Annotated in this window: 48 protein-coding genes (2 of these 48 cut by a window edge); 25 read left to right on the top strand and 23 right to left on the bottom strand. The window is 60.6% G+C overall.

Features of this window, described 5'->3' with window-relative positions; genetic code table 11:
* The 8 genes from QF039_RS23220 to yaaA all read right to left on the bottom strand — a co-directional run.
* Positions 1-606 carry the 5' portion of an alginate O-acetyltransferase gene (locus QF039_RS23220; protein ID WP_076014451.1) on the bottom strand. Its footprint begins 843 nt before the window's first position, so 606 of the gene's 1,449 nt are visible here — the first part of the coding sequence; its start codon is at positions 604-606; its stop codon lies beyond the left edge, outside the window.
* A gap of 11 nt (positions 607-617) precedes the next feature.
* Complete coding sequence (algG, locus tag QF039_RS23215; protein WP_301051789.1) at positions 618-2,177, bottom strand: mannuronan 5-epimerase AlgG; 1,560 nt, start codon at positions 2,175-2,177, stop codon at positions 618-620.
* On the bottom strand, positions 2,177-3,664 hold the full coding sequence (locus QF039_RS23210) for an alginate export family protein (RefSeq protein ID WP_003216288.1): 1,488 nt from the start codon (positions 3,662-3,664) through the stop codon (positions 2,177-2,179). The genes algG and QF039_RS23210 overlap by 1 nt, the downstream gene beginning before the upstream one ends.
* A complete protein-coding gene (gene algK, locus QF039_RS23205) occupies positions 3,661-5,085 on the bottom strand; it encodes an alginate biosynthesis TPR repeat lipoprotein AlgK (protein WP_371318388.1) in 1,425 nt (474 codons plus the stop codon). The genes QF039_RS23210 and algK overlap by 4 nt, the downstream gene beginning before the upstream one ends.
* A gap of 90 nt (positions 5,086-5,175) precedes the next feature.
* Complete coding sequence (locus tag QF039_RS23200; RefSeq protein WP_003216292.1) at positions 5,176-6,345, bottom strand: alginate biosynthesis protein Alg44; 1,170 nt, start codon at positions 6,343-6,345, stop codon at positions 5,176-5,178.
* Between the two features lie 36 nt (positions 6,346-6,381).
* Positions 6,382-7,863 carry a mannuronan synthase gene (gene alg8 / locus QF039_RS23195; protein ID WP_017477650.1) on the bottom strand — a complete coding sequence of 494 codons (1,482 nt, stop codon included), beginning with the start codon at positions 7,861-7,863 and terminating at the stop codon, positions 6,382-6,384.
* Between the two features lie 84 nt (positions 7,864-7,947).
* Positions 7,948-9,264 carry a nucleotide sugar dehydrogenase gene (locus QF039_RS23190; protein WP_003216295.1) on the bottom strand — a complete coding sequence of 439 codons (1,317 nt, stop codon included), beginning with the start codon at positions 9,262-9,264 and terminating at the stop codon, positions 7,948-7,950.
* An 891-nt stretch (positions 9,265-10,155) separates the two neighbouring features.
* Positions 10,156-10,935, bottom strand: a complete 780-nt coding sequence (gene yaaA, locus QF039_RS23185; RefSeq protein ID WP_307520926.1) for a peroxide stress protein YaaA — start codon at positions 10,933-10,935, stop codon at positions 10,156-10,158.
* A 294-nt stretch (positions 10,936-11,229) separates the two neighbouring features.
* Here yaaA and QF039_RS23180 point away from each other — a divergent pair, with 294 nt between their 5' ends.
* The 5 genes from QF039_RS23180 (at position 11,230) to moaE (ending at position 15,427) form a co-directional block, all read left to right on the top strand.
* Complete coding sequence (locus tag QF039_RS23180; RefSeq protein WP_003216300.1) at positions 11,230-12,354, top strand: polysaccharide deacetylase family protein; 1,125 nt, start codon at positions 11,230-11,232, stop codon at positions 12,352-12,354.
* A 349-nt stretch (positions 12,355-12,703) separates the two neighbouring features.
* Positions 12,704-14,098, top strand: coding sequence for a PhoH family protein (locus QF039_RS23175; protein ID WP_010170407.1), 1,395 nt, complete (start codon positions 12,704-12,706; stop codon positions 14,096-14,098).
* Positions 14,099-14,262: 164 nt separating this feature from the next.
* Positions 14,263-14,736: a cyclic pyranopterin monophosphate synthase MoaC gene (moaC, locus tag QF039_RS23170; protein ID WP_307520922.1), complete on the top strand. Its 474-nt coding sequence runs from the start codon at positions 14,263-14,265 to the stop codon at positions 14,734-14,736.
* Positions 14,733-14,975 carry a molybdopterin converting factor subunit 1 gene (moaD, locus tag QF039_RS23165; RefSeq protein ID WP_177066657.1) on the top strand — a complete coding sequence of 81 codons (243 nt, stop codon included), beginning with the start codon at positions 14,733-14,735 and terminating at the stop codon, positions 14,973-14,975. Before moaC ends, moaD begins: the two co-directional genes overlap by 4 nt.
* 2 nt (positions 14,976-14,977) lie before the next feature.
* Complete coding sequence (gene moaE, locus QF039_RS23160; protein WP_087692831.1) at positions 14,978-15,427, top strand: molybdopterin synthase catalytic subunit MoaE; 450 nt, start codon at positions 14,978-14,980, stop codon at positions 15,425-15,427.
* 67 nt (positions 15,428-15,494) lie between these two features.
* On the opposite strand, the gene QF039_RS23155 is transcribed toward moaE, so the two are convergent.
* Positions 15,495-16,631, bottom strand: coding sequence for an FAD-binding oxidoreductase (locus QF039_RS23155; RefSeq protein ID WP_307520919.1), 1,137 nt, complete (start codon positions 16,629-16,631; stop codon positions 15,495-15,497).
* Positions 16,632-16,885: 254 nt separating this feature from the next.
* On the opposite strand from QF039_RS23155, the gene QF039_RS23150 reads away from it, so the two are divergent.
* Both QF039_RS23150 and QF039_RS23145 read left to right on the top strand, forming a co-directional pair.
* A complete protein-coding gene (locus QF039_RS23150; protein ID WP_307520917.1) occupies positions 16,886-17,911 on the top strand; it encodes a hypothetical protein in 1,026 nt (341 codons plus the stop codon).
* Positions 17,912-17,957: 46 nt separating this feature from the next.
* Positions 17,958-22,733, top strand: a complete 4,776-nt coding sequence (locus QF039_RS23145) for an RHS repeat domain-containing protein (protein WP_307520915.1) — start codon at positions 17,958-17,960, stop codon at positions 22,731-22,733.
* An 11-nt stretch (positions 22,734-22,744) separates the two neighbouring features.
* On the opposite strand, the gene rhlB is transcribed toward QF039_RS23145, so the two are convergent.
* Both rhlB and QF039_RS23135 read right to left on the bottom strand, forming a co-directional pair.
* A complete protein-coding gene (gene rhlB, locus QF039_RS23140) occupies positions 22,745-24,232 on the bottom strand; it encodes an ATP-dependent RNA helicase RhlB (RefSeq protein WP_023659203.1) in 1,488 nt (495 codons plus the stop codon).
* A 96-nt stretch (positions 24,233-24,328) separates the two neighbouring features.
* Entirely contained in the window at positions 24,329-24,985 is a 657-nt protein-coding gene (locus tag QF039_RS23135) for an alpha/beta hydrolase (RefSeq protein ID WP_177036201.1), read from the bottom strand.
* A 347-nt stretch (positions 24,986-25,332) separates the two neighbouring features.
* On the opposite strand from QF039_RS23135, the gene QF039_RS23130 reads away from it, so the two are divergent.
* The 4 genes from QF039_RS23130 to QF039_RS23115 all read left to right on the top strand — a co-directional run bounded on the left by QF039_RS23130 (position 25,333) and on the right by QF039_RS23115 (position 29,501).
* Positions 25,333-26,364 (top strand): amino acid ABC transporter substrate-binding protein, encoded by a 1,032-nt coding sequence (locus QF039_RS23130; RefSeq protein ID WP_003216321.1) that lies wholly within the window; start codon positions 25,333-25,335, stop codon positions 26,362-26,364.
* A 72-nt stretch (positions 26,365-26,436) separates the two neighbouring features.
* A complete protein-coding gene (locus tag QF039_RS23125; protein ID WP_003216323.1) occupies positions 26,437-27,618 on the top strand; it encodes an amino acid ABC transporter permease in 1,182 nt (393 codons plus the stop codon).
* Positions 27,619-27,628: 10 nt separating this feature from the next.
* Positions 27,629-28,726, top strand: a complete 1,098-nt coding sequence (locus tag QF039_RS23120; RefSeq protein ID WP_003216325.1) for an amino acid ABC transporter permease — start codon at positions 27,629-27,631, stop codon at positions 28,724-28,726.
* A 10-nt stretch (positions 28,727-28,736) separates the two neighbouring features.
* Positions 28,737-29,501, top strand: a complete 765-nt coding sequence (locus QF039_RS23115; RefSeq protein ID WP_003171943.1) for an amino acid ABC transporter ATP-binding protein — start codon at positions 28,737-28,739, stop codon at positions 29,499-29,501.
* A gap of 61 nt (positions 29,502-29,562) precedes the next feature.
* Here QF039_RS23115 and QF039_RS23110 read toward each other — a convergent pair whose 3' ends face one another.
* Positions 29,563-30,045: a type II toxin-antitoxin system MqsA family antitoxin gene (locus tag QF039_RS23110; protein ID WP_003216327.1), complete on the bottom strand. Its 483-nt coding sequence runs from the start codon at positions 30,043-30,045 to the stop codon at positions 29,563-29,565.
* The gene (locus tag QF039_RS23105; protein ID WP_003216329.1) at positions 30,042-30,353 is read right to left on the bottom strand and encodes a type II toxin-antitoxin system MqsR family toxin; all 312 of its coding nucleotides are present in this window, start codon (positions 30,351-30,353) and stop codon (positions 30,042-30,044) included. The genes QF039_RS23110 and QF039_RS23105 overlap by 4 nt, the downstream gene beginning before the upstream one ends.
* A gap of 159 nt (positions 30,354-30,512) precedes the next feature.
* On the opposite strand from QF039_RS23105, the gene QF039_RS23100 reads away from it, so the two are divergent.
* Both QF039_RS23100 and QF039_RS23095 read left to right on the top strand, forming a co-directional pair.
* The gene (locus tag QF039_RS23100; RefSeq protein WP_307520910.1) at positions 30,513-31,172 is read left to right on the top strand and encodes a FadR/GntR family transcriptional regulator; all 660 of its coding nucleotides are present in this window, start codon (positions 30,513-30,515) and stop codon (positions 31,170-31,172) included.
* Positions 31,162-32,442: a CynX/NimT family MFS transporter gene (locus QF039_RS23095; protein ID WP_307520908.1), complete on the top strand. Its 1,281-nt coding sequence runs from the start codon at positions 31,162-31,164 to the stop codon at positions 32,440-32,442. The genes QF039_RS23100 and QF039_RS23095 overlap by 11 nt, the downstream gene beginning before the upstream one ends.
* On the opposite strand, the gene QF039_RS23090 is transcribed toward QF039_RS23095, so the two are convergent.
* From QF039_RS23090 to QF039_RS23055, 8 genes are all read right to left on the bottom strand, one after another.
* Positions 32,439-33,089, bottom strand: coding sequence for a DUF1120 domain-containing protein (locus QF039_RS23090; RefSeq protein WP_008435643.1), 651 nt, complete (start codon positions 33,087-33,089; stop codon positions 32,439-32,441). The two genes, QF039_RS23095 and QF039_RS23090, sit on opposite strands and share 4 nt — an antisense overlap.
* A gap of 15 nt (positions 33,090-33,104) precedes the next feature.
* On the bottom strand, positions 33,105-34,232 hold the full coding sequence (locus QF039_RS23085) for a DUF1120 domain-containing protein (RefSeq protein ID WP_177036198.1): 1,128 nt from the start codon (positions 34,230-34,232) through the stop codon (positions 33,105-33,107).
* A gap of 11 nt (positions 34,233-34,243) precedes the next feature.
* Positions 34,244-36,613, bottom strand: a complete 2,370-nt coding sequence (locus QF039_RS23080; protein WP_307523022.1) for a fimbria/pilus outer membrane usher protein — start codon at positions 36,611-36,613, stop codon at positions 34,244-34,246.
* 141 nt (positions 36,614-36,754) lie between these two features.
* Entirely contained in the window at positions 36,755-37,453 is a 699-nt protein-coding gene (locus QF039_RS23075; RefSeq protein WP_008435638.1) for a fimbria/pilus chaperone family protein, read from the bottom strand.
* A 28-nt stretch (positions 37,454-37,481) separates the two neighbouring features.
* Positions 37,482-38,108, bottom strand: coding sequence for a DUF1120 domain-containing protein (locus QF039_RS23070; RefSeq protein WP_256343963.1), 627 nt, complete (start codon positions 38,106-38,108; stop codon positions 37,482-37,484).
* Between the two features lie 64 nt (positions 38,109-38,172).
* Positions 38,173-38,787, bottom strand: a complete 615-nt coding sequence (locus QF039_RS23065) for a DUF1120 domain-containing protein (RefSeq protein ID WP_307520903.1) — start codon at positions 38,785-38,787, stop codon at positions 38,173-38,175.
* Positions 38,788-38,846: 59 nt separating this feature from the next.
* Positions 38,847-39,464, bottom strand: a complete 618-nt coding sequence (locus QF039_RS23060) for a DUF1120 domain-containing protein (RefSeq protein WP_032899438.1) — start codon at positions 39,462-39,464, stop codon at positions 38,847-38,849.
* 45 nt (positions 39,465-39,509) lie between these two features.
* The gene (locus QF039_RS23055) at positions 39,510-40,139 is read right to left on the bottom strand and encodes a DUF1120 domain-containing protein (protein WP_102605021.1); all 630 of its coding nucleotides are present in this window, start codon (positions 40,137-40,139) and stop codon (positions 39,510-39,512) included.
* A gap of 503 nt (positions 40,140-40,642) precedes the next feature.
* On the opposite strand from QF039_RS23055, the gene QF039_RS23050 reads away from it, so the two are divergent.
* The 7 genes from QF039_RS23050 (at position 40,643) to dacB (ending at position 48,206) form a co-directional block, all read left to right on the top strand.
* Positions 40,643-41,377, top strand: a complete 735-nt coding sequence (locus QF039_RS23050) for a response regulator (protein WP_003216349.1) — start codon at positions 40,643-40,645, stop codon at positions 41,375-41,377.
* 200 nt (positions 41,378-41,577) lie between these two features.
* Positions 41,578-42,213, top strand: coding sequence for a response regulator transcription factor (locus QF039_RS23045; RefSeq protein ID WP_003216351.1), 636 nt, complete (start codon positions 41,578-41,580; stop codon positions 42,211-42,213).
* A 100-nt stretch (positions 42,214-42,313) separates the two neighbouring features.
* Positions 42,314-42,784, top strand: coding sequence for a nuclear transport factor 2 family protein (locus tag QF039_RS23040; RefSeq protein ID WP_008435632.1), 471 nt, complete (start codon positions 42,314-42,316; stop codon positions 42,782-42,784).
* A 36-nt stretch (positions 42,785-42,820) separates the two neighbouring features.
* Positions 42,821-43,096, top strand: coding sequence for a GIY-YIG nuclease family protein (locus QF039_RS23035; RefSeq protein ID WP_003216354.1), 276 nt, complete (start codon positions 42,821-42,823; stop codon positions 43,094-43,096).
* A 75-nt stretch (positions 43,097-43,171) separates the two neighbouring features.
* Positions 43,172-44,107 (top strand): glutathione S-transferase family protein, encoded by a 936-nt coding sequence (locus tag QF039_RS23030; RefSeq protein ID WP_307520901.1) that lies wholly within the window; start codon positions 43,172-43,174, stop codon positions 44,105-44,107.
* 110 nt (positions 44,108-44,217) lie between these two features.
* On the top strand, positions 44,218-46,644 hold the full coding sequence (locus tag QF039_RS23025; RefSeq protein ID WP_307520899.1) for a TonB-dependent receptor: 2,427 nt from the start codon (positions 44,218-44,220) through the stop codon (positions 46,642-46,644).
* Positions 46,645-46,745: 101 nt separating this feature from the next.
* Positions 46,746-48,206 carry a D-alanyl-D-alanine carboxypeptidase/D-alanyl-D-alanine-endopeptidase gene (gene dacB / locus QF039_RS23020; RefSeq protein ID WP_307520897.1) on the top strand — a complete coding sequence of 487 codons (1,461 nt, stop codon included), beginning with the start codon at positions 46,746-46,748 and terminating at the stop codon, positions 48,204-48,206.
* A gap of 135 nt (positions 48,207-48,341) precedes the next feature.
* Here the strand turns inward: dacB and QF039_RS23015 are convergent, their stop codons facing one another.
* Positions 48,342-49,217, bottom strand: a complete 876-nt coding sequence (locus QF039_RS23015; RefSeq protein WP_177008766.1) for a helix-turn-helix domain-containing protein — start codon at positions 49,215-49,217, stop codon at positions 48,342-48,344.
* 137 nt (positions 49,218-49,354) lie between these two features.
* On the opposite strand from QF039_RS23015, the gene QF039_RS23010 reads away from it, so the two are divergent.
* Entirely contained in the window at positions 49,355-50,266 is a 912-nt protein-coding gene (locus QF039_RS23010; protein ID WP_008435625.1) for a DMT family transporter, read from the top strand.
* A 57-nt stretch (positions 50,267-50,323) separates the two neighbouring features.
* On the opposite strand, the gene norR is transcribed toward QF039_RS23010, so the two are convergent.
* On the bottom strand, positions 50,324-51,868 hold the full coding sequence (gene norR / locus QF039_RS23005) for a nitric oxide reductase transcriptional regulator NorR (RefSeq protein WP_008435623.1): 1,545 nt from the start codon (positions 51,866-51,868) through the stop codon (positions 50,324-50,326).
* Between the two features lie 147 nt (positions 51,869-52,015).
* On the opposite strand from norR, the gene hmpA reads away from it, so the two are divergent.
* From hmpA to cyoB, 4 genes are all read left to right on the top strand, one after another.
* Positions 52,016-53,197, top strand: a complete 1,182-nt coding sequence (hmpA, locus tag QF039_RS23000; RefSeq protein WP_307520893.1) for an NO-inducible flavohemoprotein — start codon at positions 52,016-52,018, stop codon at positions 53,195-53,197.
* Positions 53,198-53,442: 245 nt separating this feature from the next.
* Positions 53,443-53,949, top strand: coding sequence for a disulfide bond formation protein B (locus QF039_RS22995; protein ID WP_177044448.1), 507 nt, complete (start codon positions 53,443-53,445; stop codon positions 53,947-53,949).
* 798 nt (positions 53,950-54,747) lie between these two features.
* The gene (cyoA, locus tag QF039_RS22985) at positions 54,748-55,689 is read left to right on the top strand and encodes a ubiquinol oxidase subunit II (RefSeq protein WP_008435619.1); all 942 of its coding nucleotides are present in this window, start codon (positions 54,748-54,750) and stop codon (positions 55,687-55,689) included.
* A 3-nt stretch (positions 55,690-55,692) separates the two neighbouring features.
* Positions 55,693-57,671 carry the 5' portion of a cytochrome o ubiquinol oxidase subunit I gene (cyoB, locus tag QF039_RS22980; protein ID WP_003216371.1) on the top strand. 40 nt of this gene lie beyond the right edge of the window, so only the first 1,979 of its 2,019 coding nucleotides appear in the window; it begins with the start codon at positions 55,693-55,695; the stop codon falls past the right edge of the window.

Raw genomic sequence — 57,671 nt, 5'->3', positions numbered from 1 at the left:
AGGCATCGCCCGCACTTTCGCGCCGACGATTTTGGCGGTGCGCTGGGCGCCGTATGGCGTCCAGTGTTGGTCGCCGCGGAAGTAGAAATCGTGGGCCGGCAACTCGTCCGGCAGTTGCTCGTTGGTCAGTGGCGACAGGTCCGGTACGACGTAGCCCATCTTGGCGAAGCGCCCGAGCATGGTCTTGTAATTGCCCAGGGCCTTGTCGAAATCGAACCTGGCTTTCTCTTCAGGGTTGAGCTTGTTGCGGTTCACCAAGCCACGGGTCGGCTGGTAGACCACCACCAGTTCCACGCCCTTGCTCTTGAACGCATCGTGCAGCTGCTGCATGCGTTTGTAGCCGGCGGGGCTGGTGTCGAATTCGGTGCGCAGGTCTTCCTGGGTCCGGAACAGCCAATCGCCCTGGGCTTGCACCAGGGTGGTGAAGTTCTGCTGGTAGCGGGTGGTGTAGTTCTTCGCGTCGTGGGCGGCCGGGCACAGGCTGCAGCACGGTTCGGCGGTGAAGGTTGGCGCCTTGATTTCGTCGGCGCGCACGCCCTGGCTGGCCGCGAGCAGGCCGAGGGTCAAACCCGAAAGGCTGAGCAGTTTGATCATGTGTGGGTGCATAAAGGTCATCCTCAGTCCTGCATTTCGGTCTGGCGTTCGACAGGGTCGATCAGCACGGCTTTCTTCTGGCGTACCAGCAAGTCGAGGATCTCTTCCTGGCGATCGCCAAGAACGCCCGAGAAGCTGATGCCACTGGATTTGGTCGGCGCAAGCATCGACACGCGGTACAGCTCGATGCTCAACGGCGAGTCGATGGACAGCGGCCCGCTGCCGTTGGCGGCCAGTTCACCGCCGACCACGATCAGCGAGACCTTGGTGTCGAACGGGTCGAGGGCGATGTCGCGGTCGGTGTCGGTCAAATCCTTGATGTGGCCGTACACGCCGGTCAGCCCGTTGGCCATGGCAATGTTCTCGTACAGGCGAATGTTCACGCTGTTACGCACGCGGATGCCGTGGCGACGGTTGCTGATCACCTTGTTGCCCCACAGCAGGTTATCGCCGCTCTCATAGAGGGTGATGCCGTCGGTGTGGTTGCGGTAGATCTCGTTGTCGGCGATCAGGTTGTTGACGCTGTTACGGTCGATCACCAGGCCCGAGAGCTTGTTGTCGAAGCTGCGGTTGTTGAAGATGAAGCTGTCGTTCACTTCCCGGGAAATGATGATGCCGTGCTTCTTCTTCGTGCCGTAGACGGTGTTGTCGGTGATGATCAGGCCGTGTGAACGGTCGTGGGGGTCAATGCCGTAGACGATGTTGTCCTTGTAGGTATTGCCCTTGAGCACAAAGCCGGTGGTTTCGTAGCAGTAGAAGCCGTACCACATGTCCGAGAACTCGGAGTCGACGATCCAGCCCGTCGGCTCGGGGCGCTTGAGCACCTTGGCCATGTTCGGCGTGTACTGGGAAATACTCACGCCATACGACTTACTGTTGGCGTAGCCGAAACTGGCCATCTTGCTATTGGCGATGTAGGTCTCGGTGCCGCCCCAGGCCAGCAGGAACGGGCGGAATTCCTTGGGCGACTGGAAGGTCGCCGGGCCGTTGGTCTTCTCGCGCCAGCCGGTGATTCTGGTGTCACGTACGAACAGCTGGCCGTCGTTGATCAGGAACGAACCGGCTTCCTGGGACAGGCGCAGCTCTTGAGTCTGCTTGTCGATTTCGAGGATGCCTTTACGGCCCACCACGATCGGCAACTTGGCCAGGAACACCCCCGGCGAGGTTTCGCTGAAGTACTGCTTGGGCACTTTCTTCAGCAGGTCCTTGAGGTTCATGTAGCCGTCGTCGACAAAGATCGCCTGGGGAATGCCGTGCTGGCGCACTACCCATTCGGCCATCTTGTTGTCGCCGCCGATGAAGTCCTTCAGGGCGTCTTCCTGCATCATCCGGCGGATGCTGATTTTGCCTGGCTTGGTACGCACGATCTTTTTCGCGATATTGGCCGCGGTGTAGCCGGACACGTCCGGCAGCGCAGGCTTGGCCATCTCCAGCGGCTCGGTCGGCGGGCTGGAGATGGTGTAGGTCTTGGCCTGTTGCAGCTCTTTGGCGATGGTCGGCGCTTTGTCGGCGAAGGCCGAGGCGCTGGCCAGCAGCATGGCCGCGACGAGCAGGCTTTGAGACTTCATTGCGCAGGCTCCCATCAGAACTTCCAGATCACGTCGACAAAGGCGCGATGCATGTACGAGTCGACCTGGCTGCCATAGGCGTCGCCCGGCTTGAACACGCCTGCACGGAAGCGCACCAGGGCCGACGGCTCGTCGATCGACTGGCTGAGCCCGGCCGGCAGCAGGCCTTTCTTGAAGTACTTGGTGACCACCAGGTCCATCTCCTGGCCGAGATCTTTCTTGCCGTCTTCAAGCGGCAGGGACGTGCTGGACAGGATCGCGCCGGTCACGTCATCGGTGTTGTTCTGCACGGCATCGATGCCGTTGCTGCCCACCGGCTTGTTGCCGTCTACGCGCCAGAACTTGTGGTACACAAGGCTTGCGTCATAGTCCTCGCGCAACTGCCAGGAACCGAACAGGCTCATGGACTGCATGTTGTTCATCTCGCCGCGAAACGCTTCGCCGAAGCGGTGGACGCGGGACTGGGTACCGGTCCAGTTCGAACGGTTGCTTTGCAGGCCGTTCTGCTCGTATTCGGCACTGGCGCGGGAGTAGGCCGCGCCCACTTGCCACTGCGGGTCGAGGCGCAGGCGCACACCCAGGTCGGTGGCCCAGCCATTCACGTCATCGCTGCGTTTGGCATTGGCGGGGCGGGTGCCGTCGGCGTTCAAGGCGTTGACCGTGTCGCGGTCGCCCTGCATGCCGGTGACGCTCGCCCAGTAGTTGACGGTGTTGGTGTTGCGCCAGTTATAGGCATCGCTGTTGGCTTCGATGCCGAGCCAGGTCAGGTCGCCGTTCTCGCGCTTGTCCAGCGAGTCGGTGGCCACGCCCGGTTCCGGGTAGTCGAGCTTGCCGTCATCATGGGTGTGGTGAGCGCGCAGGCCGATCCACTGGCCTGGCGTCCACTGATAGGCGGCGTCGGCGTACAGGTGCTGACGGTCCTTGTCCTTGGGCGACAGTTCCTTGAGGTCGGTGCGGTATTCGCTGAAGCGCTCGGCGACGCCGACATTGGCCTTGAGCAAGGTGGTGTCGAAGGTCCAGTTCAGCGCTTCGATATTGGTGTCGCGCCATTGGCCGTCGTCATTGCGCAGGCGTTGGCGACCGAGCTTGAGGATCTCGCCGGGGTAGGGCGTGAAGCCGCCATAGGCGACCCAGAACTCGCGCATCGCCAGGTAGTTCTTCTTGCTCTTGCGGTCGTCATTGCTGGTCTGTTGAGTGGCGTCATCCGAGGACTGTTGCAGGGTGTCGGTCTCGATGATGTCGCTGGAGGTCACGGCCTGGCCCATGGCGTAGGCGCTCCAGTTGCCGCTTTCACCGTAGATCCACGGGCGCAGGTCAAGGCCGATGCCGTTGACGTCGCCGCCTTTCTGGGTGCCCAGGTCGCGGTCATCTTCGGACTGGCCGGTGACTTTGACTTCCAGGCCGAAGTTCTTGGCTTCGGTCAGCGCCGCCAGGGTCGGGCACGACCACAGCAGGGCGAAGGTCAGGCCGATACCGGCCTTGACGAATGGGTTGAGCTTCATAGGGATTCCTCGCCGTCTTCTTCTTGCAGGGCGTGCAATTGCAGCGTGCTTTGGGCCAGGGTGCCGCGCACGGCCAGCTCCTGTTGCACCAGGCGTTGGCCTTCGGCGCGTTGTTCCGGGGTCAGCGGCGCTTCGAGCTGGGTCGCCAGGTCGTTGGCTTCCGGCGTGTCCTGGGCCTTGGCCAACTGGCTGAAGACATAGGCGTTAAGCGGGTCGGGCTTGGTGCCCTTGCCTTGGGAAAACAGCTGGGCAATCGCGAAGTCGGCGCTGTTCTGGCCGTTGCGCGCAGCGGTCAACAGATGGTCCAGGGCCTTTTGCGAATAGACCTTGCCCAGGTAGCCACGGCGGTAGATCTGGCCGAGGTAGTAGTCGGCGGCGACTTCGCGGCCGACGGCTTTCTGGAAGTGCTCTTCGGCGGCCTTGGCGTCAGCCGGAACCCACTTGCCTTCGTAGTAGAGCTTGCCCAGCAACAGTTCGGCGCGGGGCTGGTCGGCGGCGCGGCCGTTGTCGAGGTACTTCATCATCTGGTCGACGTCGCCCAGTTCCGGGAAGTCGTAGAGCAGTTGCGCCAGGCTGACCCAGGAGGCCGGGTAGCCGGGGGCAATTTTTTCCAGCAGGGCCTGGGCGGTTTTTTCGTCGGTCTTGCCCAGGCTTGCATCACCCAGTACACGAGCCACGCTGTCGACCCGTTGGGCGGTGACGGTGCCGCGGCTGTAGCCGGCTTCCATCTGCTTGAGCAGGTCGGCCTGTTTTTCCGGCTCGGCTTTTTTCTGGTAGACCGTGGCCAGTTCGACATAGCAGATATCGGTGGTGTTCAGCGCGGCCTTGCAGATGCTTTCCACTTCATCCAGGTGCTGGTCGTAGGTGTCTTGGGTGCGATACAGCAGCACCTGGGCGAGACCGGCTTCCGGGTAACCCGAGGCGCGCCATTTGCTGATCTGCTGCTGGGCGTTGATGTTCGGGAAACTGTGCGGGTATTGCAGGTAGAGCATTGCCAGCGGGATCAGGGTGTTGCCTTCGCCATTGGCAAAGGCTTTTTTCAACAGGCCTTCGGCTTCATGGTGTTCGGCTTCGGTCGCGCCGGGCTTGGCTACCAGCAGGCGGCCCAGGCGTGCCTGGGCACGGGGCGAGGTATCGGCGGCCGCGCGGTACGTCGCTTCGGCCTGCTTGATTTGCTCGGGGTCGCGGGTGCCGACCTGGATATCCGCCAGGCCCACTTGGGCCTCGCTGTAGCCCAAATCCGCGAGCTGCTGGTAGTTCTGCTGGGCAGTGACGGTGTCGCCACGTTTCAGCGCTTCATTGGCCAGGCGTTGGTCGGGCAGGCCGGCGCAACCGGCGAGGCTGACCGCAACAGCCAGCAACGCCGCAGTTCCCATGTGGGAGCGGGCTTGCTCGCGAAGGGGCCCTGTCAGTTGATGCATGTGTTGGCTGACACACTGCTTTCGCGAGCAAGCCCGCTCCCACAGGGATTGCGGTGTTTTTGAGAGAGTCATCACAGGCATGTCCTCTGCTTACAGACCGTTGGCCATGGCTTTGTCGATCAGCCAGTTCAGGGACGGGCCGCGATCGCTGGTCACTTCAACCGGGCGACCGGCGTAGGTGCTGTCCAGCGGGGCGTCGGGTTTGATCTGCACGCGGATGTCGGAGGACATTTCGCTGCTGTTCAGGCTGGTGCTGCTGACGATGGTGCCGGTGCGTACCTGCTCTTCATCCGCTACCTGGAAGTTCACGCGGGTGCCCGGGCGAACGTCGGCAAACTGGCGATAGGAGAAGCGCGCATCAACGTTGGCCTGGCTGCCGCGTGGCACCAGTTGGAAGATCACGTCGCCCTTGCTGGCGTACTGACCGTCGGCGACCAGTTGCTGGGCCACGACGCAGTCGCAAGGGGAGGTGAGGGTTCCGGTCATTTGCTTGCCGAACAGCTCTTCGACCTTGGCCGGTTGCAGCTGGTCTTCGTCCAGATGGCCCTTGAGCACGTCGAGCATGCTGGTGCTGAAGGTTGCCAATGGCGCGCCTTTGGCGGCGACCGCATCGCCTTTGATCAGGCTTTGCACGGTGCCATCGCGGGGCATGGTCACGTTCATCCCGGGCACGCTCACCAGGCCGGAGGTGGCGTGGCTGACGAAGTACATGCCGTACACCGATTTGACCACGAAGCCGAATGCCGCCAGGCCCACCACGAAGATCCCGAGGCTGAAAGTCACGGCCCGCAGGCGGCCACCGACGCTCATGTTGCTGCCGCCGTCCTTGACCTTGCGCGCCTTGGTGAAGTTGTCGCGTTGCAGGGTTGCCAGCACGTCACCCATGGTCACGATGTCACCGGCCAGGTGCGAGGTGATCAGGTGGCGCAGGGTGGAGATGTCTTGTGCATCGAGGTTCTGGAACTGGCAACCGGTGCGGCCGGTCTGGCGGTCGTAGGAGCGAATCTGCAGCTCGACGTCCATCGCCAGGCCCAGGTTGTCGATCACGAACTGCAAGCGACCCTTGTGCACATCGCCGACTTTCAGCGGCTGCTGCGGGGCGTTGAAGGCCAGGCCGCCGGCGGACAGGTCGATCACCCGCACTTCCATCGGTGTTTGATCGGCGCCGAAGAAGCGCAGCTTGGCCGGGATTTTGACCCGGGCGTGTTGGCGCTGGGCTTCGGATTCGTGGACAACGTTGGCGTTTACTGGGCTATTCATGGTGTTTAGTTCCTAGTTAATTCAGGCTTGGCAGGGTCAAACCATCATCAGCAACACGGCGACGAAAATGCTGCCGGCGGAGAAGGTCATGGTCCGAGACGACCAGGTGTTGAACCAACGTTGAAAGCTGGCCAAATCGCGGGTCAGTTTGGTGTCCTGGCGGGTCCAGGACTGTTGATCAAGGCGGAAGAACACGTAGATCTTCACCAGCGCGCCCATGATCTGGTTGTAATAGAGAATCACCGGGTAAGCCGGGCCGATCTTGTGGCCGGAGCACGACAGCAGCAGGGTCAGAATCAGGCGGGTGATGCCGATCCACAGCAGGTAGGCGAGGATGAACGCGCCGCCGTATTTGAAGGTGGCGATGATCGCCACGGTCAGCCCCAGCAGGGAGGTCCACATCGACACGCGTTGATCAAACAGCACGATGCTGGTGAACAGGCCCAGGCGACGCATACCCAGGCCCAGGGCACGTGAGTTCTGGCGCAGGTTGTTGCCGTACCAGCGGAACATCAGTTTGCGGCTGGCCTTGATAAAGCTCTTTTCCGGTGGGTGTTCCACGGTGTGGATCGCGGCGTCCGGTACGTAGAAAGTGTCGTAGCCCAGGCGCATCAGGCTGAACCAGCTGGACTTGTCGTCACCGGTCAAAAACTTGAAGCGGCCCAGGCGCCAGTGTTGCAGCGAGTCGCTTTCCACGTCGGCGATAAAGCCCGGGTCGGTGACCACGTTGGCGCGGAACACCGACATGCGACCGGTCATGGTCAGCACGCGTTTGGACAGGGCCATGGAGCACATGTTGATGTGGCGCTGGGCGAAGCGCAGCTTGTGCCACTCGCTCATGATGTAGCCGCCGCGCACCTCGCAGAACTCGTTGGTGGTCAGGCCGCCGACATTGCCGAACAGCTGGAACCACGGCACGGTCTTGCGCACTACGCCCTCGGCGAGCACGGTGTCGCCATCGATCACGGCCACTACGGCACGGTCGTCCGGCAGGTGGCGGGAGATGGCGCGAAAACCGAAGGCCAGGCCGTCACGCTTGCCGGTACCGGCGATGCGCACGAAGTCCAGCTTGACGTGGTCGGGCGGGTTCATCCTGGCCCACAGGCTCTTGACCAGCAGCTCATCGGACATTTCCACCAGGGAGCAGACCACGGTGGTAGGGAAGCCACATTCGATGGCCTCGCGGATCACCGAGCTGTAGACCTGGGCCGTGGTCAGCGCGTCGATCCGAAAGCTGGTAACCATCAGGAATACGTGGGACGGGTCTGCTGCCTTGCCCAGCTTGCGCACTTTGCGCCGCAGGTGCGGGTAGACCACGTACAGGAACAGCATGCCGCGAAAGAAATGCGTAGCACCCATCGAGTAGCGCCAGATACCGACGGCGCCAATCAGGAAAATAAAATTCTTCGACTCTGAGTCGAACGTACTCGCCGGCAACAGCAGGGCGAGTCCCATCAGCAGGCTCAGGAAAAACAGCCAGCCGGCAGATTGGAGGAGTACGTGTTTTAACTTGGACATAGGCGTCATTCCGCAGGTGAAGTAGGCTTCAAGCAGCAAGCGCCGGGGATCAGGACGCTTGCCGCTTGAAACTTGCCGTTGCTGTTACCAGCAAATGCCTTCGGTACGGCCGCTCACGCTGGTGGCCTTGGACATGAAGCCCACCAGGTCGACCACTTGCTTGCCGTGGGGTGCGTTGTGCGCCAGGGCACGGAACTTCTCATCGCGGTTGCCCAGGATGATCACGTCGGAGTTGTTGATCACTTCGTCGAAGTCCGAGTTGAGCAGGGACGACACGTGAGGGATCTTGCCTTCGATGTAGTCCTTGTTGGCGCCGTGCACGCGAGCGTATTCGACGTTGCTGTCGTAGATGCTCAGGTCGAAACCCTTGCCGATCAGCATCTCTGCCAGTTCCACCAGCGGGCTTTCGCGCAGGTCATCGGTGCCGGCCTTGAAGCTCAGGCCCAGCAGGGCGACTTTGCGTTTGTCGTGGCTGGAAACGATGTCGAAAGCGTTTTGCACCTGGGACTCGTTGCTGCGCATCAGCGAGTTGAGCAGCGGCGCATCCACGTCGAGGGAGCCGGCGCGGTACGTCAGGGCGCGCACGTCCTTGGGCAGGCAGGAACCGCCGAAGGCAAAGCCTGGGCGCATGTAGTACTGGGACAGGTTGAGGGTCTTGTCCTGGCAGACCACTTCCATCACTTCGCGACCGTCGACACCTACCGCCTTGGCGATGTTGCCGATCTCGTTGGCGAAGGTCACTTTGGTCGCATGCCAGACGTTGCAGGTGTACTTGATCATCTCGGCGACGGCGATGTCCTTGCGGATGATCGGCGCGTCGAGTTCTTCGTACAGCGACTGCAGGACATCGCCGGAAGCGGTGTCGAATTCACCGATGACGGTCATCGGCGGCAGGTCGTAGTCGGCGATGGCGGTGCTTTCACGCAGGAACTCAGGGTTTACGGCGACGCCGAAGTCGACGCCGGCTTTCTTGCCCGAGCAGTCTTCGAGAATCGGAATCACCACATTGGCCACGGTACCTGGCAGCACGGTGCTGCGGACCACGATGGTGTGACGGGAGGTCTTGTCACGCAGGACAAAACCGATCTCGCGGCACACCGATTCGATGTAGTTGAGTTCCAGGTCGCCGTTCTTCTTGCTCGGCGTGCCGACGCAAATCATCGACAGGTCGGTATCACGGATTGCCTCGGCGAAATTGGTGGTGCCGCGCAGTCGGCCGGTTTGAACGCCCTGGCTTAACAGCTCGCCCAGACCCGGTTCAACGATGGGGGATTTACCCGCGTTGATCAGGTCGATCTTTTCCTTGGAGATGTCTACGCCAACGACCTCATGGCCCCGTGCAGACAGGCAACCGGCACATACCGCGCCGACGTAACCCAAACCAAATATGCTGATGCGCATCGCATTTACCTCATTGTTAATCGTGCCACTAGATGGCCGGAGTTCATGTTTTGAAGCGTCACCCAGGCACTGGGAAGTGCGACGAATAAACGTCGGTATATCCAGTGCAGGCATACTAAAAGTCGAGTGACTAACTAATTCACTCAAGTTGTGCGCAACTTGGCCTTATTGTTGGGGCTTGCCCTGAAATGCAGCCAGCCTTCCTGGGGAAGGGCCTGGCGCCAGTGCCGCAAGGCGTTGACAGGGGCTTTTAGCCCTTATATATCAACGGCTTGGGTTGTCTCACTGACCCATACAGGTGAGCTCAGCCTTGGCCTTGTCGGAGAAAGTAGTGAAACCTTTGCGTCCGCCTTCAACTAATCAGTTGATGATTTGACCATTGAGTCAAAGTTATATGACAACTTTGCTACTTCCGTTGGTCGCCACGTAAGTCATCTCTTACATCTTCAGAGATAATCGTTACCGGTGGTATGAGCGGTGCTTTAGGACATAGTTCCTGTCCACTCATCCTGTTTCCTGAAATTTCTTGAAATATTAGGAAAGATGGCACTAGTACTATTCTGATAGCACTTGCTATTTAGGCCAGTAGTTGCGGGGAGTTGCGAGGGGTAAATAGTTTTGTGCCACTACTGTTTTAAAAAAGTGGTGCCACTACGAAAAAAATTGACGAATGTCGAGTGAAATAAATGTTAGGGAATCTGAAGAATTATTTTTGACGCCAAATAAATGACGATTATTCGAGCTGAAGAAGGGTTTATTCGAGGGAATTGTTGTGGCGAGGGAGCTTGCTCCCGCTGGGGCGCGAAGCGGCCCTGGCTTTTTTGGGGCCGCTGCGCAGCCCAGCGGGAGCAAGCTCCCTCGCCACGGGGTTCCGGTTTCAGAAAGACTGAGTTATTCCGGTGCGTGATCCCGCAGGAACACCAGGTTATCCGGCTTCGACTGCTCCGCATTGAAGCGATAACCCTGCACGTCAAACTCCTTGAGCCTGGCCGGGTCGTTGATGCGTTCTTCAATCACAAAGCGGCTCATCATGCCCCGGGCCTTCTTGGCGTAGAAGCTGATGATCTTGTACTGGCCGTTTTTCAGGTCCTTGAACTCGGTGTTGATGATTCGCGCATTCAATGCCGGGCGTTTGACTGCCGAGAAGTACTCGTTGGACGCGAGGTTGAGCAGCACGTCATCGCCTTGTTCGGCCAGGGCTTCGTTGAGCCACTCGCTGATGCGGGTGCCCCAGAAAGCGTACAGGTCCTTGCCACGGGCGTTGGGCAGTTTGGTGCCCATTTCGAGGCGGTACGGCATCATCAGGTCCAGCGGCCGCAGCAGGCCGTACAGGCCGGAGAGCATGCGCAGGTGGTCCTGGGCGTAGGTGAAGTCGGCGTCCTTGAGGGTTTCGGCGTTGAGGCCGGTGTAGACGTCGCCCTTGAATGCCAGCAGGGCTTGTTTGGCGTTGGCGGGGGTGAAGGCGGGGGTCCAGCCGCCGAAGCGTGCGGCGTTGAGGCCGCCGATTTTGTCGGAGACGTGCATCAGTTCGCTGATTTGCGCCGGGCTGAGTTCGCGCAGTTGTTCGATCAGCTCCTGGGAGTGGTCGAGGTATTGCGGCTGGGTGAAGCGCGGGGTGACCGGCTTTGACTCGAAATCGAGGGTTTTGGCGGGGGAAATCACCGTCAGCATGAAGTCGTCTCCTTTAATCGTGGGGGGATTCTAGGGGGTAGGGCGGTTTGACTCCACCTATGATGGTGATAGATAGCTGTGCGGTCGTTGGGGGGCATATCCGTTTCTGCGGTTACGGCGGCTTATGGTTTCGCTCTTACAGCGAGTCACTTTGCAAAAGCGTTCAAAAGTGAGCCGCTGTAAGAGCGGAACCGATACAAGCCATCACTCAAATAACGCATATACACACCAACCCAATAGCGCCCCCACACGATCGGCTATAGTGCCCGACGACTCTGGAAAGGGAGACCCTTCGTGCGAATTGCGCTTTTACTGTCAGCCTGGCTCATCTGCCTGGGCGCCCAAGCCGCCCCCGTGGATGTCGCGACCCTGGACCGCGGCACCTGGCCCGAACGCCTCAGCAGCCCCGCCCTGTTCGACGTCGCCTCACGTGCAGAAATCCTGATGTTCGCCCACACCCTGCTCGCCAGCGAATCCCTCGACGAACCCGCCCTCAAGCAGCGCCTGGGCCTGAAGATCATCAACCAGGCCTCGATCGACGACCTGCGCCGCCAACTCTGGCAACGGCTACTGGAAAACTACACCTTCGCCCAACAGAGCTGCGAACAGGACGCCTCCTTCTGCTACCTGGTGGAAAACATGGACGACCTGCGCGAACAAGCCGCCAAATTCGAAGTCAGCGACAACTCCTTCTATATAGGCTGGGCCGGCCCCAGCCGCGCATTCCACGAGCGCTACCTGGATGAACAGTTGCGCAAGGCCGCCCTGTTCCCCCAGATCAGCAGCGAAATCGCGCGCTTCGGTGATCACGAACGCAACGGCGACGAACTCAACGACCGGATGTTCCTGCTGACCTTCGACAGCGGACCGTCCCCGGTCAGCGGCAATACCGACTGGCTCGCCGACTACCTGCGCAAACAGAAAATGCACAGCCTCTTCTTCGTGCTGGGCAACAGCCTGCAAACCCGCGTCGAGAAAAGTTCGGCCACCGATGTGCAGGCGCTGTACCAGGGCCAGTGCGTCGGCATCCAGGGCTGGCAGTACCGCTCCCATAGCCACTGGGTCGACTGGCAGTCGTCCATCACCCGCAGCGCCTCCCTGGCGCAAAACCTGATGCCGGAAAACTACCTGCCGCTGTTCCGCCCGCCGTACGGTCAGCGCCGGTCCGACAGCCAGGGATTTTTCCAGTCACAAGGGCTGCAAGTGGCCTTGTGGGACATCGACTCGGAAGACGAACCCGGCAAGCTCAAGGCTGATGAGTCGGCGAACCGCGTGCTCACACTGATGCTGTTGTGGCGGCGCGGGGTGATCGTCTTCCACGACACCCAGGACAAGGCGCGCATCGCTTTACCCTGGCTTTTACACGCCACGGCAGAAAGTGGACTCGGCTGGCAGGATTGCCGCGAAGCGTTTCGCTGAAAAAGCACGAAAAGCCCGGCCCTGTTGGGGCTGAGGTTTTTCAGGGGGGAATTTGGGAGGTATTTCGACACAGGCGGACTTCCGACTTTAACGGTGCAATGCCGGCGCGCCTAGTGCTATTCGTCATCCTGAAAAATAAACTTCAAAAAAGCGTCAAAGTGCTTTTTCCTGTCATGTGTTTTGCGGTATTACGAAGACAGACAGCCGAAACCTGCAACACAGGTGGCGTCTTCCAAGACACCTCTTGTGTGCACCGCACTTGACGCCCCTCAAGTGCGTTCGACGGTCGAATCGAGGCGCAGCACTGTCGCGGTATTGCGTCGACTGGCTCCCACAAAGGTGACCGAGTATGGATGATCATGGACGTAACCCTTCTTCCGACCAGCCAATCCTTTATGTGCTTGATACCAATGTACTGATTCACGATCCAAACGCACTGCTCAACTTCGAAGAACACCACGTCGCCATCCCGATGATCGTGCTTGAGGAGCTCGACAAACTCAAAAGCGGGCACCACAGCGTTGCCGCCGAATGCCGCCAGGCCATCCGCCTGATCGACAAGACCCTCGGCGAAGCCTCCCCCGACGACGTCGAGGTGGGCGTACCGATCCAGCGTGGCAAAAGCGGGCCCAAGGGCTTGCTGTCGATTCTGATGAGCAAGCGCAGCGAGCCCAACAGCCTGCTGCCGGAAAATCTGAACGACAACAAAATCATCAACCAATTGATCGACCTGCACGCACGCGACAAGGACCTGCGCCTGGTGCTGGTGACCAAAGACATCAATATGCGCCTCAAGGCACGAGCATGTGGGATCGCTGCCGAGGACTACAGTACCGACCAACTGGTTGACGACGTGTCGATGCTGTCTCGTGGTTATCACACCATGACCGGCTCGTTCTGGGATCGCGTCAGCAAGGTCGAAACCCGTCAGGACCATGGCCGCACCTGGCACCAGGTACAGCTGATCGACAACCTGCCGGCTGTGCACATCAACGAATTCATCATCGACGAACAGGGTTTTGTGGGCTGGATCAAAGAGATCCAGGTCGACAAGCTGCTGATCCTCGACCTGCATCAGGAACCCCTGTTGCACCAGGAAGCCTGGGGCCTGAAACCGCGTGATATCTACCAGAGCCTGGCGCTGTATGCCTTGCTTGATCCGGACATCCACCTGGTCAACCTGACCGGCGCCGCAGGTTCGGGGAAAACCATCCTCGCCCTGGCCGCCGCCATCGAACAGACCATGGTTACCAAACGCTATCGCCGCATCATCGCCACCCGCAGCGTGCAGGGCCTGGACCAGGAAATCGGTTTCCTGCCCGGCACCGAAGCGGAAAAAATGGAGCCGTGGCTGGGGGCGATCACCGACAACCTCGAAGCCTTGCACATGGATGACGAAAACACCCATGGCAGCGTCGATTACATCCTCAGCAAAGTGCCGTTGCAGTTCAAATCCCTCAACTACATTCGAGGTCGCAGCTTCCAGCAGAGCCTGATTTTGATCGATGAATGCCAGAACCTCACGCCGCACCAGATGAAAACCATCATCACCCGTGCCGGCGCCGGTTCCAAAGTGGTGTGCCTGGGCAACCTGGCACAGATCGACACCCCTTACCTGTCCGCGACCAGCTCCGGGCTGACTTACCTGACGGAACGCTTCAAGGACTTCCCGAACGGCGTGCACATTGCGCTGCAAGGCGTCCCTCGCTCGATTCTGGCCGAATACGCCGAATCTCACCTGTAACCACGGTCAATGTGGGAGCTGGCTTGCCTGCGATAGCATCACCTCGGTGTAACTGACATACCGAGGTGCCTGCATCGCGGGCAAGCCCGACTCCCACAAAAGCCAGCTCCCACATTTGATCGGCGTTGGGTTTACAATCGGGGCTCCTGATCAGGAGTATCCCTGTGCTGACTCATCTCGATTCCCAAGGTCGCGCCCACATGGTCGACGTCACTGAAAAAGCCGTGACGTTCCGTGAAGCCGTGGCCGAAGCGCGGGTGCGCATGTTGCCCGAGACCCTGAAAATGATTGTCGACGGCGCCCACCCCAAGGGCGACGTGTTTGCCGTGGCCCGTATCGCCGGGATCCAGGCCGCAAAAAAAACCAGTGATCTCATTCCCCTGTGCCACCCGTTGATGCTCACCGGGGTCAAGGTCGAGCTCAGTGCCGATGGCCTGGACGCGGTGCGCATCGTCGCCCGCTGCAAACTCTCCGGGCAGACCGGCGTGGAGATGGAAGCGCTGACCGCGGCCAGTGTTGCCGCCCTGACGATCTACGACATGTGCAAGGCAGTGGACCGTGGCATGACCATCGAAACCATTCGGCTGCTGGAGAAATTCGGCGGCAAGAGCGGGCATTTCAAGGCGGACCAGGCATGAGCATCAACGTACTGTTTTTTGCGCGCTACAGCGAGGCGATTGGCCTGGACTCCCTGGAGATGGAAGGCGATTTCGCGTCGGTCGACGCTGTACGCCAGGCATTGGCCGGTGACCCGGAATTCGCAGTGCTCAATGAGGCCAGCCTGATGTGCGCTCGTAACCAGGAATTGTGCGACCTTGATGAGCCGCTGCAGGCTGGCGACGAAGTGGCATTCTTCCCGCCCGTGACCGGAGGCTGACCATGGCGATTCGGGTGCAGGCCGAGGCGTTTGATCCCGGCGCCGAGGTCAATGCGATGCATGCGGCCAATGTGGGCGTAGGCGCGGTGGTGAGTTTTGTCGGCTATGTGCGCGACTTCAATGATGGCCTGGATGTGGCGGGGATGTTCCTCGAACACTACCCGGGCATGACTGAAAAGGCCCTCGGCAAAATCGCCGTGGAGGCCGAGCAACGCTGGCCGCTGCTCAAGCTGGAAGTGTTGCATCGCATTGGCGCCCTGGAGCCGGGTGAGCCGATCGTGTTTGTTGCGGCGGCCAGTGCCCATCGTCAGGCCGCGTTCGATGCCTGCGCCTTTGTGATGGACTACCTGAAGACGCGCGCTCCGTTCTGGAAGAAGGAAAATACCAGCGAAGGGCCACGCTGGGTGGAAGGGCGCGACAGCGATCACGCAGCCGCTGACCGCTGGAAATAACGTGTGGCGAGGGGCTTGCTGTGGGGAGGGAGCTCCCTCCCCACAGCAAGCTCCCCCGCCACACAGGTCAGGTCGAGGTGTGCAGCCGGTGGGGCGACAGCATCGCTTCGGTCAACCCGAACGCCGCCAATGCATCCGGCAACGGCTTGCCGCGCACCAGCGCCGCACTGGCCTGGCCCATCGCCGGAGACGTCTGGATCCCGTAGCCGCCCTGAGCCGCAATCCAGAACAATCCCTCCACTTGTGGATCGAACCCGCAGACCAGATCACCATCGCTGACGAAACTGCGCAGCCCGGCCCAGGTCCGCGCAGGCCGGCGGATACTCAGGGTGGTGGCTTCCTCGATGTGATAGATGCCCGTGGCGATGTCCAGCTCTTCCGGTTGCACATCGTGGGGCTCCACCGGGTCGGCATTGGCCGGTGAGCCGAGGAACATGCCGGCGTCGGGTTTCATATAGAACGAACCGTCGAGGGCCGCCAGCTCCGGCCATGCGTGGATGTTCAGCTCGGCGGGTGGAGAGAAGACGAACGCGCTGCGACGTTTGGGTTGCAGGCCGATTTTCTGAGCGCCGGCCAACTCGCCGATGTGATCGGCCCAGGCACCGGCGGCGTTGATGATCACCGGGGCGCTGAAGTGCTGTTGGGCCGTGCGCACCTGCCAGAGTCCTTGAGCGTCACGGGTCAGTTTCTGCACCTCACTGTCGGTGTGGATTTCTCCGCCATTGCGCCGAATGCCGCGCAGGTAACCTTGATAGAGCGCATCGGTATCGATGTCACACACGGTCGGGTCGTAGATCCCGCCATGGACTTTTTCCCGGCGCAGGATCGGCATCATGGCCATCGACTCCTCGACGTCGAGCAGTCGCGTTTCTGGCACAAGGGCTTTGGCACTCAGGTACTGGCGCTGCAACTCACCGGGGTCGCCAATCAAGTCCACCAGCAATTCGCCCCGTGGGGTGAGCAAGGGGTGTTCGGCAAAGCCTGCGGGCGGCTGATCGAAGAAGGCGCGACTGCCCAGCGTCAGCGCGCGGACCTGGGGCGTGCCATAGGCGGCGATGTACAGGGCGGCGGAACGGCCGGTGGAGTGGTAACCCGGCATCGACTCGCGTTCCAGCACGATGACGCGCGCATGGTGTGACAGCCAGTAGCCGGCGGATGCGCCGGCGATGCCACCGCCGATGATGAGGTAGTCGGCCTGGTTCATGTGTTCCTCCTGGATTTGAAAATGCTGAAACCAAATGTGCAGGCTTGCTTGCTCCCCCACAAGCCCACTTTCACATTTATATTCAGCCTGGCGATAAAGCAGGAAATCGCTATTTCCTTTTGACCTGAAAATTCCGGAAAAACTGTTATTTCTAACAGTAGGCGGTCCCTTCTATAAAGCGCTTACTTGCATCAGGCCGGTACAAGATGTGGCGTTGATGATAACTGTTCTCTATGTTGGATAAGGAGAAGGAAATGAAAGCGGAAGATCCGAATGTTCGTTTAAAAACGTTTGATATTGAATTTCCTCGCGATGGTGGCAATGTAGTTGATAGTGAAGTGTATCTGGGTGGCAAACAGCAATGTCAAGTCAATATAATTGTCCAAAAGGAGAGGAGAAACGCTGAAGGTATATGGGAGCTGGCAGCCTTTGAGGCGACGGAGCTTGAAAGTGCCACGGTGGTTGAGTATTCCACAAACCCAGAAGCGACAATTCCGGCCGGATGGTATTGTGATACAAAAAGGAACGAATTTAACATGGGTCGGTGGTCGGGGGCGCTTGAGGAACCCAGCATGGCGACAGCCCCTTCTAACCCTGTTATTCAGCCGATGCCCGGTATTGGTCCGCTCGAAAATGAGAAGCGATACCTGAGGTGTGATCTGAGATCAACTGGTAATCAGAAGTTTATGGCAAAAATTACGGTGGGACGTAAAATATATACAACTAATATGGAGAGAGATAATGTTAATTATCAATCATCTGTCACTGTTAAGTGTAAAGAACCCTATACATTGTCTGCTGAGCGGCTCGATCATTGGGCTGATACCGACGCCTTTTCAGTGCAGGGTGTGGATGTGGATATTTATTATTGGACGCCACCCCTTGGGTTGAGATTTGTCGAGAATATACCTCCGACTGATCCCGTAAAATTAAAAGATCCATCTGTTCAGGGGGATCACTTTGATATTTACTACACTCGGGACATTGGGCACGGTATTAGACAGATCGGCGGTGTCATACGGGGTAATACTGTTGGAAACATCACAATGAATAGCCTGCTGAAAAAATCTTCAGGGGGAAATGAACTAATTCCTGCGAACAAACGCAATACAATCATGCGTGCTGCGCGAGTCAAGGCCTGGTTGAATAACCCCAACACCGATCAACAAGGGGCCAGTATTTGGACAATGGTCGATAGTTACGGCTGCTCGCATCACTATTACCTGACCGAGACCGACAATTACAATGTGATGGTGCTGCGCGCCACTTCAAAACCCTGACGTTCCAGGCATTTCATCCCCTCTCTGAGTGTGAAGCGGCGGGCCTATGGACATCTATTCGAACGCGTTTAATTTCAGCGCCCACCTCGGCGGTTCGGTTGACCTGCGTACCGGGCAGTATGGGTGTCTGATTCGTTTGGCAGTCTTGAGCCCAAAAGGGCCGTTAGAGGTCAGTCGAGAGATTGCCTTGGCGTTCTCGATGATGGATACCCGCAACAGTGGCTACGGTAAAGGCTGGAGCTTGTCGAATACCGAATTTGACCCGAACAGCTTCAAGCTTACGCTACTCAACGGTGAACAATATCTAACCCAAGGGCTGCCCTCCGTAGGGGACAATGCTGTTATTACCGACCATAAGTTGAAGGACCTCACCATAAAACGGGTTGCGCAAAATACGCTGCACGTAATTTACAAGGATGGCACTGTCGAAATCCTGCGTCCCCTCAGCATTCCCGGTCCCTATAAGATCAGTGCCATCCAGTTCGAAAATGGCGAGCGGCTGACCTTCCGGTATGGCGGTAATAACGTATTGCAGAGCATTGTTGACGATAAAGAAACCGACCTGTTGATGTTGAAGTATTCCGCCGGATCGCTGGTAACCGCCGATACACTAATTGATGGTAATCGTTATGCCCGTACGCGATTTGAATATACTCATATCGACAACCAACTGACCAGGGTCACGGTTCCTTATGACTTGGCCGGGCCAGTCGCAAGTGAGGCCTATTCGTTTCAGTACCTCAGGTTGCCTGACGCAATGGTGGCTATTTCGCAGGTTATGACACCCATGGGGGGGCAGGAGATAATTCGGTATAACCCCAATGGGCTTCAATACGATGCCCGTTTGTATATTCCGGTCGTCACCCACTGGGAGCAAAACCCCGGACGCGGGCAGCCCTCTGTCGTCCGCTCCTATAACTACAGTCCCAACCGTAACTTCACGGGATATCCTCTGAATGGCGGCTTCCGCCAGGGCCAGGATAATTTGTATCGGGTGGATAGCGAGTACGCTTATTGGGCGGAAGAAACTTACGTTGATAATAATGGCAAGCCCCTGCGGTCTACCCGCGCCACTTATAATCGTGTTCACCTGATGACAGAGGAATTAATGCTAGCCAATGGCAGCCAGGTCAAAACCGAGACTGTCTACAATGAAGTTCGGGGCGTCCAGTTTCCAAATCAGCCCGCCAATCTCCAACTTCCGAGCCGCATCACCAAGACCTTTGAGCTGTATCCCCAGGGTGGCAAACCCCCACGGGCGGAAGTGATCAGTATCACCACTGACGACTTCGGCAACGAACTAAGCCGCACCGAGGCCTCCGGCGTACGCACCGAATACACTTATTACCCGGTGACCGGCGAGCCCCGAAGATGCCCTGCCGACCCCCATGGACTCTTTCAACGTTACCTGAAGCTGGAAAAGCTTTTCCCGGCCAGATCGACCACTGCGGCTCGGACCACTGAACATTCCCACACCGACGTCTCGATAACGGGGGGCGGCTACTTCGTCATGCCGCTTGCCATCAACCTTGAAGGGGGCACCCATACGTCTTATACCTATCATTCTGCGGCCGCCAACCCCGCCCTGCATGGTCGCTTGAAAAGCTCCACGACGACGATCGACAAACTCTCTCTGGTCTCCGATTTCACCTGCACCTTCAATGGCGACTCGATCACCGAAGTCCGGAGCTTGAAGGGGCGTGAGCCTGGTCAATGGCTCGAGTCCGCGCGCACGTGGTCACTGACCAATCAGCGTCTGCTCGACATGACACGTGATGCCGTCGGCAGCCTGGCGATGACGTACGATGTCAGTGGGCGGCTGACATCGGAAACCGCCGCGCCAGGCAAGCCCCAGATGGCCCGACGTCGTTATGCCTATCACTTTTCGGCCGGGGCCAAGATGGCCCATTTGGTCACCACGGACGCACAAGGCACCGTGCTCTTCACGTATTTCGATGGCATGGGACGCCAGCTCTCTGCTGCGCAATCGCTTGATGGCATCGCGGACAATGACAGGCTCCTGGGGTCCTGGGCGTACGACGCACTCGGGCGGCTCGTGAAGCAAACCCGTCTGGATTATCTGGGTGATGGGCCGCGTACATTGAAAACCAGCCACGCCTATAACATCTGGGGCAACCCGTGGACGGTAACTCAACCCGATGGTCGGGTATTGATCGATGAATATGACCCGCTCCTCAACCGCCGGGTGACGGGGGTGCAAGGTGACGCGCAACTGGAAACCTGGTTCAACGAACACAATCAACCGGCCCGGGTTGAGCGGGTGAGCGTTGGCGGTGCGCGCATCGTGGTGGAAACCCGTACTTATGACGGGCTGGGCCGCTGCACGGAGCGCATCGATGCCAGGAAGACCAAGACTGAATACGCCTATGACATTTTTGATCGTGTGGTGCGCAGCCTGGAAACCCCCTCCGACGGAACGCCGCCCCGTGAGCGGTTGACGACGTATGCGCTTGGCACCAGCGAGCCAATGGTGCGCACCCTCACCGTAGACAGCAAGCTGGTTGGCACGCGTGAATACGACAGCCTGGGCCGCGTCATTTCCCAAGCGCGTGGCAACGCAACAGCCACGACCTGGGAGTACAAGCCCAACCAGGTTGCGCCAGTGGCGGTGACTTCGCCGCGCGGTGACCGCCAGGAGTACCGGTATGACCTCGAGCTGGAAACACTGACGGGCGTCCAGATGGCAGGGCATGCGCCGATAGACCTTGAGTACGACCCCATCAGTGGCGCGATGCGACAATCCCTTACAGCCGGGCTCAAGCATGAGATGAGTTACGACGAGAACGGCTATCTCGCCAAGGAAGTTCAGACGCTGGGCAGTCAGGCATTGACTAGCCTGACCAGCTACTCACCGGGTGGGCGGCTGTTGCGGCATACCTCGGCGGATGGGCAGCGCAGTGACCTGAAATATGACCTGTTCGGACGCCTCCAACAGACAACCACCGGTTTTATCGGCACGATCCAGGCTTACGACAGCCTGGGGCGCCCATCGGCGCGAACCCTCAGTTACCAATTCATGCGTCTTACCGACTCGGTGGTCTATGACGCATGGGGGCGTGAGTCAGAACGTAAGCTGGATCAGTTCGGTGCGCTACTGCAGAACATCGTCAGCACCTATTACGACGATGGCCTGCTGGCCACTCGCACGTTGAAAGATGCGAATGACGCCGTGGTCACGGGCGAGACGTTCACTTACGATGGTTATTCGCGGCTCAAATCCTATGTGTGCGACGGCACGCAATTCCCGATGGATCGATTGGGTCGGGCGATCAAGCAGCAGCATTTCAGTTACGACGGTCTCGATAATATGACCGAAGTGCAGACGACATTTACCGATGGCGGTAGCGACCGTAGCGAGCGTTTTTTCCAGGGTCAAGATCCTGCTTGCCTGACGCGCGTAACCCACACTAACCCGGTGCAAAACCAGACCCTGAGCTATGACGCCTCCGGTAATTTGCAGCAGGGCACCTCCAGCCGCAGCTTTGCGTACAACGGTTTTGACCAGCTCACTGGTGTGCAGGTCGACGCCCTCAGGTACAGCTATCAATACGACGGCGAGGCACGCCAGGTGCTTGCTGCGCGAGGCAACGAAGCCCCCGTGATGCTGGCCTATGCCGGGGATCGGCTCGACACGCTGGTGGAGGGCAGTAAACGGGTGCATTACGTGCGCGACGGCGACCAGGTGCTGGCCTACCGTGATCACGGTAATCGCGAGCAACTACTGGTCAATGACGGCGCTGGCAGTGTCCGCGGTGTGGTGGCGCCGGGCATGGAGCAGGTGCGCCGGCAGTACGCGCCCTACGGTGACGCCAGGATCGCCTTGGCAGATGGCACGCCTCCTTCGATGGTCCATCTGCAACTGCCCGCATACAATGGCGAACGGCTGGACGTACCGGTCAACCTCTATCACCTGGGTAATGGGCGCCGTGCCTATGATCCCGAACTCATGGTGTTTCTCTCTCCTGATCCCCTCAGTCCTTTTGACGAGGGCGGGATCAACAGCTACGCCTATTGTGGCGGTGACCCGGTGAATTGGTCGGACCCCAGCGGCCTCTTCAGTTTTCCAACATGGGCCCGGTGGGCACTGACCGGTGTTGCACTGGGCATGTCGGTGGTCACCGCTGGGCTTGCAACCGCGGGCTTGCTCGCTGCCATCGGCGCTCAAGCCGCGGCACTGACCATTGCCGGCAAGAGCGCGCTGTTGGTAGCCTCAGGCGCGGCCTCGGTAGGTGGGACGTTGGGGATTGCCGCACTGAGCGTTGAGGCGGTCGACAATCAGATGGGCTGGGATCGCTCCAGTCAAATCAACGTCCTGAACTGGGCATCGCTGACCTTTTCAGCGGTGGGTGTCGCGGCCAGTTTAGGGGGCGCAGGCATAGCGGCGACGGGCGCTTCCCGGGCGGTTGAAGTCGCCGCAAGCCCGGCGGTCCGAAGCTTCAGTCTATTGAGTTCCCAAGCAAGGGCCGGATTGCAGGCCGCTGGCAAGTTGCTGACCGGTGCTTCTTACAAGTTCTTCAATGACATTACGCTGCCAAGCCAAGCCTGGGGGGTGACGCGTTTTGGCTTGCGCGTGGTCAATCTGTACCGCTCGGTCGACGGTCGGATCAGAAAGCGCCAGCCGGCAGCGCCTATCGGGGGCGATGCAGAGAACTTGCAGCAGCCACTGGGGCAGCCGCAACCCCAGCCTCAGGCCCATCGCCTTGTCGATATGTCGGGCAGCAGCTTCACTTTCCATGAGGCCTTTTCGCACGAGGCCTCGCGTGTTCGCCAACCCATCCTGGCCGAATGGAATTCGGCCTGAGGCTTTCCAGCTTAAGGGCGCTTGCGCTCCACCGGACGCAACAGATGCGTCGGCGGCGTTTCGCAACTGATCTTGCGGCCCAGCAAGGTTTCGATCGACGGCAACTGGTACGAATCGTCTTCACCGGCAAAGCTGATGGACACGCCCGCAGCACCGGCACGGCCGGTACGGCCAATCCGGTGCACGTAGTCGTCCGGCACTTCCGGCAGGGTGAAGTTGATCACGTGGCTGATGCCATCGATATGAATCCCGCGCCCGGCCACGTCGGTGGCCACCAGCACGCGAATCTTGCCTTCGCGGAAACCTTCCAGGGTCTTGATGCGCTTGTGCTGCGGCACGTCGCCGGACAGTTGCGCGGCATTCACGCCATCACGCACCAGGCGTTCTTCGATGCGGCGCACTTCGTCCTTGCGGTTGGCAAACACCATGACCCGCTCCCAACCGTTGTCGTTGACCAGGTTGTAGAGCAGCTTGTATTTGTCGGCACCGGCCACGGCATAGATATGCTGTTCGACGTTCTCGCTGGCGACGTTGAGTGCCTCGATCTCGACGATGGACGGGTCGGTGGTCCACTGCTTGGCGAGGTTCATCACGTCTTCGGTGAAGGTCGCGGAGAACAGCAGGGTCTGGCGCTCGTTCTTCGGCGGGGTCTGGCGAATGATCTGACGCACTTGTGGGATGAAACCCATGTCGAGCATGCGGTCGGCTTCGTCCAGCACCATCACTTCGACCATGTCCAGGTGCACGTCGCCGCGCTGGTTGAAGTCCAGCAAGCGCCCCGGGGTGGCCACCAGGATGTCGCAGTGGCGCGCTTCCAGATGCTTGAGCTGCTTGTCGAAGTCCATCCCGCCAACAAACGTCATCACGTTGAGGCCGGTGTACTTGGTCAGGTCGGCGGCGTCCTTGGCGATCTGTACCACCAGCTCCCGGGTCGGGGCGATGATCAGTGCGCGGGGTTCACCCATGTAGCGCTCTTTTGGCGGTGGGGTCTGCAACAACTGCGTAATGATCGAGATCAGGAACGCAGCGGTCTTGCCGGTACCGGTCTGGGCGCGACCGATGGCGTCTTTGCCGGCGAGGGTGAAGCCCAGCACTTGCGCCTGGATCGGCGTGCAGTACGGGAAACCCAGGTCCTGGATGGCGTGCATCAGTTCCGGGGCGAGCTTGAAATCATGAAAGCGGGTTTTGCCTTCCTGGGGTTCGACAACGAAGTCTTCCAGTTTCCAGGGAATAACCACAGGTTTGGGCGCGCGTTCACGGCGCGGCTTCTCCTGGCGTGGCTCCTGGCGTGGTTGGTCGGCGGCTGGCTCTTCAGCGACGTTAACCGTGGCGGGTGTGGTCACCGGCTCTTTTTTTGGCGAGGCTACAGGTGCGGTCCGGCCAGGCTGCTGGCCGTCATTGCGGCTGCCTTGAACGTGGGCGGGGGCACTGGAACCTGGCGCGAGCTGCTCAGCCTCGCTTTTACCGAACATCTTCTTGAGTGCTTTGAGCACGGTCATCTCATCAATTGGTTAAGGAATGTACGCCGGCCAGTGTAATGCAAGAATCGGGCGCGGCGTAGTGCGTTGGTCATGCGGCTACACAATGGGTGGTTTTCAGCCCAGGCGGGCGGCCAACCAGTCACCGATATCGTGTATCTCCTGGGGTAACACTTCGTGGCCCATTGGGTATTCCTGCCATGCAACGGTGACACCGCGCGACTTCAAATGCTCATAGGCGCTGCGACCCATGGCGTTCTGCACCACGTCGTCGTATTCGCCGTGCAGGCACAGCGCCGGAATCCGTTGCTGGCTCGCCGACAATTCGAGTTCGTCACCGAAAGTGGGAGCGTAGGTGGAAAGGGCGATCACGCCACCCAAGGCGCCCTGCCATTTCAGGAACGCGGTGTGGAACACCACGGCGCCACCCTGGGAAAAACCGGCGAGGAAAATCCGCGAGGCGTCTATCCCGCTGCTTTTTTGTTCCTTGATCAGGTCGGTAACCATTTTTGCCGAGGCTTCCAGCTCTTCAACACTGATGGAGCGCGCCGGGCTCATGGCCTTGATGTCGTACCAGCTCGGCATCTCGTAGCCGCCATTGATGGTCACCGGGCGTGTCGGCGCCTGGGGCAGGACAAAGCGCGTCGACAGGAGTTTTTCCTGCAGGGCTTCGGCCACGGGCAGGAAGTCGTAGCGATCGGCACCCAGGCCATGCAACCAGATTACGCAGGCGTCTGCGGGCTTGGCGGGCTGAAGAATCAAGGGTTCGGTCATGTCTGCTCCATAAATGTGCGTGCGCTCCGATTGAGTGCGTCGGAACGGTGCGCGACGGGTTGATCTGTTAAGAGAATGTCGCAAGGTTGAATCTTTTGCTCTTGACCATGGGCTGAAACGACTCAGCCATCAGTCTGGTACGGGGCTTGCTATGTGAAACCCGATGTCAAGGCTCACCCCAGGCGGTAACACTATCAGTGACTGGCGCCTGTGGGATAGCAACTGGACTTAAAGCAAAAACCTCATGCTGTTTGACCCCAAAAAAAGCCAACACGGGTCGATGTCGCCTCATAAGGGTGCGGTGGGGTTCGAGCTCCGACACAACAAGAGCAAAACTGGAGGTTTGAATGAAGGTATTGAAATCCACCCTGGCCATCGTGACCGCGGCTACCGTACTGGGTGTCAGTGGTTTCGCCCAGGCTGGCGCCACGCTGGATGCCGTGCAGAAGAAAGGCTTTGTGCAGTGTGGCGTGAGCGACGGTCTGCCGGGCTTCTCGGTGCCGGACGCCAGCGGCAAGATCCTCGGGATCGACGCTGACGTGTGCCGTGCTGTTGCCGCTGCCGTATTCGGCGACGCAACCAAGGTCAAATTCAGCCAGTTGAATGCCAAGGAGCGTTTCACCGCGCTTCAGTCTGGCGAAGTCGACATCCTGTCGCGCAACACCACCATGACCAGCTCCCGCGATGCCGGCATGGGCCTGAAATTCCCGGGCTTCATCACCTACTACGACGGTGTTGGTTTCCTGGTGAACAACAAGCTGGGCGTGAAAAGTGCCAAGGAACTGGACGGTGCAACCATCTGCATCCAGGCCGGTACCACCACTGAGCTGAACGTTTCCGACTACTTCCGCGCCAACAACCTGAAGTACACCCCGATCACGTTCGACACCTCCGATGAAAGCGCCAAGTCGCTGGAATCCGGTCGTTGCGACGTACTGACCTCCGACAAGTCCCAGCTCTACGCACAGCGCAGCAAGCTGGCTTCGCCGAAAGACTACGTGGTACTGCCGGAAACCATTTCCAAAGAACCACTGGGCCCTGTCGTGCGTAACGGCGACGACGAGTGGCTGGCCATCGTGCGCTGGGTTGGCTACGCCATGCTCAACGCCGAAGAAGCCGGTATCACCTCCAAAAACGTCGAAGCTGAAGCCAAGTCCACCAAGAACCCGGACGTTGCCCGTCTGCTGGGTGCTGACGGCGAATACGGCAAAGACCTGAAAGTGAAGAAGGACTGGGTCGTACAGATCGTCAAGCAGGTCGGTAACTACGGCGAAGTGTTCGAGAAAAACCTCGGCAAGAGCACGCCTCTGGAAATCGATCGTGGCCTGAACGCTCTGTGGACCAACGGTGGCATTCAATACGCACCACCTGTGCGCTGATCGCTGATGGTTCTATCACCCGGTGGGCCAACCGCCGGGTGATGTTCTGTTCCATTATTTCTGGGGCACTTAATGCAAAATCAAATCGGCGCACCAAAACAGAAGCTCAGCTTCAGTGATCCAAAAGTGCGTGCGTGGCTATTCCAGATCATCACGATTGTGGCGGTGGTCTCGTTGGGCTGGTACCTGTTCAACAACACGCAAACCAACCTTCAACACCGGGGCATTACCTCGGGTTTCGACTTTCTTGAGCGCAGTGCCGGCTTCGGCATCGCTCAGCACCTGATCGACTACACCGAATCGGACAGCTATGCCCGGGTCTTTGTGATCGGTCTGCTCAACACCCTGCTGGTGACGGTGATCGGTGTGGTCCTGGCGACCATCCTCGGGTTCATCATCGGTGTGGCGCGCTTGTCGCCCAACTGGATGATCAACAAGCTGGCCACGGTGTATGTGGAAGTGTTCCGCAACATTCCCCCGCTGCTGCAAATCCTGTTCTGGTACTTCGCGGTATTCCTGACGATGCCGGGGCCGCGCAACAGCCACAACTTCGGCGACACGTTCTTTGTCAGCAGCCGTGGCCTGAACATGCCCGCCGCGTTGATGGCGGAGGGTTTCTGGCCGTTTGTGATCAGCGTCGTGGTGGCAATCATCGCCATTGTGCTGATGGCCCGTTGGGCAAATAAACGCTTTGAAGCCACCGGTGTTCCGTTCCACAAGTTCTGGGCCGGCCTGGCGCTGTTGGTGGTGATCCCTGCGCTGTGCGCTTTGGTGTTCGGCGCGCCGCTGCACTGGGAAATGCCCAAGCTGCAAGGCTTCAACTTCGTCGGCGGCTGGGTACTGATTCCCGAGTTGCTGGCGCTGACCCTGGCCCTGACCGTGTATACCGCGGCGTTTATCGCCGAGATCGTGCGTTCAGGCATCAAGTCCGTCAGCCACGGCCAGACCGAAGCGGCGCGTTCCCTCGGGCTGCGCAACGGTCCGACCCTGCGCAAGGTGATCATCCCGCAAGCCCTGCGCGTGATCATTCCGCCGCTGACCAGCCAATACCTGAACCTGGCGAAAAACTCGTCACTGGCCGCCGGTATCGGTTACCCGGAAATGGTTTCGCTGTTTGCCGGCACGGTGCTCAACCAGACCGGCCAGGCCATCGAGGTTATTGCCATCACCATGAGCGTGTACCTGGCGATCAGCATCAGCATTTCCCTGCTGATGAACTGGTACAACAAGCGCATTGCGCTGATCGAGCGGTGAGGAAACCTGCATGAGTACGCATACTTTCAAACCTGATATGCCGCCACCGAACAAAGTGTTCGGGCCGATGGCATGGATGCGCGCCAACCTGTTTTCCAGCTGGCTCAACACCCTGCTGACATTGCTGGCGTTCTACCTGATCTACCTGGTCGTGCCGCCGATCCTGCACTGGGCGATCCTCGATGCAAACTGGGTCGGTACCACCCGCGCCGACTGCACCAAGGAGGGCGCCTGCTGGGTGTTTATCCAACAGCGCTTCGGGCAGTTCATGTACGGCTACTACCCCGGCGACCTGCGCTGGCGCGTCGACCTGACCGTGTGGCTGGCCATCGTGGGTGTGGCGCCGTTGTTCATCTCGCGCTTCACGCGCAAGGCGGTCTACGGCCTGAGCTTTTTGGTGGTGTACCCGATCGTTGCCTACTTCCTGCTGCACGGCGGGATCTTCGGCATGACCAACGTGGCCACCAGCCAGTGGGGCGGCTTGATGCTGACCCTGGTGATCGCCACCGTCGGCATTGCCGGGGCCTTGCCGCTGGGCATTGTGCTGGCGTTGGGTCGGCGTTCGAACATGCCGGCGATTCGTGTGGTCTGTGTGACCTTCATCGAGTTCTGGCGCGGCGTACCGTTGATCACGGTGTTGTTCATGTCGTCGGTAATGTTGCCGCTGTTCCTGCCGGAAGGCATGGGCATCGACAAATTGCTGCGGGCCTTGATCGGCGTGATCCTGTTCCAGTCGGCCTATGTAGCCGAAGTGGTGCGCGGTGGCTTGCAGGCGATTCCCAAGGGCCAATACGAGGCTGCGGCCGCGATGGGCCTGGGTTACTGGCGCAGCATGGGCCTGGTGATTTTGCCCCAGGCACTGAAGATGGTGATCCCGGGCATCGTCAACACGTTTATCGCGTTGTTCAAGGACACTAGCCTGGTGATCATCATCGGCCTGTTCGACCTGCTCAACAGCGTCAAGCAAGCCGCCGCCGACCCGAAATGGTTGGGCATGGCCACTGAAGGCTACGTGTTCGCCGCCCTGGTGTTCTGGATTTTCTGTTTTGGTATGTCCCGCTATTCCATTCATTTGGAACACAAGCTGGACACAGGCCACAAGCGTTAGGAGTGTTGTGATGAGTGAAGCGATCAAACAGCCTGTGAGCCCTGAAGGCATTATTCAGATGCAGGGCGTCAACAAGTGGTACGGCCAGTTCCACGTGTTGAAAGACATCAACCTGAACGTCAAGCAGGGCGAGCGTATCGTGCTGTGCGGCCCGTCGGGTTCCGGCAAGTCCACCACCATCCGCTGCCTCAACCGCCTGGAAGAGCACCAGCAGGGCCGCATCGTGGTCGATGGCGTGGAACTGACCAACGACCTCAAGCAGATCGAAGCGATCCGCCGCGAAGTCGGCATGGTGTTCCAGCACTTCAACCTGTTCCCGCACCTGACCATCCTGCAGAACTGCACGCTGGCCCCGATGTGGGTACGCAAGATGCCCAAGCGCAAGGCTGAAGAAATTGCCATGCACTACCTTGAGCGCGTGCGTATTCCGGAACAGGCCCACAAGTTTCCGGGGCAGTTGTCCGGCGGCCAGCAACAGCGCGTGGCGATTGCCCGTGCGCTGTGCATGAAGCCGAAAATCATGCTGTTCGATGAGCCGACCTCGGCGCTCGATCCGGAAATGGTGAAAGAGGTACTGGACACCATGATCGGCCTGGCGGAAGACGGCATGACCATGCTCTGCGTGACCCACGAAATGGGCTTTGCGCGCACCGTGGCCAACCGCGTGATCTTCATGGACAAGGGCGAGATCGTTGAACAGGCGGCGCCGAATGACTTCTTCGACAACCCGCAGAATGATCGGACCAAGTTGTTCTTGAGCCAGATTCTGCATTGATCCATGGGTAATGCTTGAAACAATAAACCCGGCCTGGTGCCGGGTTTATTTTTGCCATCAATCAAGTTGTCGTCAGGGTCTCGTGCTCTTTATGTACCGTATGCACGGAATTGCGAAGATCTGCGCCTTCACTCAGGATTTTTGCTTCGACCAGCAAGTGGGGGTGACGCTCAAGCAAACGCATCAGGACTACCAGGGATTTGGGGGGCAATACCTCACCGCGCTCGTAACGAGATAAGGCGTTGTGGCCACCACCCGATAGCAGTTGTACCGTTTCTTTTTGTGAAAGGTGCAGTTTGCGGCGTATGCGCTTCATCTCGGTGCCGACCATCTGCCTGAAACTGTGAACGATTTCATCGCAGTGGTCTGAATAGCGTTCCGCGTCTTCGGGGTCCAGGATCACCTCTCCACATGCCTGGCACTCCCATCCAGACAGATCGTCTATACGGCGATGCAAACCTTTGACTTCCGATGTTTCGCTACGTCCTGAGAAGTGATGCATTCCGTCATGCCTGCCGCAGCTGAAGCATTGCTCTGTTTTCATGGGTTTTTCTCCTTGAAGGAGATCACCGGAGGTTTACCATCCGTGCGGTAGGTCACCTTGATGTAGATCTCCAGATCATGTGAGTGAATGTGATACACATCTTGCCAAACTCGATGGTCGTCATGAGTGGTCATCGACTTGTACAGCATCGTGTTTTTCAACTCGAAAATGACCGCCTGCATTTGTTCGATGCTTAAATCAAGATCCTCGCCGCAACGGCGTGCGCTTTGAGTAAATGCTTGCTTTCCAAGCCGCCTGACATCCGCCTTTATCACCGCCAGATCGTAATGAGGTGTGTACTTTTCCATAAGACACCTGAGTCCAATAATTACCCTCTGAGGGTAATTTTACCAATCGAAAATACTGCTCCTTTGCCTGCCCAAGAACCCTAGTGCGTTGCCTTTGTAGGCAACTCCGAATAGGCTGTGGGAAAATTCATCCTATGATTGGATGAAAGGACGAAACCCATGACAGACATCGCCCCCCTGATCAAACGCTCCCTCGTCGATCAAGCCCTCGAACAGTTGCGCCAGCGCATCACCCAAGGCGTATGGGCCATCGGCGAACGCCTGCCCACCGAGCCCGAGTTGTCTGCCGAGTTGGGGATCAGCCGCAACACCGTGCGTGAAGCCATGCGCGTATTGGCATTCTCCGGGTTGATCGAGATCCGCCAGGGCAACGGCAGCTATTTGCGCTCCATGACCGACCCGCTGGGCGCGATGAAAGCCTTGTCCCACTGCACCCTGGCTCAGGCGCAGGAGACGCGGCAGATTCTTGAAGTCGAGGCAGTCGGCTTGGCCGCGTTGCGCCGCACCGATGAAGACCTGGTCGCTTTGCGCGCGGCCCTCAACGCCAGCGGCGACCATTACCACGGTGATCTTGAGCACTACATCAGCTGCGACCTGGTGTTCCACAAACGCCTGGTGGACGCGGCCCACAACCCGGCCTTGAGCGAGCTGTATCAGTACTTCTCGAGCATCGTCGGCGCGCAACTGCGCCAGACCCTGAACATCCAGCCGCGTCGGCAAGCGGTATTCGACCTGCACGGCGCCTTGCTCGATGCCGTGGAACAACAGGACCCGGAACGTGCCAAGGCGCTTTCCCGGCAGTTGATCAATGAACCTTGAATCCGAGATCCCCATGCCCCGTTCAGAAAACGCCCTTGAAGAACTGCTGATCGACGCCGAAGCCGATGACGAGGAGGTCCAGCACAGCCCGCCGGTGGTAAGCCGTCCGTGGTTGTTGCTGTTGGGCCTGATCCTGGTGGCGCTGAACCTGCGCCCGGCGTTGTCGAGCATGGCGCCGCTGCTCGCTGAGGTCTCCCACAGCCTGGGTCTCTCGGCGGCCAAGGCCGGGTTGCTGACGACGCTGCCCGTCTTGTGCCTGGGCCTGTTCGCGCCACTGGCTCCGATCCTGGCCCGACGTTTTGGCGCCGAGCGGGTGGTGCTGGGCATTCTGCTGACCCTGGCCGGCGGCATCATCCTGCGCAGCTCATTGGGTGAGGCCGGGCTGTTCGCCGGCAGCCTGCTGGCGGGCGCGAGTATCGGCATCATCGGGGTGCTGTTGCCCGGCATCGTCAAACGCGATTTCGCCAAACAGGCCGGCACCATGACGGGCGTGTACACCATGGCCCTGTGCCTGGGTGCAGCGCTGGCGGCGGGATCCACGGTGCCCCTGAGTCATTACTTCGGCGACAGCTGGAACATCGGCCTGGGGTTCTGGATTCTCCCGGCGTTGGTCGCGGCGTTGTTCTGGTTGCCACAGGTCGGCCAGAAACACGGCGCGCACCAGGTGGCCTATCGCGTGAAGGGCTTGTTGCGTGATCCGCTGGCCTGGCAGGTGACCCTGTACATGGGCCTGCAATCCTCCCTGGCGTACATTGTGTTTGGCTGGCTGCCGTCGATCCTGATCGGCCGTGGCCTGAGCGCCACCCAGGCGGGCCTGGTGCTTTCCGGTTCGGTGATTGTGCAACTGGCCAGTTCCCTGGCTGCGCCCTGGCTGGCCACCCGCGGCAAGGACCAGCGCCTGGCCATCGTGGTGGTGATGGTGCTGACCCTGGGCGGCCTGTTCGGTTGCCTGTATGCACCGTTGGACGGTTTGTGGGGCTGGGCGATATTGCTGGGCCTGGGCCAGGGTGGCACCTTCAGCCTGGCACTGACCTTGATCGTGCTGCGTTCACGGGACTCCCACGTAGCCGCCAACCTGTCGAGCATGGCCCAGGGCATCGGCTACACGCTGGCGTCCATGGGGCCGTTCGCGGTCGGCCTGGTGCATGACTGGACCGGTGGCTGGAACGCCACCGGCTGGATTTTCGCGGTGATCGGCCTGGGCGCGATCATCGCGGGGTTGGGCGCCGGGCGTGCGCGGTATGTCGGCGTGACCAGCGAAAAGGTCTAGAGGTACAGCACTTCCATAGTGCTGGAACCATCGATATGCACGTCGCTGCTGAGGTCGAGATTGTTCTTGGCAGCGATCACCGTATCGACCCTGACCAGGCTGCTCAGCGTCTGGAAGGCCGTCGGCCCGCTGGTGCTGCCGACGGTGTCGGTAAAGCCGAGAAAGCTGCGCGAACCGATGTCGATCGGGTTGCTGTTGGCGGTGCGCCAGGCGATCCCGCCGCTGGTGGACTCGGTGCCGTAAACCTCAGGCAGGCTGTCGATCACCGTCTGCTTGGGGTCGAAGGTCAGGGAGTACAGCCCGATCTTGTTGCCACTCGGGTCCAGGCCCAGCCCGTAGTAGATTTCGCTGTTGACGTTGGCGGTGCCGTCGCGGTTGTCGCTCATGCGCAGGGCGTAGCGAGTCGCTGCCTCGCAGTTGATGGTCACGCTCAGGTAGCGCACCGGCAGGCGTTTGCCGCGATCAATGTTCAACTCCTGTTGGGAAATCTTGCCGTAGTCGATCAGCCCGTTGCTCGACAGCGCCGGTGTACAGGCGCTGGGAGTGAGCAAGCCGGTGATGCCGAGTTCAACACTGGAGGCTGCCGTGGCACCGCTGCTGAGGGTCAGCAGGGCAAGTGTTGCGAGAGAACGCTGGCGTAGGTGCATGACCATACTCCTTGATCAGAGGTAGATGATTTCAATCGTGCCGGAACCGTCGAGCAGTACTTCCGTACGCAGGTCCAGGCTGTTCATGGGGGACAGGACGGCGCGCACGCTGATCTGCCCACTCAGGTTCTGGATCGCGGTGGGGCCGGCATTGCTGCCGGGTAGAGCGGTAAAGCCGAGCAAACTGCTGCTGCCGATGGGAATGGGGTAGGCGCTGGAGCTGCTCCAGGCCACGCCACCGGTGGTGGAGTCGGTGCGATATACCTGGGGCAGGGCATCGGCGCGCAGGTCGAAGGGGTCGAAATAGAGGAAGTACCGGCCGATTTTATTACGGCTGTCGTCCACTCCCAGGCCGTAGGCGGTTTCGTCGATGCCGCCGGTGGCCGAGCCTTTGCGGTTGTCATGCATGCGCAAGGCGAAATGAGTCGGGCCGTCGCAGCCGATACTCAGCAGCAGGCTGCGGGAGACCAGCCCGGTTTCCTTGTCGGTGTTAAGGCTCCTGGACCACATACGGCCAAAGTCGATGATGCCGCCGTTGGACAGCGTGGTTTCGCAGGCCGCCGGGGCGAAACCGGCTTGCAGCGACAGCTCCCGGGCGCGGCCGGTGGCGACGGCGTCGATCAAGCCGGTGGCTTCCCAGGTCACCGCGTCGCGCACTTGCAGGGCGTCGGCCTGTGCCCAGGCATTGACCAGCAATTGCGCCGAGAAGCTGCTGCCGGTGGTCGGCGCACCGTCGCGCAACGGTACGATGGCCTGGTCGGGCCGCCAGTCGAGTGTCCTGCCCCTGGCACTGGGCGCCTGGCCTTGCCCGCTGGTCAACCCCAGTTCAACAGCCTGGCCGTCGAGTACCGCATCGCTGATGTGCACGCGGTAACTGCCACGCTCGGTAAAGCGGTAGCGCTCGGCGGTCGCGGCCAGGGCCCGGTAGAACACGTGCATATCGGTGGGCGTCGGGCAGTTCAGGTTGAGGCTCAGGCGGCGTTCTCCCAGCAGGATTTCTGCGCCGGGGTTGCGCTGCACGGCGCGGTTCATCACGCCGAAATCCAGGCGCGACTGGCTTAGGGTCAGTTGGCATTCGTCGGCGTGCGCCCGGCTCTGGACGATGGCGCCCAGGGCCAATCCCAGCAGTAACAATCGCTTCATCACACTCTTCCTCATGGCGTCACACAACGCGCCGGGGCGGTTTCGAAATACACCTGCGGGTCGGCTTTTTCCGCGAGTTCAACCTGCAGTTCACAGCGGCTCATGCCCGGTGCCTTGACCCACAGGGGGCGTGGGTCCAGCACGTTCGGCAGGAACACCTGGCTGCCTTCCTGCACCAGGGTCACGAACTCGCCCTCGGCGGTACTCACCGTGGCGCCACGGGGCAGTGGCGTACCGTGGTCGGTTGCCACCGTGAGCAAGGCACGGCGGGTCAGGGCCACACCGAACTCCACGCGATCCACCGCACCGCGTCCGGCGCTGATGACGGCCAGGCCGTTGCTGATATCGGCATTGCGCGGCAGCGACTGGGTTTGCACTTCCACGGGGCTGCGCCCGTAGGCGGACACCTGCGGTACCACGGCCTGGCCCTGGAAGTCGGTCCATACCGGGCCGCTGGGCGTGGTGAGCTTGACCCCGGCCATATCGCCGACAGACACCAGCGCAAAGGTGTCGCGCACCGGATAAGGCGAGAAGGTCACGCCACCGCTGTGGGCCACCACCGCACCGCGTGCGCCGCCCTGGTAGCTGGAACGTTCGGCGTCCGAGCGGCTGTAGTTCATGTCCAGTTGTGCATAGCGCGGCAGATAGGAGACGCCGAGGGTGGATTCCACTTGTTGGTCGCGGCTGTCGTGCTCGGCGCTGACCCGGTAACTGAGTTGATCGTTGACCTGCTCGTTCACCCCCAGGCCGATGCGATGCTCGCCACCGGAGTTGCGCACCCAGGAGCGCCCACGCCGGTTCTCACCCAGTGGCACGCTCAGGTTCAGGTACACCGCGTTCTCGTTATTCTGCCGGCCGCTGACCTGCCACTCGGCACTGGCCGACAGCGACACGCCGCGCACGCTGGTGCCCCATGAGGCCAGGGCACGGCTGCTGTTTTCGCCGTTGAACGTGGTGGTGCGCGACAGGCCGGCATTGAAGGCGCCCAGCCATGGATGGGCCCAGCCCAGGGCCAGGCTCTGCTGGTCGCGATAGCGGGTGAGGCGACCTTCGTCGTCCCGTGAGTCGTAGTAGGCGGCGTCTTCCAGCTCCCGGTAGCCCATGGTGCGGTGGGAGGCGCCGGCGGTGATCGACCATTGCCGGCCCAGGCGCTGGGACAGGCTCAGGTCGGTCTGTACGCCGCGTTCACCCAGGCGTTGGGCATCGGCAATCTGGGTCGACAGTTGTACCTGGCCGTCTGGCCACGGCAACAGGCCGAGGCTGGCACCTGTGGCGCGGTAGTCTTCGGCAGCCAGTGCGCCGGCTCCCAGGCTCAGGCGCGGGTTCAAGGCGCCGCTCCAGCCGCCGCTGATTACCCATGGATCGTCGCCCCGTGTATCGCCGATATTGCGCACCCGGCCTGCTCCCAACGAGTAACCCGGCGCTGGCAAGCCGATGCCGAGCATCGCCGCCGGCACGCTGAAGCGCCGCTCTTCGCCGGTGCTTTCCTTGACCGTCACTTCAACGTCCGAGCGTGTGTTCAGGCGCCGTACGTCGGTGAGGGAGAACGGCCCGGCCGGCACCACGGTGGAGTGAATCAGCGCGCCGTTCTGGCGTACCTCGACCTGGGCCGGGCTGTTGGCGATGCCGCTGATGGTCGAGCCCTGTTCCTGGTCCTGCAGGGCCTGTTCGGTAAACAGCTGCATGCCGGTGATCTGCGCGGACGACAGCACCGGGTTGTAGAGGTTGATCTGCCCGGCCTGCAACACCGCCTGCTGCTCGGCGAAGGTGCGCTGGGCATAGGCTTCCAGGTGGGTACTGCGGGACCGGGAGTCTTGCCAGGTCTGTACCTGGCGGCTGCGCACGATCCAGTCGCCCGCGTTGAAGCCCAGCTCGGTATTGGCCGAGCCGAAGCGGCTGGCGTCGTCGCCATAACGGTTGTACAAACCGGTGAGGTCGTAGTTGAGCAAGCCGGCGAACCCTCCGGTTTCATAACCGGACAGCTCACGTTGGCGCGGGCGCAGGGCATCGGTGGGCACCATCAGGCTCACGCTCAGGCTGGCGGGGTCTTGCTCCACCACGGTTTGCGGGTATTCGCCGAGGAAGTCATGGCAGTGGCTGTCGGCCAGCGGGGCCGGTATCACCAGGTCGGCGGCGTCCAGCAGCGGGCGGTCGAAGCACAGCGCGCCCTGGCTGTCGAACTGCACATCGAGGCGGCCACGGCGCTGGCCGTTCACCGTCAGGCTCACGGCATGGCGGCCGCTGGTGTAGCGCGGTGCGTCGAGCAGCAGGTAGGCCAGCTCCGGGTCGATACCGCGCTGGTGCAGGGTTTGCGCGTCGAAGGCATCGGCCCAGGCATCGGCCGACAGCAACGCCATGGTCAGTGGCAGCGCGGCCCGCATCCGGGCGGGGCGTAAAGGACAGTCGGGCACGGCTTCGCCAGCCGGGTCAGTGGTTACTGTGTTCACGTAAAGGCACTCAGGTTATGGAAGCCGGCAACGGTTGGCGGGCTTCCCGGTGACAGTCACAGGGCTGTCACTTCGTTATTCAGCGTTTGCGGCGGTTATCGGTGCTTCATAGGCGGCGACGGCAAAGCCGTACACGGTGGCCGGTTGCAGGCGTACGGCCGTGGCGGTGTGGGGCGTGCTGAGCCGCAGGGTTTCGCCGGGCAACACATAAGTGCGCGGCAGCACCAGGCTCTGCTTGCCGGGCAGCAATTGCAGCTCCTGGGCCAGGCGCACCACGTAAGGCGTGGGGTTGGCGACGTTCAGGTGACCGGCGTTCAACGACCAGGTCAGCCCGGTCCAGGGTGTGCGGTTCGGCGCCAGGCCCTTGGGATGAATGATCACCGGCAGGTTCTGGCGCACGGTCACGCCCACCCGCGCATGGCCAGCCTGGGCGGCGTCACGGTCCTTGGGCATGCCTTCGAAGATCACCCGCTTCAGGCGTTGGGTTTTCAGGGGCGTGGGGTTGCGCAGGATAAAGCGCACCAACTGGCTTTTATCGGCCTCGACCCGGGACAGGGGCGGGGTGACGAACAGCAGCGATTCGGTGTCTTCCGGAATGTCTTCCAGGGTGACGTGCAGCAGGGCCAGTTTGCCGTCGGTGTTGGTCACCGACACCGAAGCTTCGCCGTCGGCCTCGTTGACGATCACCACCGAGGTGTCGGGCACCATGCCGTCGGCAAACGCCTGGGTGCTCAGCAGCCAGCCCAGGGCCAGCAAGGTTGGATAGGTCTTCATGACGCAGTTCCTAAAATGATCACAGGGCTTAGAGGTAACGCAAATCCAGGACCAGTGAGCCATCGAGGGGAACGTCTTGCCTGAGGGTCAGACGGTTCGCCGGGTGGATGGTGGTCTGTGCGCGGATCCGGGTGGTCAGGGTGACGATGGGTTCCGGAAACGGTCGGCCGGGACGGGCGAAGCCCATGAGTGTCTTGGGGTGGATGGCCGGTTGGGGAGCCCAGAGGCCGCCTTCGGGGTTTGACACAAGTGACTGCATGGCCTGGCCGTCTCCTTGCGCCGCTTCGAACGCCAGGTCGACGTAACCCAACTGCTCCGCGGGCGCGTTGGGGTTTCTCCCCAGGCCGTAGGTAGTGTCCGGTGCGGCGGACGAATCTTCGCGGCTGTCCAGGCCAATCAGGCCAAACAACAAGGGGCCGCTGCAGTGGATCTCTACCTCCAGCCATTGGGTGGGCAACGGGGTGGGAGCCACCTGGTTGAGGAGATGGGCAGGGATGGTGCCGTGGTCGATGATGCCGCTGCCGGAGAGCGCGATGGTGCAGGAACTGGGGGTGACCAGGCCCGACAGGGTCATCTCGGTGGCGGTGCTGGCAAACACGCTAGAGCCGGTGTTGAGCAATAACAGCGCCGTGCACAGGCGTAGGGTTCTGTTCATCATTCGGTCTTCAATGTGTTCGGTGCAAGTAAGGCGCCTCGCTGCGAACGGCGAGGCCGCGGGTTTACAGGTACTTCACTTCCAGCGTGGCCGAGCCGTCGATCGGGTGTTCATCGCTCAGGTCCAGGCTGTCGGCCCGGGCGATCTGCGCGTACACCACCAGGTCGCTGACGACTTGCTGGATCGGCACCGGCAGCCAGGTGCCCGAGGTTCTATCGCCGAAAGCCGCCAATGCGCTGGGTGGCAGGATCGCGTCCGCCGACTCTGCCCAGGTCGTGCCGTTATCCCCGGATTCCAGCACCGTGACGGCGACAGAGTCTGCGACTGCGTTATTCAGCATCAGGTCGTAGGCCCCCAGCTTCTGCGTACCGTTGATCAACCCCAGGCCGTAGGTGCCGCCGCTGGAGTTGGACCCGGCGCGGTTGTCGGTGCCCTTGACGGCAAAGAGGGTGCCGCCGTCGCAGGTGATGGTCAGTTGCAAGGTGGTGCGTGGCAGTTGTTTGGGGGTCGTGAGGTTCAGGTCTTTGGCGGAGATCTTGCCGTAGTCCACCATCCCTCCGCCGGACAGGCCAGGTGTGCAGGCGTTGGGGGTAATCACCCCTTTGACAGTCAGGTCGACGGTGGACGCCGCCAGGGCAGGAGGCGCTGGTGCTGAGCAGCAGCGCGGTGGCCAGGGCATTGAGCGTAAGTTTCATGGGGCACACGTTTCCTTTCGAGTGGGGCCGGTTGAATAAAGGGTTACAGGTACTTCAGTTGCACGGTGGCATGGCCGTCCAGCGGCACTTCGTCGAGCACGGTCAGGCGGTCGGTGCCGTCGACCATCGTGTACACGCGCAGGTCGGCACTGAATTGCCGTATCGCAATCGGGGTGTTCGCACCGCCGTTGGTGGCGACCGAGGTCTGGGTGTAGTGGCCCAGGTAAATCGACGGGAGCCAGGTCACCCCGCCATCGGTCGAGTTGATCGTCTTGACCGTGACGCCGTCCGCGACCGGGTTGAGCAGGCCGAATGCGGTGGCGCCAAGTTTTTCGCCACTGTCCGTCAGCCCCAGGCCATGCCAGTAGTCGTTAATTGCCGAAGTGCCGGCGCGGTTATCGATCGTGCTCAGCGCGATGAACGTTGGCGCTTCACACAGGACTTCCATTTGCATGGTCTCTGGCAGCAGTGAGGTAGGGCTGTCGGTGTTGAGTTCCTTGGCCGGCATTTTTCCGTAATCCACCACGCCTCCACCGGAGAGCATGGGTTCACAGGCATTCGGCGTGATGGTGCCCGTGACGGCGAAGTCGGTACTGCTGGCGGCCAGTACGGTGGGGGCCAGCAGCAACGTGGCGAGGAAGACAGCGGGTGAGGAATTCATCATCGAGCAGCACCTTTTTGGTTGCAGGTCAGGGGCGAAGGTGGGTTACAGGTAGAGCACTTCAATGGTGGCCGAGCCGTCGATATTGACTTCGTTGCTCAGGTCCAGGCCGTCGGTGCGGTTGATGTAGCCGCTGTAGGCCACGGGGGTGACCAGTTGCTGGGTGGCACGCGGGGTGCTGGCGTCTGCCAGGGTGGCGACCGAGAGATAGGTGCCGGTTTCAAAGCTGTTCCAACGCTCCCAGGTGACGCCATTGTCGAAAGACCCGATGGCTTGCACGGTTTCGCCGTCGGCCTGGGGCGGGCTACCGGTGGCGCCAAGGGTCAAGCTGTAGGAACCCAGCTTTTGCGTGCCGTTGATAAAGCCCAGCCCGAAGCCGCTGCCGCTGCCGGAGCCAATACGGTTGTCGGTCGCCTTGAGGGCGAAGATCACCGGCGCATCGCAGGTCACGGTCATTTGCAAAGTGACCTTTGGCAGCGGATAGATCCTGTCTGGGTAAAGGTCCTTGGCCGACATCTTGCCGTGGTCTATCACCCCTCCACTGGACAGGCTCGGCGTGCAGGCATTCGGGGTGATGATGCCCTTGACTGTCAGGTCCACGGTGCTGGCGGCGAAGGCGGGGGCGGTGCCAGTGATCAGCAGGGCGCTGGCGACGGCGATCAGGTGTTTGTTCATGGTTTGTTGTCTCGGTGTTGGGTCAACTGACGGGTACACGGCACCGCAGCGCAGAAAGAGGCGCGGTTGGGCGTCGGGTCAGTTCGGATAGTTGGCCGCCAGGTGAGTTGGCGGATTGCCCTCTTGGGGTGGGGCGCAATTTAGCGCCGGGGGAGAGGAGGGGAAATACAAGAATTACGACAATCCGCTATCCCTCTAGCTCGCCTGCGTCAAGTCGGAATAGGTGGGCGGAGCTGTAGGAAAAACTGTCTTTTCGTAGTTCTTGTATCGCAAGAGTGGTATTCATGTGGATAGCTTGATTCGGTAATGGGTGCCAGGCGGATGGGTTAAGGATCACCGTCAAGCGCACCCTCACTAGACGATATGCCAGGGCCGTCTGATGGCCCTGGCAGGTCGGCGCCGATATCGAGGTGGCCATGATGCCAAGCGTGTTTGCTGACGACGCCCCCAGGCAGCAAACGGTGCCATGGCGCAGTCCTCCTGTTCACTGGAAGCACCTGAGCGTGCTGATCGTCGAGGACCATCAGGCCTATCGCGCCTTGATGGGCTGGTTCCTGCAAAAATTCGAAGTCGATCACGAACTGGTGTGCAACGGGCAGGCCGCGTTGACCGCCATCGCCCTGCGGCATTTCGACCTGGTGATCAGCGATTGCCGCATGCCGGTGCTGGATGGCTATAGCATGGCTCGTGAGATCAGGCGGCGAGAGGCCGTACACAGCCGCCCGCGTGTGCCGATCATTGCCTTGACCGCCAAACTCTCTGCGGACGATGCGCGCCGCTGCCTTGAGGCCGGCATGGATGCCTGGCTGCTCAAGCCGCTGACCCTGGAACAATTGCGCGGGGTGCTGGAGCAGTGGCTGCCACAGCCGCCGGGCGCCAGTACGAACCCGCCTGCCACAGCCTGCGCCGGGGCGCACTGGCCGACTCGTGCCGAACTGATCAGGACATTTGGTGATGAACAGGTGGTGAACCAGATGTTGCGCACCCTGGTGCGCGAGGCCGAGGCTGATTACGCAGGCCTGGTACAGGCTTGCCGCATCGTCGACCCGCATGCATTGGTCGACTGCCTGCATCGCCTGGCGGGAAGCCTGGCGTTTTTTGGCGAGACGGAGCTGGATCGCTGTGCGGGGGAGTTGATCGAACAGGTGCGCAAGCACGGGATCCGGTGCAACAGGCGGGCATTGCAGCGGTTCGACCAGGACCTGCTGGTGTATCTGCGCTATTTGACAGATTTATGACATTTTCAGCGATTCTGTAGGGGGTATTACCTCTGTCTGTGGGCTTAGTTTGTAGGTGGTTTCCTTTTTTGTTGTAGGTAAAAAATCACCCGCTTAAGAACACGGGACGCCATTGAAAACCGCTCCCAGGTGGGCGGTTGTTGCCCGGGACGGACAGGGTTATTTTGCGCAAATCAATTTGCCATCACTCATGGATTTCTATGCTTCGCGTAATTATTGCTGACGATCATCCCATTGTTCGGATCGGGCAGAAGGTGGTGATCGAGGCCAACGGCAAGTGCAAGGTGGTCGGTGAGGCCAACGGCCCGGATGAGCTGTTGCGGGTACTGGGCAGCACCCCTTGCGATGTGCTGGTGACGGACTTCGCCATGCCGGGCGGGCAGCAGGCTGACGGCTATGTGTTGTTGGGCTTGTTGCAACGCCAATACCCCGGGGTGCCGGTGATCCTGGTGACGATGTTCGCCAATATCGCCACCCTGCGTGCCTCGTTCGCCGAGGGCGCCCGAGGCATTGTCGCCAAGAGTGCATCGGCCAAGGAGTTGCCCACGGCCATCAAGGAAGTCTGCGAGGGCAAGACCTTCGTCAGCGAGTCCTTGCGGACCCAGTTGGTGCAGGCGGGCACGGGCGATCAATCACAACCGCCGCAACTGTCGGGCAAGGAACGCGAAGTGGTGCGCATGCTGGCCAGCGGCATGACCGTCAGCCAGATTGCCGCGCGGGTCAATCGCAGCATCTCCACCATCAGCAAACAGAAAAGTACCGCGATGAACCGGCTGTGTATCTCCACCGATGTGGATTTGTTCCACTATGCTCGCAGCAGCGGAATGGTGCCCTGAAGGGACGGGATGAGGTATTCCTGGCGTTGATGCCAGTAGTGTTCCCCGGCCTTGGGGATTATCGTACCGGCCATCCCAACTTCTTTTGCGGAACCTGCCCATGAGCGACGCCCATAACGCCTTGATCACCGAGTTCTACAGTGCCTTCCAGCGCCTGGATGCCGAGGCCATGAGCGCCTGCTACAGCGACGACGTGGTGTTCAGCGACCCGGCATTCGGTGAACTGCGTGGCCGTGATGCCGGCGACATGTGGCGCATGCTGACCACCCGGGCCAAGGACTTTTCCCTGACCTTCGACAGTGTGCGCAGCGATGAAATCACCGGCAGCGCCCACTGGGTGGCGACCTACCTGTTCAGTGCGACGGGCAACACCGTAGTCAACGATATCCGGGCGCGCTTTGTGTTTCGTGACGGCAAGATCTGCGAGCACCACGACCACTTTGACCTGTGGCGCTGGTCGCGGCAGGCGTTGGGCACCAAAGGCCTGTTGCTGGGCTGGACGCCGCTGGTGAAAAACGCCGTGCGGGCCCAGGCGCTGAAAGGGTTGAAGGCGTTCCAGGCCAGTCGTTGATAAGATTGGCGTTCCTTTGGTTTGCCGAATTGATCCGTGACGACTCCTTCTGAAGCCAAACCGTGGTTTGTCTACCTGGTGCGCGCCGCCAATGGCTCGCTCTATTGCGGCATCAGCAATGACCCGGTGCGCCGCTTTGCCATGCACCAGAGTGGCAAGGGCGCACGGTTTTTCCTCTCAAGCCCCGCCGTGGCGCTGGTGTACACCGAGGCATGCATCAGCAAGGCCGAGGCGCTGCGCCAGGAACGGCTGATCAAGAAACTCAAGAAAAGCGCCAAGGAGTGCCTGGCGGCGATCGGCCCATCAGTTTGACTGATAGGTTCCCATGCGCGCCTTTGCCGGGTTTGCAGGCTAAGCTGGACGCTCACTCATTGAGCGGAGCCTGGCATGACTGAGTTGATCCTGCACCACTACCCGCAATCCCCATTTGCCGAAAAGGCCCGCCTGTTGCTGGGCTTCAAGGGCTTGTCCTGGCGTTCGGTGCACATCTCGCCGGTGATGCCCAAGCCTGACTTGACGGCCCTCACCGGTGGTTATCGCAAGACCCCGGTGTTGCAGGTGGGCGCCGATATCTACTGCGACACCGCACTGATCGCCCGCCGCCTGGAGCAGGAAAAGTCCGCGCCGGCGCTGTTTCCCCAAGGCCTGGAGCTGGTCAGCCAAAGCTTCGCCGCCTGGGCTGATTCGACGGTGTTCTCCCATGCCGTGAGCCTGGTGTTCCAGCCGGAATCCCTGGCGGTCAAGTTCGCCAAAGTGCCGCCGGAAATGCTCCAGGTGCTGGTGGCCGACCGCAGCAAATTGTTCAGTGGCGGCACGGCCACCCGTGTGCAACTGGATCAGGCCAAGCATCAATGGCCGGTGATCATCGGTCGTATCAATCAGCAGTTGCAGCACCAGCAGGGCGACTTCCTGTTCGGCGAGCCGTCGATTGCCGACTTCGCCCTGGCGCACCCGTTGTGGTTCCTCATGGGATCGTCGGTCACCTCGCCGCTGGTGGAAACCTATCCTGCGGTGGCCGCCTGGCTCGCCCGGGTGTTGGGTTTCGGGCATGGCACGTCGAGCCAGATGAGTGCCGAGCAAGCCCTGGAAGTCGCGCGCAATGCCACGCCGGCCAACCTGCCGGAAGAAATCTTCGAAGACCCGAACGGCTTCAAGCCCGGCCAGCAAGTGACCATCAGCGCCACCGACTACGGCACCGATCCGGTGGCCGGGGAGTTGCTGTTTGTCGGCCGCGAAGAGCTGATTCTGCGTCGCACCGATGACCGCGCCGGCACCGTGCATGTGCACGTTCCGCGCTTCGGATTTCGGATCCAACCGGCGTGACTGAAATTATTTTCAAATCGGTGTGAGGTAAACCTGTCGGCCATCCGTGTAGTGCTTGAAACTGCGATTAATTCGCATTAACAGCGTTTTTTACACACGGGTTCTCAAGCATGAAGTCCAGGGCAACGTCGGCGGGTTCGGTTAAACATTGGCTGGGAGCCTCGGTATTGGCAGTTTCGGGGCTGGCGCTGTTGCCCCTGGGCGTGGCGCAGGCGGCCGAGGCGCAGCAGCAGAGCACGCTGTTCAACTTTGCCCTGGCCGCCAAGCCGCTGCCCCAGGCCTTGAGCGACTTCACCCGGGTGACCGGCATCAGCGTGGTCTACACCGACGAAGCGCCGTACGCCATCAAGGCCCCGGCCATCACCGGGCAGATGAGTGCGGCCCAGGCCATGCAACGCCTGCTGGGTAATTCCGGCTTCACCTTCCGCCAGATCGACGCCCGCACCCTGGCCCTGGAACCGCTGCCCACCGACGGCGCGCTGAACCTCGGCGCCACCACCATCAACGGTGCCGCCCTGGCCTCGGATACCACCAGCTATCAACCGCCGCCTACCAGTTCGGTGATGCGTTCCCACGGCCTGCTGCTGGAAACCCCACAGACTGTCAACGTTGTACCGGCCCAGGTGATGCGCGATCAACAGCCGCGCAACCTCGACGATGCCCTGACCAACATCAGTGGCATCACCCAGGCCAACACCTTGGGCAGCACCCAGGACGCGGTGATGCTGCGGGGTTTTGGTGACAACCGAAACGGTTCGATCATGCAGGACGGCATGCCGCTGGTGCAGGGTCGCGCGCTGAATTCCACCGCCGAGCGCGTCGAAGTGCTCAAGGGCCCGTCGTCGTTGCTGTATGGCATCCAGGATCCGGGCGGCGTGGTCAATATCGTCAGCAAGAAACCCGAGCTGATCCAATCCACCTCGCTGACCGTGCGCGGCTCGACCTTTGGCGACGGCAAGAACGGCAGCGGCGGCAACCTCGACACCACAGGGCCCATCGGTGACAGCGGGTTGGCGTACCGCTTGATCGTCGATCACGAAGACGAAGATTACTGGCGCAACTACGGCACTCACCGCGAGAGCCTGATCGCACCGTCGCTGGCCTGGTACGGCGACAACACCAAGCTGTTGTTTGCCTATGAGCACCGGGAGTTTCTCTCGCCGTTCGACCGGGGCACCGCCATCGACCCCAAGACCAACCACCCGCTCAACATCCCGTCGACTCGCCGCCTGGACGAGCCCTTCAACAACATGGAAGGCCGCTCCGACCTGTACCGCTTCGAGGCCGACCACGATTTGAATGACGACTGGAAAGCCCACTTCGGCTACAGCTGGAACCGCGAGACCTACGACGCCAGCCAGGTGCGTGTGGTCAAGGTCAACACCAATGGCACCCTGACCCGCAGCATGGACGGCACCCAGGGCGCACTGACCACCGACCGCTTCGCCACCGCCAGCCTTGAAGGCAAGGTCAACGTCGCAGGCATGCAGCATGACCTGACCTTCGGCCTGGATGACGAGTACCGCAAGATCTACCGGGCCGACCTGATCCGCCAGGCGCCCCGTGGCACGTTCAACTACAACGATCCGGTCTATGGCAATGAAGTGGCGGGCACCACCGTCAGCGCGCCGGACAGTAACCAGACGGACCTGCTGCGCAGCGACTCGCTGTTCCTGCAGGATGCGATCCACCTCACCGACCAGTGGATCCTGGTGGGCGGCGCGCGTTATCAGATGTACGACCAATACGCCGGCAAGGGCGTCCCGTTCACCGCCAACACCGACGGCAATGGCCAGAAGTGGGTGCCACGGGCGGGCCTGGTGTACCGCTACACCGACGAGCTGTCGTTCTATGGCAGCTACACCGAGTCGTTCAAGCCCAACTCCACCATCGCACCGCTGGCGAACAAAAGTGTGCTGGATGGCAGCCTTGAGCCGGAGCAGTCGAAGTCCTGGGAGTTGGGGACCAAGCTCGATATACCGGGGCGCATCACCGCCAGCGCCGCCCTGTTCAACATCGAAAAACGCAACGTGCTGGTGCAGGTCGGCGATGGCTTGACCTCGGTCTACAGCGTCGCCGGCAAAGTGCGCTCCCGAGGCCTGGAACTGGATGCCAGCGGCCAACTGACGGATAAGTGGAGCGTGATCGGCAGCTATGCCTACACCGATGCAGAGGTTACCGAAGACCCGGAATACAAAGGTAATCGCCTGCAAAACGTGGCGAAGAACACCGGCTCGCTGTCGGCGGTGTATGACTTCGGCAGCATTCTCGGTGGCGACCAACTGCGGGTCGGCGCCGGGGCACGTTATGTCGGCGAGCGAGCAGGGGACGCGGCCAACAGCTTCGAACTGCCGGGCTACACCGTGGCCGATGCGTTCGCCACCTATGACACTAAAATCGAGGGGCAGAAGGTCAAGTTCCAGCTCAACGTGAAGAACCTGTTTGACCGCACCTATTACACCTCGGCCGTGAACACCCAGTTCGTGTCCATCGGCGATGCGCGGCAGGTGTCGGTGTCCAGCACCCTGACGTTCTAAATTCGGCTACACCCTATGGCGCGGTAGCCGGCTGCCTCGCCATACGGTTGTCGAGCTGCTAGCGTGGCCGCCATTAATGACTTTGCGGGAACACGATAGCGATGCAGTTGGGACGATGGATACACACCGGCGGGCTGCTGCTGGGCTTGAGCTTGTTGCTGGGCGGTTGCGCCACGGCGCCGAAAACTTCCACCAGCGCCAGCCTCGACCAGTTGCTGGCCGACCCGGCACTGCACGGCGCCAGCGTATCGCTGATGGTGCGCGATGCCCGCAGTGGCAACACGCTCTATCAGCACAACCCGCGTACGCGGCTGAGCCCGGCTTCGAGCCTCAAGCTGTTGACCACTGCGGCGGCGATGGATGTGCTGGGGCCGCAGTATCGGTTTTCCACGCAACTGTTGAGCGACGGCATCCGCCAGGGCGCGGTACTTAATGGCAACCTCTACCTGCGCGGCCTGGGCGACCCGACGATCCAGTGGGCGGATTACCAGGCGCTGGCGGCCAACCTGGCGCAGCAGGGCATCCGGCAGGTGCGGGGCGACGTGGTGTTCGACGACACGTTCTTCGACGCCGAGCGCCTGGGCACCGACTGGTCCCAGGACGATGAAAGCACCTACTACGGCGCGCAGATTTCGGCGCTGACGGTGTCGCCCAATGACGACTTTGATGCGGGCTCCCTGCTGGTCACGGCCAGGGCGCCGGTCGTGGCAGGGCGCCCGGTGACGGTGGAGATCAGCCCGGCTACCGATTACGTGCAGCTCAGCAACCGTGCGGTCAGCGGCACAGGCAACAGCTATGGAATCAATCGCCAGCACGGCACCAACCTGTTGCGCCTCAGTGGCGCGCTGGCGCCGGGCAGGCAGAGCCCGCAACTGGTCAGTGTGTGGGAGCCGACGCAACTGGTGGCCAACCTTTTTGAACAGGCCTTGGCGCAGCAGGGGATTGTCGTGCAGGGGCGTCGGATGATCGGGGGGGTGACGCCGACCACGGCGACGGTGCTCGCGCTGCATGAGTCGGCGCCGTTGCAGGAACTGATCACGCCGTTGCTCAAGCTTTCCAATAACAACATGTCTGAAGCCTTGCTCAAGAGCATGGGGCGCAAGACCGTGAATGCCGGTACGGCGCCTGCCGGTGTGGCGGCGGTGGCCGGGTTCCTGAAACGTCAGGGGATTGATACGGCGACGTTGAACCAGGTGGACGGTTCGGGGTTGTCCCGGCGTAACCTGGTGTCGTCGCAGAACCTCACGGATGTGCTGCTGGCCGCCAGCAAACAGCCCTGGTTCAGCGCCTGGTACAACGCGTTGCCGGTTGCCGGTAATCCGCAGCGCCTGGTGGGCGGCAGCCTGCGTTACCGCCTGCGGGGCAGCGCTGCGGAAAACAACCTGCACGGCAAGACCGGCTCCATGAGCGGCGTGTCGTCGTTGACCGGGTATGTCACCGATGCCAATGGGCGCAAGCTGGTGTTTTCGATGGTGACCAACAATTACGTGGTCGCAGGCGCGCGGGTCAAGGCGCTGGAAAACCGCCTGGCCACGGCACTGGCCAACAGCACGGACTATTGAGCACCGAAGATCAAAGGTGGGAGCGGGCTTGCTCGCGAATGCGGTGTGACAGTCAACAGATGTACTGACTGATCCAGCGCATTCGCGAGCAAGCCCGCTCCCACATTGGACCTGTGCCGTCAGGCAGATTGCATTTCAAGGCAGGAACGCCTGCCGGTATTCACCAGGGGTGGCGCCCATCGCCTGGCGGAACCGGTTGGTAAAGTGGCTCGCGCTGGAAAATCCGCACGCCAGGGCAATCTCGCCCAGCGGCAACGACCCACCCCGCAACAACTCCCGGGCGCGGGCCAGGCGCCGCGCCAGCAGATATTGATGGGGCGGCAGTCCAAAACTCTCGCGAAACATCCGCGCAAAGTGGTACTCCGACAACGCACACAAGCCTGCCAACTGCCCCAGGCTGATCGGCTCCGCCAGTTGCTGGTCGATGTGCTCCACCAGTTGCCGGCGCTGGTGGGCGGCCAGCCCGCCTTTCAAACGCAAACCCTCGCGCATCCCCACCTGGCTGAGCAAGGTATGGCTGAGCATCTCATGGGCCAGGCTGCTGGTCAGCAGGCGTTCGCCGGGCTCTTTCCAGTTCAGGCTGATCAACTGGTGAAAACGCCGGGCCTGCCGCGCATCGTCGAGGAAGGTGCTCTCGCGCAGTTGCAACTCGCGGGGTTCGCGGTCCAGCAAGGTGACGCAGCCCAGGGCGAATTGCTCGGGGCTGAAATACACGTGGGCCAGGCGGATTTCGCCGTTGATCACCCAGGCCGACTGATGCTCGGCCGGCAGGATGCACAGCTTGTCCGGGCCGCCCTTGGTGCCGGGCTGGTCGCGGCGAAAGGTGCCGGTGCCGCCGCCGATGTAGCAGGACAAGGTGTGGTGGTCGGGGGCTTCGTAATCCTGGGCGTCGTGATGGTTGCTCCACAAGGCTGCAGACAAGCCGTCACCGAGCTCGGCGCACAGCTCGAGGCGAGCGTTGGGCGAGCGGTTGAGGGATTGAAAGACTTGCAGGGTTTCCAGTGGCGGCATATTCGTACTCTCTGACGGCTTGCATCCTACTCCCCGCGGCGGCGGCTGTGATCCCGGCAGCCGACAAAAGCGCAAGAATGTGCAAGAGACCTGGTGCCGCCAGGGGCGAAACTGTGGCTCAACCCTCGGAGCCCGCCATGAACCTTTTCCTGTATTTACTCACCGTATTGATCTGGGGCACCACCTGGATTGCCCTCAAGTGGCAACTGGGCGTGGTGGCGATTCCGGTGTCCATCGTCTATCGCTTTGGCCTCGCGGCGCTGGTGCTGTTCGTGATGCTGCTGCTCAGCCGCAAGCTGCAGGTGATGAACCGGCGCGGGCATCTGATCTGCCTGGCCCAGGGCCTGTGCCTGTTTTGCGTCAACTTCATGTGCTTCCTGACCGCCAGCCAGTGGATTCCCAGCGGCCTGGTGGCGGTGGTGTTCTCGACGGCCACCTTGTGGAACGCGCTGAACGCCCGGGTGTTCTTCGGGCAGAAGGTCGCACGCAATGTGTTGATGGGCGGCGGCCTTGGCTTGCTGGGCCTCGGGCTGTTGTTCTGGCCGGAACTGGTGGGGCACACCGCCAGCCCGCAAACCTTGCTCGGCCTGGGTTTGGCATTGCTCGGCACCATGTGTTTCTCGGCGGGCAATATGCTGTCGAGCCTGCAGCAGAAGGCCGGCCTCAAGCCACTGACCACCAATGCCTGGGGCATGGCCTATGGTGCGTCGATGCTGGCGATGTACTGCGCGGTGCAGGGCATTCCGTTCGACATGGAATGGAACAGCCGCTACATCGGTTCGCTGCTGTACCTGGTGATCCCGGGTTCGGTGATTGGCTTTACCGCCTACCTGACCCTGGTCGGGCGCATGGGGCCGGAGCGGGCGGCGTATTGCACCGTGCTGTTCCCGGTGGTGGCGTTGAACGTCTCGGCGTTTGCCGAGGGCTATCAGTGGACGGCGCCGGCGTTGGCGGGGTTGGTGCTGGTGATGCTGGGGAATGTGTTGGTGTTTCGCAAGCCCAAGGCTGGCGCGCCGATCAATCCAATCTACAAGGCGAAGCAGGTTTAGTGTGGGGGGCTCGACAGCTCCCACATTTGATCTCCTTTACCCGAGAATCACCGTTCATTACTTCAGGCCCAGGCGCTTGGCCATTCGTCCCAGGTTGGCCCGGTCCAGGCCCAGCTCACGGGCGGCACTGGCCCAGTTGTGCTGGTGGCGTTCCAGGCAGGCGCTGATGACCTGGCGCTGGTAGTTCTCGGTGGCCAGGCGCAGGTCGCCGGTGACGTCCGGCACGGGGTCGGGCTGCGCTTCGAGCGGTGGCGCGGTGGCGTTCGGCAAGTCCAGATCCGCCGCGCTGAGGCTGAGAATCTTCGGGCGCTCCCGGCAGTTACCCAGGGCTTTCAAGGCGCTGCGGCCGATCAAGTGTTCCAGTTCGCGCACATTCCCCGGCCAGGTATAAGCCAGCAGTGCCGCCTGGGCATCGCTGGTCAGGCGCAGGCTGCCCAGGCCCATGCGTGAGCGGTTCTGTTCAAGGAAAAAGCCCGCCAGCAACAGCACATCGCGACCGCGCTCACGCAGCGCCGGGACTTGCAACGGGTATACACTCAAACGGTGATAAAAGTCGGCACGATAGCGGCCGCTGCGTACTTCTTCGGCCAGATCCCGGTTAGTGGCAGCGATCAGGCGCACATCCACCTGGTGCTCCTTGTCAGACCCCAGGCGCTGCAACTGGCCACTTTGCAGCACCCGCAGCAGCTTGGCCTGCACGGTGAGGGACAACTCGCCCACTTCATCAAGAAACAGCGTGCCGCCATTCGCCAGCTCGAACTTGCCCCGGCGTTCGTTGAGCGCGCCGGTAAACGCCCCGCGCACGTGGCCGAACAGTTCGCTTTCCACCAGGGTTTCCGGCAGGGCGGCGCAGTTGAGGCTGATCAGCGGTTTCTCGGCGCGGTTTGATGCAGCATGGATCGCCTGGGCCACCAGCTCCTTGCCCACGCCGGTCTCGCCGGTGATCAATACCGTCAGGTCACTGCCACCCACCAGGTTGATTTCTTCCACCAGGCGTTTGTGGCTCTTGCTCTGGCCGATCATTTCCTTGTGCTGCTGGCCGCTGGCCTGGCGGTAGATTTCGGCGCGCTGGTGTTCGTCTTCGGCACGCAGGGCCAGGCGTTCAATGCGTTCAGCGACATTGACGGTGGCGGCGGCGAGGCTGGCAAAGGCTTGCAGGGCGTCCAGTTCCACCCGTTCGAAGCGCTCGGTATCCAGGGCGTCGAGGGTCAGCAGGCCCCAGGGCTGGTCGTCGACAAACAGTGGGCAGCCCATGCAGTCGTGAACCTCCAAGTGGCCGTGCAGGCCATCCACCAGGCCGTCATAGGGGTCGGGCAGTTCGCTGTCGCTGTCAAAGCGGGTAGGGCCGGGGCTGCTGAGCAGCACGGCGAAACGCGGATGTTCGCTGACCTTGAAGCGCCGGCCGAGGGTGTCGGTGCTCAAGCCATCCACCGCCAGCGGCACCAGCCATTCGCCGTCGAGGCGCAGCAGGGCGGCCGCGTCGCAGGGTAGCAGGGCGCGCATGGCCTGGAGCAGGCGCCGGTAACGCTCGCCTTCGGGCAACTCGCGGGACAGGTCGGCGACCAGGGGCAGCAGGGTGGTGAGCAGCGGCTTCGCAGTCATAATGACTCCTTGTAGTCATAGTGACTATATAGCGTAGGAAGTCATACTGACTACATTAATATTAAGTATTTGATTTATAATGATTTATTAGTTGGCATGAATACTGAGTAGTAAAGGGTATTCAGTAAGAAGACTCAGGAGTCTGCCATGCTTAGTGCCCAAGACCGTGCCATCGTCAAATCCACCGTGCCCCTGCTGGAAAGTGGCGGCGAAGCCCTGATCACCCATTTCTACCGGATGATGCTGTCCGAATACCCAGAAGTACGCCCGCTCTTCAACCAGGCCCACCAGGCCAGCGGCGACCAGCCCCGGGCCTTGGCCAACGGCGTGCTGATGTACGCCCGGCATATCGACCAACTCGACCAGTTGGGCGATCTGGTGGCAAAGATCATCAACAAGCACGTGGCCCTGCAGATCCTGCCGGAGCATTACCCGATTGTCGGTACCTGCCTGCTGCGGGCAATTTCCGAAGTGCTGGGCAGCGAAATCGCCACCCCTGAAGTGATGAGTGCCTGGGGCGCCGCCTATGGCCAATTGGCCGACATCCTGATCGGTGCCGAGGCGGCTATCTATAAAGAGAAGGAACAAGCGCCGGGCGGCTGGCGTGGCGCGCGGCCGTTCACCTTGGTCAAGCGTGTGGAGGAGAGCGCGGAAATTATCTCGTTTTACTTCGCGCCTGTGGATAACGGCCCGATCCTGGCCGCCGAGCCTGGGCAGTACATCGGCATGAAGCTGGTGCTGGAGGGCGAGGAAGTGCGCCGCAACTATTCCCTGTCGGCGCGTGGCGATTCGGGCCAGTACCGCATCAGCGTCAAGCGCGAAGCCGGTGGGCGGGTGTCGAACTACCTGCATGACCAGCTCCATGTGGGTGCGACCATCGATCTGTTCCCGCCTTCGGGGGAATTCACCCTGGCGGCCAGCGACAAGCCATTGGTGCTGATCAGCGGCGGCGTGGGCATCACGCCAACATTGCCGATGCTCGAAGCGGCGCTGGCCACCGAGCGTCCGATTCACTTTATCCACTGCGCGCGTAATGGCGGCGTGCATGCGTTCCGTGAGTGGGTGGATGGCCTGGCCGCGCAGCATCCGCAGCTCAAGCGCTTCTATTGCTACGCCGAGGATGATGGCGTGAGCCCGGCGGCGGACAAGGTCGGGATGCTGAGCCAGGAGCAACTGGCGGCGTGGTTGCCCCAGGAGCGGGACGTGGATGCATATTTCCTGGGGCCTAAAGGCTTCATGGCGGCGATCAAGCGTCACTTGAAGGCCCTGGGTGTGCCGGAAGCGCAGAGCCGGTATGAGTTCTTTGGGCCGGCGTCGGCTCTGGAATAACTTACTCGGTCAAAAATGTGGGAGCGGGCTTGCTCGCGAAAGCGGAGTGTCAGTCACTGAATGTGTGTCTGATACACCGCCTTCGCGAGCAAGCCCGCTCCCACATTTTGATCTCCATTTTCCCTGATTAATCTCCTGTTAATGCCTCCTGTTTAAACCTCCACACGCCAACTGCTCAACTTTCACCGTCCGCGTGTAAACTTGCGGCCATTGGCACAACCATCATTGGCTAAAGGGAAACGGGGATGATCGACGAATTGCGTTTGGGCAGGGAGCGACGCTTTCTGGTACTGCTGGGCATCATTTGCCTGGCGCTGATCGGCGGGGCGCTGTACATGCAGGTGGTGCTGGGCGAGGCCCCTTGCCCGCTGTGCATCCTGCAACGTTATGCCTTGCTGCTGATCGCGATCTTCGCCTTCATCGGTGCCGCCATGCGCACCACCCGCAGTGTCACGGTGTTTGAAGCACTGGTGACCCTCAGCGCCCTGGGTGGCGTCGCCGCTGCCGGCTATCACGTGTACATCCAGTACTTTCCGAAGGTCAGCTGCGGCATCGACGTGCTGCAACCGATTGTCGATGGCTTGCCGCTGGCCTCGGTGTTTCCCCTGGGGTTCCAGGTCGACGGCTTCTGTGAGACGCCGTACCCGCCCGTGCTCGGCCTGTCCCTGGCCCAGTGGGCGCTGGTGGCCTTTGTGCTGACGGTGATCCTGGTGCCACTGGGCATTTACCGTAATCGCCAGGGCAAAGCCTAAGCCGTTACAACTCAACGCCCCGGCCTTCCTCTAAAGAAGGCTGGGGCGTTTTTGTTTGTAGGCATTTGTGAAGAGGCCGTGACGCGGGGCAAGTTTGGGTGTGCGTAGCGTGCGACATGTTGTCACACGGAAGCTGTCGCAGGACGTTTCTGACGCTCGTAAACGCGCCATAAATTTGCATGAAGCGGCGTTTTATGGCTGTCAGTTCGTCGTCTGGCCGACGCCGCGAGTGGCGTGCGCTCGGCGACATTGCCCGATGTCCGAATGCCTTGTTTTTAGGGGACTTGGATCCGTTTTCGATGCCCTTACAGGCTGTAAGGGATGTGGCAGATTGCCCAATAACACGGCATTTTTTGTGGTTTTTGTCGAGAATCAAACGCGATACGATCGCGGACCTTTGCAATAATGGTGAAGGATTATTGCTGGAAACGATAAAAATTATTTCTGGATAAGACATGGTTTATACATCGCTAGCTAACTACAATCGCCCGCACTGAATGTCCGGTGCTGCTCACCCCTGAGCAAACTAGGGCGGTCGAGAAGCGGATGTAACGTTTCATGCGACCCCAGGTGCCGGCAGCCTTTCAACTATCCGCACCAAATGGAATTGGTCTGTAACAAGGCCTTTGACCAACGAATTCGAATAAGAACTCACCGCTAGCCCGGGACGTGTCGATTCGCGCAAGGTGCGACGGGCAGGCCCTTATTCAATCGAAGAGAAATGCCAACCCTTGGCAGGGTGAAGTGTTGGCGATCAAAACCCAACTGCATTGCGCAAGCTGCTTTAGAGGTCGTGAGATGAGTAAAAACAGGTACCCCCGATTACTAGGCTTTTTGCCGCTGCTCGGCATGATGTTAATGCTGGGAGGCTGCAAGTGGACCTTGCTCGACCCTAAAGGTCAGGTCGGTCTGGATCAACGCAACCTGATCATCACCGCCACCCTGCTGATGCTGTTGGTCGTGGTGCCCGTGATCATCATGACGTTCGCGTTCGCCTGGAAATACCGCGCGTCGAACACCAGCGCCACCTATGCGCCGAAGTGGTCGCACTCCACCAAGATTGAAATCGCGGTGTGGCTGGTGCCGATCCTCATCATCATCGCCCTGGGTTACATCACCTATAAGTCGACCCATGAGCTGGACCCGTACCGTCCGCTGGACTCCGACGTCAAGCCGATCAACATCGAAGTGGTCGCGCTGGACTGGAAGTGGCTGTTCATCTACCCGGACCTGGGTATCGCCACTGTGAACCAGATCCGGTTCCCGGAGAACACCCCGCTTAATTTCCGGATCACCTCCGACGCCGTGATGAACTCGTTCTTCATCCCTGCACTGGGTGGCCAGATCTACGCGATGGCAGGCATGCAGACCCGTCTGCACCTGATCGCGAACGAGAAAGCTGAAATGGAAGGCATCTCCGCCAACTACAGCGGTGCTGGCTTCACCGGCATGAAATTCAAAGCGATCTCGACGAGCCAGGAAGATTTCAACGCCTGGGTAGCCGAAGTCAAGGCCGCACCTAAACAGCTTGATCAAGCTGAATACGACGCCCTTGCCAAACCAAGCCAGAACAACCCAGTCGCCCTGTATTCCACGTACGAGCCGGACCTGTTTCAGAAAATCGTCGACAAGTACGAAGGTATGAAGCCAGGCAAGCCGATCGAGCACGAGAAGAAAGAAGTGGCCGCGGTTGAAGGTTCTGACACGGGCTCGCATTCAACTGCTGGGGCAGAGGAGTAAACGATGTTTGGTAAATTAAGTTGGGATGCGGTCCCGTTCCACGAGCCGATCGTGATGGTGACCATCGCCATGATCGCGCTGGGTGGTCTGGCACTGTTTGCAGGTATCACTTACTTCAAGAAGTGGACCTACCTGTGGACCGAGTGGCTGACTTCGGTCGACCACAAGAAAATCGGCGTCATGTACGTCATCGTTGCCATGGTCATGCTGCTGCGTGGTTTTGCCGACGCCATCATGATGCGTACCCAGTTGGCCATGGCCACCGAGGGTTCGCCTGGCTACCTGCCTCCTGAACACTATGACCAGATCTTCACCGCCCACGGTGTGATCATGATCATCTTCATGGCGATGCCTTTCTTCACCGGCCTGATGAACCTTGCCTTGCCGCTGCAGATCGGTGCGCGTGACGTTGCGTTCCCGTTCCTGAACTCCCTGAGCTTCTGGCTGCTGGTATCCGGCGTAGTGCTGATCAACCTGTCCCTGGGCGTCGGCGAATTCGCCAAGACCGGTTGGGTTGCGTATCCGCCATTGTCGGGCCTGGCCTACAGTCCGGGCGTGGGTGTGGATTACTACATCTGGGCGCTACAGTTATCAGGACTCGGGACGACACTGACGGGGGTCAACTTCCTGGCCACCGTCTTGAAAATGCGCGCCCCTGGCATGAAGCTGATGGACATGCCGATCTTCACCTGGACCTGCACCTGGGCCAACGTACTGATCGTTGCATCGTTCCCGATCCTGGCTGCAACCATGGCGTTGCTGTCGCTTGACCGTTACCTGGATTTCCACATTTTCACCAATGAACTTGGTGGCAATCCAATGATGTACGTGAACCTGTTCTGGGCATGGGGTCACCCTGAGGTGTACATCCTGATCCTGCCAGCGTTCGGTATCTTCTCTGAAGTGATCTCGACCTTCTCGGGCAAGCGCCTGTTCGGTCACCACTCGATGATCTACGCCTCGGGCGCGATCTCGGTACTGGGCTTCATGGTTTGGCTGCACCACTTCTTCACCATGGGTTCGGGGGCCAGCGTCAACGCGTTCTTCGGACTGGCGACGATGCTGATTTCCATCCCGACGGGGGTGAAGCTATTTAACTGGCTATTCACCATCTATCACGGTCGTCTGCGTATCACCAGCCAGGTTCTGTGGACCCTGGGCTTCATGGTGACCTTCGCGATCGGCGGCATGACCGGCGTACTGCTGGCCATCCCGGGTGCTGACTTCGTGCTGCACAACAGCCTGTTCGTCATTGCTCACTTCCATAACGTGATCATCGGCGGCGCAGTATTCGGCTACATCGCAGGTTTCAGCTTCTACTTCCCGAAAGCGTTCGGCTTCAAGCTGCACGAAGGCTGGGGCAAGGCTGCATTCTGGTTCTGGATCTCGGGCTTCTTCGTCGCGTTCATGCCGCTCTACGCTCTGGGCTTCATGGGCATGACCCGTCGTCTGAACGCCACGACCAACCCTGAGTGGGTACCGTACCTGTACGTTGCCATGGTGGGTGCACTGATGATCGCTGTGGGTATCGCCTGCCAGCTGATCCAGCTGTATGTCAGCGTGCGTGATCGCAAGCAGAACATGTGCGAATCCGGCGACCCATGGAATGCACACACCCTGGAATGGTCGACTTCGTCGCCACCGCCGTTCTACAACTTTGCCGTACTGCCGAAGGCTGACAGCATCGATCCGTTCACCGAGGCCAAGGAAGACGGTACTGCGTACCAGAAGCCTGCGCGTTACGAACCGATCCACATGCCTAACAACACCGCTACCGGCGTTGTGATGGGCGCGCTGTTGACCGTGTTCGGTTTCGCGATGATCTGGCACATCTGGTGGCTGGCCATCGTGAGCCTGGTGGGCACCATCGGCTACTTCATCGTTCACGCTGCCCGTGATGACCAAGGCTACATGGTGCCGGTCGACGTGATCGAACGCATCGAAGCCGAGCAACACGCTCGCCTGGTTGCCGAGAAGAAGAT

The sequence above is a fragment of the Pseudomonas sp. W2I6 genome, from assembly GCF_030815935.1.
GTDB lineage: Bacteria > Pseudomonadota > Gammaproteobacteria > Pseudomonadales > Pseudomonadaceae > Aquipseudomonas.
Note: the sequence above shows the minus strand (reverse complement) of the source record. Positions and strands in the feature narration are given on the sequence as shown.

Coding starts and splice junctions, on each gene's coding strand:
- algG (WP_301051789.1), bottom strand. CDS start 2,177: ATGGGAGCCTGCGCAATGAAGTCTCAAAGCCTGCTCGTCGCGGCCATG.
- QF039_RS23210 (WP_003216288.1), bottom strand. CDS start 3,664: ATGAAGCTCAACCCATTCGTCAAGGCCGGTATCGGCCTGACCTTCGCC.
- algK (WP_371318388.1), bottom strand. CDS start 5,085: ATGCATCAACTGACAGGGCCCCTTCGCGAGCAAGCCCGCTCCCACATG.
- QF039_RS23200 (WP_003216292.1), bottom strand. CDS start 6,345: ATGAATAGCCCAGTAAACGCCAACGTTGTCCACGAATCCGAAGCCCAG.
- alg8 (WP_017477650.1), bottom strand. CDS start 7,863: ATGTCCAAGTTAAAACACGTACTCCTCCAATCTGCCGGCTGGCTGTTT.
- QF039_RS23190 (WP_003216295.1), bottom strand. CDS start 9,264: ATGCGCATCAGCATATTTGGTTTGGGTTACGTCGGCGCGGTATGTGCC.
- yaaA (WP_307520926.1), bottom strand. CDS start 10,935: ATGCTGACGGTGATTTCCCCCGCCAAAACCCTCGATTTCGAGTCAAAG.
- QF039_RS23175 (WP_010170407.1), top strand. CDS start 12,704: ATGGATGATCATGGACGTAACCCTTCTTCCGACCAGCCAATCCTTTAT.
- moaD (WP_177066657.1), top strand. CDS start 14,733: ATGAGCATCAACGTACTGTTTTTTGCGCGCTACAGCGAGGCGATTGGC.
- moaE (WP_087692831.1), top strand. CDS start 14,978: ATGGCGATTCGGGTGCAGGCCGAGGCGTTTGATCCCGGCGCCGAGGTC.
- QF039_RS23155 (WP_307520919.1), bottom strand. CDS start 16,631: ATGAACCAGGCCGACTACCTCATCATCGGCGGTGGCATCGCCGGCGCA.
- QF039_RS23150 (WP_307520917.1), top strand. CDS start 16,886: ATGAAAGCGGAAGATCCGAATGTTCGTTTAAAAACGTTTGATATTGAA.
- QF039_RS23145 (WP_307520915.1), top strand. CDS start 17,958: ATGGACATCTATTCGAACGCGTTTAATTTCAGCGCCCACCTCGGCGGT.
- rhlB (WP_023659203.1), bottom strand. CDS start 24,232: ATGACCGTGCTCAAAGCACTCAAGAAGATGTTCGGTAAAAGCGAGGCT.
- QF039_RS23135 (WP_177036201.1), bottom strand. CDS start 24,985: ATGACCGAACCCTTGATTCTTCAGCCCGCCAAGCCCGCAGACGCCTGC.
- QF039_RS23130 (WP_003216321.1), top strand. CDS start 25,333: ATGAAGGTATTGAAATCCACCCTGGCCATCGTGACCGCGGCTACCGTA.
- QF039_RS23125 (WP_003216323.1), top strand. CDS start 26,437: ATGCAAAATCAAATCGGCGCACCAAAACAGAAGCTCAGCTTCAGTGAT.
- QF039_RS23120 (WP_003216325.1), top strand. CDS start 27,629: ATGAGTACGCATACTTTCAAACCTGATATGCCGCCACCGAACAAAGTG.
- QF039_RS23115 (WP_003171943.1), top strand. CDS start 28,737: ATGAGTGAAGCGATCAAACAGCCTGTGAGCCCTGAAGGCATTATTCAG.
- QF039_RS23110 (WP_003216327.1), bottom strand. CDS start 30,045: ATGAAAACAGAGCAATGCTTCAGCTGCGGCAGGCATGACGGAATGCAT.
- QF039_RS23105 (WP_003216329.1), bottom strand. CDS start 30,353: ATGGAAAAGTACACACCTCATTACGATCTGGCGGTGATAAAGGCGGAT.
- QF039_RS23100 (WP_307520910.1), top strand. CDS start 30,513: ATGACAGACATCGCCCCCCTGATCAAACGCTCCCTCGTCGATCAAGCC.
- QF039_RS23095 (WP_307520908.1), top strand. CDS start 31,162: ATGAACCTTGAATCCGAGATCCCCATGCCCCGTTCAGAAAACGCCCTT.
- QF039_RS23090 (WP_008435643.1), bottom strand. CDS start 33,089: ATGCACCTACGCCAGCGTTCTCTCGCAACACTTGCCCTGCTGACCCTC.
- QF039_RS23085 (WP_177036198.1), bottom strand. CDS start 34,232: ATGAAGCGATTGTTACTGCTGGGATTGGCCCTGGGCGCCATCGTCCAG.
- QF039_RS23080 (WP_307523022.1), bottom strand. CDS start 36,613: ATGCGGGCCGCGCTGCCACTGACCATGGCGTTGCTGTCGGCCGATGCC.
- QF039_RS23075 (WP_008435638.1), bottom strand. CDS start 37,453: ATGAAGACCTATCCAACCTTGCTGGCCCTGGGCTGGCTGCTGAGCACC.
- QF039_RS23070 (WP_256343963.1), bottom strand. CDS start 38,108: ATGAACAGAACCCTACGCCTGTGCACGGCGCTGTTATTGCTCAACACC.
- QF039_RS23065 (WP_307520903.1), bottom strand. CDS start 38,787: ATGCCCTGGCCACCGCGCTGCTGCTCAGCACCAGCGCCTCCTGCCCTG.
- QF039_RS23060 (WP_032899438.1), bottom strand. CDS start 39,464: ATGAATTCCTCACCCGCTGTCTTCCTCGCCACGTTGCTGCTGGCCCCC.
- QF039_RS23055 (WP_102605021.1), bottom strand. CDS start 40,139: ATGAACAAACACCTGATCGCCGTCGCCAGCGCCCTGCTGATCACTGGC.
- QF039_RS23045 (WP_003216351.1), top strand. CDS start 41,578: ATGCTTCGCGTAATTATTGCTGACGATCATCCCATTGTTCGGATCGGG.
- QF039_RS23040 (WP_008435632.1), top strand. CDS start 42,314: ATGAGCGACGCCCATAACGCCTTGATCACCGAGTTCTACAGTGCCTTC.
- QF039_RS23030 (WP_307520901.1), top strand. CDS start 43,172: ATGACTGAGTTGATCCTGCACCACTACCCGCAATCCCCATTTGCCGAA.
- QF039_RS23025 (WP_307520899.1), top strand. CDS start 44,218: ATGAAGTCCAGGGCAACGTCGGCGGGTTCGGTTAAACATTGGCTGGGA.
- dacB (WP_307520897.1), top strand. CDS start 46,746: ATGCAGTTGGGACGATGGATACACACCGGCGGGCTGCTGCTGGGCTTG.
- QF039_RS23015 (WP_177008766.1), bottom strand. CDS start 49,217: ATGCCGCCACTGGAAACCCTGCAAGTCTTTCAATCCCTCAACCGCTCG.
- QF039_RS23010 (WP_008435625.1), top strand. CDS start 49,355: ATGAACCTTTTCCTGTATTTACTCACCGTATTGATCTGGGGCACCACC.
- norR (WP_008435623.1), bottom strand. CDS start 51,868: ATGACTGCGAAGCCGCTGCTCACCACCCTGCTGCCCCTGGTCGCCGAC.
- hmpA (WP_307520893.1), top strand. CDS start 52,016: ATGCTTAGTGCCCAAGACCGTGCCATCGTCAAATCCACCGTGCCCCTG.
- QF039_RS22995 (WP_177044448.1), top strand. CDS start 53,443: ATGATCGACGAATTGCGTTTGGGCAGGGAGCGACGCTTTCTGGTACTG.
- cyoA (WP_008435619.1), top strand. CDS start 54,748: ATGAGTAAAAACAGGTACCCCCGATTACTAGGCTTTTTGCCGCTGCTC.